This window comes from Achromobacter sp. T5-5, assembly GCF_055397965.1.
Genome location: NZ_AP027919.1, coordinates 849437 through 906381, shown reverse-complemented (window position 1 = coordinate 906381; position 56945 = coordinate 849437). Strand labels below are relative to the sequence as shown.

Sequence of the window (56945 nt, the reverse complement as noted above, 5' to 3'; positions counted from 1 at the left end):
GCCAGCGCCGGCAGGTGGCGCAGATAGGTGTCACAAGGCGCCCAGAGCTGCGCGTGCAGGCCGTGCGCCTTCATGCGCGGCGCCAGCGTGGCGACCTGATCGAACCCCACGCTGCCGGGAAACAGATTGCCTGCGGGGTCGCGCGCCTCGACAAAGCGCAGGCCGCGCACGCCGCGTTCGTACAGGTCACGCAGTTGCGCGTCGGTGACCGACGGATCGGCCACGGCGATCCCGCGCAGGCGGTCTGCGCCCTGCGCCAGCGCGTCCAGCAGCGCATCGGGGTTCGTGCCATAGGGCGCGGGCTGCACCAGCACGCCGCGCCCCGCGCCCAGCGTGTCCAGCATGCGCAGGTAGCGCGGCGCCGCGGCGTCCGGCGCGGCGTAGGACGACGGATGCTGCAGGGGAAAGCGGTCGTAGGGACCGAAGACGTGGCAATGCGTGTCGCACGCGCCTGCGGGCAGCGCCTGTTTCGGGGCGACAGGCATGCGCGGCGTCTCGACGCTGTCCGGCACGTAAGGGCTGGCTTTCCGGTCCCCGCTGGCGGCGGCGCTCATGATTGCCCCCGCTTGCCCAGCGGCGCCAGCCGGCTGAGCGCCGGCCCGCCGTCCTGCCGAGGCGTGTCCAGCGGCGGCGGCGCGTCGTCCGGCATCGGGATCTCGTGCGCGTTCAGCGTCATGGACACCATCGTGTAGTAGCCGATCACGGCCGTCAGCTCCACCACGCCGACCGCCGCCCAACGCTCCACCGCCTGTGCATACAGGGCGGGATCGACCTGTCCGGTTTCCTGGAGCTGGCGCGCGAACTCGTAGACCACTTCGTCGTCGCGGTTGTCGAATACCGGCGTGGCGCGCGCCTGGATCGCGTCCAGCACCGCATCGGAAATGCCTGCCGCGCGGGCGGCCTGCGCGTGGATGTGCCATTCGATCTGGCTGTTCCAGCGGCGCGCCGTCACCACGATGGCGAGTTCGCTGACGCGGGGCGGCAGGCTGGTGCCAAAGCGCAGCAGCGCGCCCAGCGCCTGCCAGCGCTCAGCCAGTTCGGGACTGTGCAGCGCGGCGCGCAAGGGGCCGACCAGACGGCCGCGCGGCCCCGAGACGATCTTCTCGTACACGCGCTTCTGGTCATCGGTCATGCTGTCGGGGTCGGGCAGCGGGATGCGGCTCATCATCGTCCTTTCTTCATGGGGTTTCGTCGGGCTGGGTGCGCGCCACCGACGGGCGCGCGGCAAAGCGCTCGTGCCAGGCGGCCAGCGCCGGATGCCCGTCGCGCCAGGCGATGTCCGGAAAACGATAGTCCATATAGGACAGCGCGCAGCCGATGGCGATCAGCCCGAGGTCGAAGCGGGACGCCTGCAGCGCCGGGGCCTCGACTTCCAGCGCGGCCAGCACCGCCTTCGTCTTCAGCGCAAAGGCGTCCAGCCACGCGGGCGTCTGCCGTTCGGCGGGCTTATTGCGTTCCTGGCGGAACAGCAGCAGCGCATCCAGGAAGCCGTCGCCCAGCGCCTGGCGGCGCTCGGCCAGCAGGCGCGCCCCGGGGTCGGCGGGCAGCAGGCCGCAGCCGGTCAGGCCGTCCAGATAGGCGCAGATGACGCGCGAGTCATACACCGGCGTGCCGTCGTCCAGCACCAGCGTCGGCAGCTTGATGAGCGGATTGTCGGGCAGCAGGTCCAGATTGGGCTTGTCCATCGCGACCGGCGTGCGCACCAGCGTCACGCGGTCCGCGATGCCCGCTTCGTGCAGGACGATCATCACCTTGCGCACGAAGGGCGAACGCGGCGACCAATGCAGTTTCATCGATAAGCTCCCAAGGGATTCAAGGTCATGCGGGCATTCAGTGCCCCTGCGCGGGCGTTATGGCCGGGTCATTGGCCACTTCCGGCGCGCGCATCTGGAAAAGATCGCTGGTGTGCGCGTACCAGCCCGCGCCATGCATGCGGCCCAGCAGGCGCAGCGCCGGGGTGTCCACATAGCATTTACCGGCATCGAGCAAGGCATCATCGCGCAGGTACAGCGCCACCACGCGCGCCAGCACGATCAACCGCTGCGGCGCCGCTTCCAGCACCTGCCACACCTCGCACTCCAACGCCGCCGGGCTTTGCGCGATGCGCGGCGGCGCCACGATCAGGGACGGCTCGATCGCCAGGCCCGCGCGCGCCAGTTCGTCGATGCTGGCATCGTAGTCCAGGCTGGTGTGGTTCATCTGCTCGGCCAGTTCCGCCGACACCAGGTTGATCACGAACTGCCGCGTCTGCAGGATGTTGCGCGAGGTGTCCTTCAATTGTCCTGCGCGCGGTCCGATGCCCAGCGCGACGATGGGCGGATCGCTGCTGACCACATTGAAGAACGAGAACGGCGCGGCATTGCGCGCGCCCGCTTCCGACTGGCTGACCACCCAGGCGATGGGCCGCGGCACGACCACGCTGGAAAGCAGCTTGAACGCGTCGGCCGGGGCCAGCTTGCTGAAGTCGAAGTTCATGGCGTGGGCGTCGTCATCATTTGGCCAGCAGCCCCAGCGTGCCGAGCAGACGCTGCATGTCGGCGCGGTCTTTCTGGACGTACGCCGTGGCGTCCTGGGGCGACAGCGCCATCAGCGAGATCGCCTGGTCCTGCATGACGCGTTGGTACTCGGGATCGTCGTTCACGCGCCGAACGGTGTCGCTCAGCGTCTGCACGATGTCGGCCGGCGTGCCGGCCGGCGCGGCCAGGCTGTACCAGGTGGCGGCCTGCGCGCCATGCACCCCGGCCTCGTCCAGCGTGGGCACGTCCGGCAGCAGCGCCGAACGCTTGTCCGCCGCATAGGCCAGCGGCACCAGCCGTCCCTGCCGGATGAACGGCAGGCTGGCGGACAGGTTCAGCATGGCCAGGTCGATCTGCCCGCCCACCGCATCGTTGATCGCGGGCGCCGCGCCAGCGTACGGAATGTGATTGAGCTGCACGTGCACGGCCTGCTGAAAGAGTTCGGCGCCCAAGTGCGTGGCGCCGCCCACCCCGGCCGACCCGTAGCTCAGCTTGCCGGGTTCGGCCTTGGCGCGGGCGATCAGGTCCTGCACCGTCTTGATGCCGCGCGACGGGTTCACGACCAGCATGATGGGCTGCACCGCCACGACCGAGCAGAACGCAAAGCCGTTGACGCCGTCGTACGCGGTCTTCTGCATCAACGGCGTCACCACGTGGCCCGCCGCCGTGCCCAGCAGCAGCGTGTAGCCGTCCGGCTTGGCGCGCGCCACGAAGCCCGTGCCGATGGACGCGCCGCCGCCGGGCTTGTTTTCCACCACGACCGGCTGGCCCAGGCGCTTTTCCAGCGCGCGCGCCAGGCTGCGCGCCACCACGTCGGCCGGGCCGCCGGCTGCGTACGGATTGATCAGGGTGATGGGGTGCTCCGGATAGGCCGCCGCGGCCGGGAAGGACGCGCACAGGGCGGACAGGGCGGCCGCGGCCGCCAGCAGGGTTCGGATCATCGAAGGCATGGGAGTTCCGTCCGTTAGGAGAGGCGATGGCGGGGCGGGCCGGCGTTCAGTCCGCCCGCGCGCCGGACTGTTCGATGATCCGGGCCCACTTCTGTGTATCGGCGCGGATGCGTTCGGAAAATTCCTCGGGCGTGCTGTGCGTGGTCTGGATGCCGTAGCCGGCCATCCGCTCCACCATCTGCGGCGACGTCATCACGCTTTTGATGTCGGCGTTCAGCCGGTCGATGATCGGACGCGGTGTTCCCGCCGGCGCCAGCACGCCCGACCACAGGCTCACCTCGTACGACTCGAAACCCGGCGTCTCCGAGATCGACGGCACGTCCGGCAACGCCGCCAGCCGCTTGCGGCTGGTCACGCCCAGCGCCTTGATCTTGCCCTGCTTGACCTGTTCGATGAAATTGGACGAGGTGTCGATCATCATCGAAATGCGGCCGGCCATGAAGTCATTGATGGCGCCGGACGTGCCCTTGTAGGGAATGTGACGGATGTCCACCTTGGCGGTCGACTTGAACATCTCGCCCGCCAGGTGGCTGGTCGTGCCATTGCCCGAGGAGCTGAAGGTCAACTCCCCCGGCCGCTGGCGGGCAAGCTCCGCCAGTTCAGCCACGGAATCGACCTTCAGCGCCGGATCGACCACCAGCAGATTGGACGTCAGGTTGGTCAGCGATACCGGCGCAAAGCTCTTTTGCGGGTCGTAGCGCAGCTTGGCGTAGAGCGACGGGTTGATCGTCAAGACGCCCATCGTCGAATACAGCAGCGTGTAGCCATCGGGCGCCGCGGTGGCCACGGCCTCGGCCCCGATCGAGCCCCCTGCCCCGCCGCGGTTCTCCACCACGACGGACTGGCCGAGCTTTTCCCCCAGGCCCTGCGCCAGGGCGCGGGCCATCAGGTCAGTGGCCCCGCCCGCCGGAAAGGGCACGACCATGCGCAGCGGCCGGTCGGGATAGCCGTCCGCGGCGGCAGGCGCGGAAACCAGGCCCATGCCGAGGCACAGGCCAAGCGCGGTCAGCGCGTTTGTCATTTTCATGCTGTCTCCAAACATCGTTTTTGTGTTTGGAGAATGGTAGGCGCGCGGGCGGGCCGGGGCTATGCGCGGGATCGCATATCTGGTTTGCGCGGCGGCCGGACGGGCCGCCGGCGCTCAGCCTGGCGTCAGGACGCGCGGCCGCGTGCCAACAGGCACAGGCATTCGTACATTAGCGTGGCGCCCAGCAGGGCCGTGTTGCCGCTGGGGTCATAGGGCGGCGACACTTCGACGACGTCGGCCCCGACGAAGTCCAGCCCGTCCAGTCCGCGCAGCAGCGCCAGGGTTTCCCGGGTGGACAGACCGCCCACCTCCGGGGTGCCGGTCCCGGGCGCATAGACCGGGTCCAGCCCGTCCACGTCCAGCGACAGATAGGCCGGGCCGTCGCCCACCACGCGCCGGGCTTCGGCAATGATGGCCTGCACGCCGGCCGCGTCGAACTCTTCGATGAAGACCACGCGCATGCCGCTTTCCAGCGAATAGCGCCAGCCCTCGTCCGTGTTCTGCGCGCCCCGGATGCCGATCTGGATGGTGCGCGCGGGATCCAGCAACCCGGCCTCGACGGCGCGCCGGAAGGGCGAGCCGTGGCTGAACTTGGATCCCACGTAATAGTCCCAGGTGTCGGTGTGCGCGTCGATGTGCACCATGCCCAGCGGCTGCGCCGGCGCGATCGCCTGGAAGACGGGAAAAGTGATGGAATGGTCGCCGCCCGCGATGACCGCCTTTTTGCCTGCCGCGAAGATCGGCTCGAAAAAGCGTCGGATATCGTCATGCGCGCGTTCCAGGTGGAAGACGTCCGTGAACGGCACGTCGCCCACGTCGGCCACCTTGCAGGCGGCGAAGGGGTTGAAGCCCGTGACGTGGTGGATGGCGCGCATCATGGTGGACATGTTGCGGATCTCGCGCGGGCCGAATCGCGCGCCGGGCCGGGCGGTCACGCCGCCATCGAACGGCACGCCCGCCAGGGCGATGTCGAAGTCCTCCAGCCCGCGGGCCAGCGGGACCCGCATGAAAGTGGGAATGCCGCTGTAGCGCGGCAGCCCCTGCATCGAGGTATCGGTGCTCATTGCTGTTTCCGTGGTGATGTTCCCCGGATCAGAACGTGGCTGGCGTGTTCACCCACAACACGCGCGCCACCGTCCGGCCCGGATTGCGGTAGCTGTGCGGCACATCGCTGGAAAAGTAGAAGGAATCGCCCGCCTGCATGAGATGGACCTCGGACCCCAGGCGCAGCTCGAATTCGCCTTCGATCACGTAGCCCATTTCCTCGCCCGCATGCGCGATCTGCTCCAGGCTTTCGGCCTTGGGCGCAAGCTGGTGGATGTCGGCCTGCAGCAGTTGGCCGCGCATGGGGACGATCACCCGCTCCAGCTTGACGCCCGGCTTGCGGCCGCGCTGACTGGTGAACTCGATGATGGGCCGGTCCGCCTGCCGGATCACGGGCGAAGCGGGCGGCGCATGCGCCGCCGTCAGCTCGGCCACGTTGGTGCCCAGCGCGCGGGCCAGGCGATGCAGGTTCGCAAGCGACGGCATGGCCTGGCCGCGCTCGACGCGCGACAACAGGCTTTCGGAGCAATCGGCCGCCTGCGCCAGCGCCTTGAGCGTCAGGCCATGCACCATGCGCGCATGCCTGAGCCGGGGACCCAGCGAGGACAGGGCCGCTTCGCCCTCGTGCGCGACGTTCGGCTCGGCCGCCGTTTCCCTGCTTTTCTTTGCCATATGCGTATACCGCGTTGTCGTCGGGAAGAATCGTCAGGCCTGGGCGCGCACCGAAAAATGCACCTCGACCGGACGGTTGTCGTTGATCGGCACGATGTCTTGCGGGCAGGCCGACAGCACCACGACGCAATCCATCTCGGCGCGCAGATCGACGTAGTCGCCCGCCTTGGACACCGGCGGCAGCCACTGCACGCCGCCATCGCTGCCGACCGGGATGTTCATCCACAGATTCAAGGGCTGGGGCACTTCGCGAGCCCGCAGGCCAATGGCCTTGAGCGCCAGGCGCATATTATCGGCGCAATTGTCGTGGTAGTGCTCCACGCCCAGGTTGCGGTAGCGGTAGGCGTCGCACGCGGCCATCAGCGTGTCGTGCACGCCGGGCGAGGTATCGGCCGTCATGGTCATGATGCTGCGGCGGCGGTTGCTGAAGAGCGGGTCGCCGGCCTGGGGAATGATGCGGTCGATCGCGGCGCGGGCATGTTCCATCGACATGAACTCGCTCAGGTCGTCGCTCTTGAACGCCCACGTGTCGCAGACCTGGCTGCCGTGCGTGTTGATGATGCGGATGACCTGGCCCTTGGCCACGCGCACCGCGCGGCCGTGGCGGGCCGGCACTTCGTAGACCTTGCCCAGTTCTGGCGTGCCGTCCGGAGAGATCGGCTCGCGGTGCGTGTTGTTCAGGCCGACGGGTTCGCCGTTGTCGGCGACGGCGGGGTGGGCGATGGGGTGGTCCATGGTGCGTGTCCTTCGATGAGAGGGGGAAGAAGTTCGGGATTGGATGTCCAGGTCCGGCATTCCGGCCCGGGTTTGGGTGTTTATGTGGACGCGGGCGCGGGTTCGGCCAGCTTGAGCAGGCACCAGGCCAGCACCTGGGTGCAGGCGGCGAGGTCCTCAATGGGCGTGTCTTCGGCCGGATGGTGGCTGACGCCCGCGATGCTGGGCGCGAACAGCATCGCGGTGGGGCAGAAGCCCGCCATCGGCATGGCGTCGTGGAACGCGCCCGACAGCATCTGGCGGTGCCGCATGCCCAGGGCCTCGCAGCCCGCGGTGGCCAGGGCCACCAGGTCCGGCGCAAACTGCACGGTCGGCTTGTCCTGCAAGACCTCGATGCGCGCGCCGTCGGGCAGCGCCGCGTCCATCGCGGCGCGCACCGCGTCCAGCGCCTCGGCATCCGGATGGCGCGCATCGACCGTGAAGCTCACGTGGTCGGCGATCGTGTTGATGGAGCCCGGCAGGCATTCCCAGCGGCCGATCGTGACGCGCAGCCGTTCATCGCCGCAGTCCCTGGCGTGGCCCAGCACGGCGTGCGCCATGGCGATGGCCTTGGCCTGCGCATCGTCGCGGTTGGCAAGCGGCGTCGTGCCCGCATGGGCGCTGCGACCGGGCACGCTCACGCGGTACCAGCGCACGCCCTGGATCGCGGTCACGCATCCGACCTGCAGGCCCTGCGCCTCCAGGACCGGTCCCTGTTCGATATGGGCTTCCACGTAGGCGTGCACGGGCGCGCCCAGCGGGCGGTCCATCCAGGACCAGCCGTGGCGCTGCGCGTGCGTCTCGAAGTCCGTGACGGCCTGGTCGCGCGCGGTCTCGAACGCCACGCCCGCGCTGTCGGCGACGGGCAGAAAGTCCGCCAGCCGCTGCGGGGCGGTGAACGACACCGCGCCCATCAGCCCCGGCGCGAAGCGCGACCCTTCCTCGTTGGTCCACATGACGACGTCGAGCGGCCGGCGCGTCGCGACGCCCAGGCTATCCAGCGCGTCGAAGACCTCCAGGCCCGCCACCACGCCAAAGGCGCCGTCCAGCCAGCCGCCCAGCGGCTGGGTGTCCACATGGCTGCCCGTCATGACTGGCGCGGCCCCGGCGTCCACGCCGCACCGGCGCACATACACATTGGCCGCCGCGTCGATGCCGACGCGATAGCCCGGCCGGGCGGCAAAGTCCTGCGCCAGCCAGCGGCGTGCCGCCAGCTCCTCGTGCGTCAGGGCCTGCCGCGCCACGCCGCCAGTCGGCACGCCGCCGTGCCGCGCCAATCCGCGCAGGCGTTGCGCAAGGCGTTGCGCCTGGACCGCTTGCGCCAGCGCGTCGGCGGCGGCATCGAATCCGTTGATGTTCATTGCGACGCTCCCGCCGCGATGGCGTCCCGCCGCGCGGTGTCGCCCAGGCTGCGCCGGATCCAGGGCTGCAGAAACGCCTGCACGCGCGGATGCTCGGGCCGACGGATGATCTGGTCGGGCGTGCCGATCGTGACGACGCGCCCCTTTTCCATGAAGACGATGCGATCGGACACCTCGGCCGCGAAGCTCATTTCGTGGGTCACCATCACCATCGTCATGCCCTCGCGCGACAGGGACTTGATGACCTCCAGCACTTCGTCCACCAGTTCGGGGTCCAGCGCCGACGTCGGCTCATCCAGCAACATCGCCTCGGGTCCCACCGCCAGCGCGCGGGCGATGCCGACGCGCTGCTGCTGGCCGCCACTGAGGTTGGCCGGCAGGGAGTCGGCCTTCGCGGCCATGCCCACCCGGTCCAGGGCGTCGGCGGCCACCTTGCGCGCGCGGTCCGGCCGCATGCCCTTGGCCAGGGTCAGCGGCGCCATGACGTTGGCCAGCGCCGTCATGTGCGGCCACAGATTGAACTGCTGGAACACCATCGCCAGCGGCGCGCGCACCTCTGCCACGACGCGGTCGGATTCGGGCAGCAACTGGCCCGACGGCCCGCGGCGGTAGCCCAGCAAGGCGCCGCGCACCTGCACTTGTCCTTGGTCATAGGCTTCCAGGAAGTTCATGCAGCGCAGCAGCGTGGTCTTGCCGGAGCCCGAAGGACCGATCAAGGTCACGACCTCGCCCTGCATCACGTCCAGGTCCACGCCGGCCAGCACCGGGTGGCCATCGAACGATTTGCCCACGCCGCGCAGCGACAGCATGGGAACGGGTTGGGGTGTATTCATGGTTCGCAATTCCTCACAGCGCCACGCGCCGCGCCAGCAGCCTGCCCAGGCGGTTGATCAGCAACGACAGCGCCCAATAGCTCAGCGCCAGCAGCAGATAGGGCTCGATGTACACAAACTGTTCGGACACCACCTTGCCGGCGGTCATCGTCAGTTCCGGGTAGGTGATCACCGACGCCAGGGCCGACTCCTTCATCAGCAGGATGGTCTGGTTCACGATGAGCGGGACGCTGGCGCGCAGGGCCTGCGGACACTCGATGCGCAGGAACACCTGGCGCCGCGTCAGGCCCATGCAGCGCGCGGCCTCGATCTGCCCGCGCGGGATGGTCTGCCAGCACGCCCGGAAAATCTCGGCGAAGTACGCGCCGCCATACACGGACAGCGTCACGGCTGCTGCAACGAAGGGGTCCATGGATATCCCCACCGCCGGCAGCCCGAAATACACGATGAAGAGATGAATCAGGAACGGCACGCCGCGCCAGACGGCCGTGTACGCCCAGTAGATCCACGCCAGCGCCGCCACCCGCGTTTCGCGCAGCAGGTGCATCAGAAAGCCCAGCGCCAGGCCGCCCGCCAGCCCGGCGGCCACCAGGGCCACCGTGCGCAATGCGGCAGTGCCAAAGACGGGCAGCAACTGGCCCAGCAGAGTCAGGTCGATCATGTCTTGTTGATGGCGATGCGGTTCATCACTGCGGCGCTGGCGCGCCGCCCTTGTCCCATCCGCTTGCCCAGCCAGGCGCCCAGCGCAAAGATCGCGCCGGTCATCAGCAGATAGGTCGCGCCCACGGTCAGGTAGACCTCGAGCGGACGGAAATTCGCCGCCACGATCTGCCGGCCCCCGCGCGCCAGTTCCGCCACGGCGATTACCGACACGATCGACGAGTTCTTCACCACGTCGATGGCCTCGGACACCAGGGCGGGCCAGACGGCCCGCGCCACCTGGGGCAACTGCACATAGCGGAAGACCTGCTGCGGCGACAGGCCGAAGATGGCCGCGGCTTCGATCTGCCCTTTGGGGACCGCGGCCAGGCCCGCGCGCAGGATCTCCGACTGGAACGCCCCGGAATTCAGGCTCATGGCCAGCACGGCCACCAGCAGTGGCGGCAGGTCCACGCCGAACGCGCTGGGCAGGTAGAACAGCATCAGAAGCTGCACCAGCAACGGCGTGCCGCGAAAGAAGCTGACGTACAGCGCCACGGCGCGCGCCAGCGGCCCACGGCCCTGGCGGTGCAGCGACAGGCCCAGCAGCGCCGCGCCCAGCGCAAAGCCCGCGACGATGGCCAGCGCCGCCACGATCAGCGTCATGCCGGCGCCGTGCAGCAGCACGGGCAGGTACGCCGCAAGGCGGTCGGCAAAAGTGTCGGCGTTCATCGCGCGATGCTCCCGGGACGGATGAGAATCACAGTTCCGGCGCCGGCACCGAGTCGGTGGGCACGTCCATCGTGAAACCGAACCACTTGGTCTGCAGCGCCTGCAACTGGCCGGACTTGGCCGCGCGCGCGATCCCGTCGGAGAAGAACTTCACCAGCGACGCGCTGTCCGCGTCCTTGCGCCCGACCCAGCCGAAGTACGTCTTCGGGCCGATCGGCTGGTCGATCACCGCATACACATCCGAACGGGTCTTCACCAGCGTCGCCAGGTTGGCAAGCGATTGCGCCACCGCCGACAGACGGCCAGCCGCGAGGTCGGCGTAGGCCTCATCGAAACTGACGTATTCGCGGATGGTGACGGCAGGCTTGCCGTCGGCCTGGAGCTTCTTGGCATAGTCCTGCAGGGCCTTCAACTGCGCGGACCCCGCCTGCGAGCCGACGACCTTGCCCGCGATGCCCGCCGGGTCGGTCAGCGCCGCGTCGTCCTTGCGCTTGACCAGCGCCGTCGTGGCGTCGGCAATCGGCACCGTGAACGCGAACTTGGCGGCGCGGTCCTTGGTCATGGTGACCGACGTCACCACGAAATCGAAGCGCTTGGTCGCCAAGCCCGGCAGGATGCCCTGGAACGGCACGTCGAACTGCTTGACCTTCACGCCCGGCGCATCGGCCAGGATGAGATTCATCAGGTCCGGCCCATAGCCCACGATCTTGCCGTCCTGCACAAATTCGAACGGCGCGAATTGCGCTTCGGTGCCCACCACGATCTCTTTCTTGCTCTTGATCGTGTCCAGCAGATCGGCGCTGTGCGCGGCGCCGGCCATGAATAAAGACATCGCTCCAGCGAATACGCGGCGTAACAGCATGACATTTCCCCTGTGTCTGAGTATCCGGACCGGGCAGGCGCCCGGCTATGTAAGTCACTCGCACTGTATGCAAGTCACTTGCATGAATATCAAGCAAGTTTCATGCCAACTGGTTTGCGTGGGGAAAGGGGAATACGCAGGGCTGTCGCGCACCAGGCTGGTGCGATATGCGGCGCGGGCGGGCACCAGATTGGTGGCGCCCGCCCGCCGGATACCCGTGTGGGACGGCGACGGCTTTCAGCCCGGCTCCGCCAGCAACCGCTGGATCTGCGCCTCGGTTTCCTTGTAGCGGCCTTCGCCAAAGTGGCTGTAGACGATCCTGCCCTGCTTGTCGATCAGGTAGGCCGCGGGCCAATACTGGTTGCGGTAGGCGGTCCACGTGGCGTAGCGGTTGTCCTGCGCCACCGGATAGGTGATGCCGTAGCGTTGCAGCGCTTTTGCCACATTGGGCGTGGACCGCTCGAAGGGAAACTCCGGCGTGTGCACGCCCACCACCACCAGGCCCTGGTCCTTGTACTTCTGATACCAGCTCGTGACGTAGGGCAGCGTGCGGATGCAGTTGATGCAGGTGTAGGTCCAGAAATCCACCAGCACCACCTTGCCGCGCAGCGATTCCATCGTCAGCGGCTCGCTATTGAGCCATGTCTCGATGCCGGTGAATTCCGGGGCCTGGGGCGCGGCCTGCGCGGCCCCTTGCATCAGGGTCGTCGCGATCAGCGCGCCCAGGGCAATCTTCTTGAATGTCGCGTACATGGTTGACTCCTTGTCGGTCAGGCGAACAGGTTGGCGATCCAGGCATAGGCCAGGACGTCGTACTGGAAATGGATGGCGATGGCGGTCAGGACCAGCAGCACGCCGAATCCCTGCTGCAGTCGGTGCGTGTGGCGCGACAGGCCGCGCACCCGGGTGGCGATGGCCTGCCCGCCATAGGCGATCACCAGCATGGGCACGCCCGCGCCGATGGCGAACACCAGCAGCAGCGTGCTGGACTGCACGAGGTCCTGCGCCTTGGCGGCCAGCACCAGGATCGACGCCAGCACCGGCCCGGCGCAGGGCGTCCACACGGCGCCCAAAGACAGGCCCAGCACGAAGCCGCCGGCATTGCCGCTGCCCGTGCCGCCCGCGGCCGCCAGGCGCTGCAACGGGCCGCCCACATAGGCGATCAGGCGGTCGTAGGGTTGGGGCCAGATTCGCGCCAGGCCGAACAGCACCAGCAGCACGATGGAGGCCGAGCGCACGGCTTCGTGCACATGTTCATTCAGGTTGGAGATAAGACTGAGCGCGATCCCCAGACCGGCGAACGCCAGCACGAAGCCCGACACGACGAACACGGGGCGCAGCCGGTCGCCGCGTTCCAGCGAGGTGCCCAGCAGCACCGGCAACAGGGGCAGCACGCAGGGCGACGCGATGGTCAGCATGCCGGCAAGCAGAGCGATGGGAGTGTTGATGAGGTCCATGGGGGTCGTCCTTTGGAAAGTGACCCCATTGCACCCGCCGCACGTATCCGCCATGTGCCGGATCGGGGCATTTTTTCAAGCGCGTGTATCCGCCGCCAGGGCGTATACAGTACGACACACTTGCCGGCCGGGGCGGCGCTATAAAGCGTTCAACCCGATAAGCGGAGCCTCTCATGAAGCGCTTTCTTGCCGTACTGCTGCTGCTCTTTGGCGGCTTCACCGCCGAAGCCGCCAAGCCCTTCCAGTGCCAGCTCATCTCGAACACCCGCCCGCGCCGCGATCCCCTGCCCCCGGGCGAGCGCTAGGACCTAGAATTCTTGAACCGGACGGGCGCGGCAGCCGCGCCCTCACCACCCAATAGAAGGCACCCGCAGATGGATCACATAGACCACGTCATGATCGTGGACGACGATCGGGAAATCCGTGAGCTTGCCGGCGGCTTCCTCAGGAAGAACGGCCTGACGGTCACGCTGGCCGCCGATGGACGGCAGATGCGATCCCTGCTGGAAAGCCTGTCCGTCGACCTGATCGTGCTGGACCTCATGATGCCCGGCGACGACGGCCTGGTGCTGTGCCGCGAACTGCGCAGCGGCAAGCACCGCCGCATTCCCATCCTGATGCTGACGGCGCGCGGCGACGACATGGACCGCGTCCTGGGCCTGGAGATGGGCGCGGACGACTACCTGGTCAAGCCCTTCGTGGCGCGCGAACTGCTGGCGCGCATCAAGGCGATCCTGCGCCGCACGCGCATGCTGCCGCCCAACTTCCAGGTGACCGAACCGGGCCGCGAGATCGCCTTCGGCGCCTGGCGGCTGGACACCACCGCGCGCCACCTGCTGGACGCCGACGGCACCATCGTGTCGCTCAGCGGCGCGGAATACCGGCTGCTGCGCGTCTTCCTCGATCATCCGCAGCGCGTGCTCAACCGCGACCAGCTTTTGAACCTGACGCAGGGCCGCGATGCCGATTTCTTCGGGCGCTCCATCGACCTCCTGGTCAGCCGCCTGCGCCAGCGGCTGCGCGAAGACGCGCGCGAGCCCATGTACATCAAGACCGTGCGCAGCGAAGGCTATGTCTTCTCCGCCGCGGTCGACGTCTCGGATTCCAGCCAGTGAACGCCGCCGCGCCGCGCCCGTTCACCTGGCCCCGCACGCTGGTCGCCCGGCTGTTCCTGATTTTCCTGGCGGGCCTGGTCCTGGCCTATGGCCTGTCGTTCGCGTCGCTCTTTTATGAGCGTTACAGCGCCACCCGCAACATGATGCTGGGCGACCTGGAGCGCGACGTCGCCATCGCCATGGACATCCTGGACCGGCTGCCCGCCGCCGAGCGCCCCGCGTGGCTGCCGCGCCTGTCCAGCAGCAACCGCCAGTACCTGCTGGGCGACGGCAAGGCCGACCAGCCGCTGTCCAATGACGCGGCGCGCACCGCCGCGCAATCGATCGAGGCCGCGCTGGGACCGGAGCGGCCGGTGACGGTGCGCGCCATGGCCGACGATCCGCGCCACATCCAGGCCCGCGTCGTGCTGTCCGACGGCCAGCCGGCGATCCTGGACATCGAACTGTCCCGCATGCGGCCGGCGCCGTGGCTGTTTGGCGTGCTGGGCGTACAGCTTCTGCTGCTCGCCGGCTGCGCCTGGCTGGCCGTGCGCCTGGTCGTCCGCCCCCTGACGCGCCTGGCCCGCGCGGCCGAGGATCTGGATCCCGACCAGAAAAGCCCCCTGCTGGACGAAGCCGGCCCCGCCGAGGTCGCGCATGCCGCCGTCGCCTTCAACGCCATGCAGGACCGCATCGCGGCCCACGTCGCCGAGCGCATGCAGATGCTGGGCGCGATCTCGCACGACTTGCAGACGCCCATCACGCGCATGAAGCTGCGCACCGAATTCATGGACCCGTCCACCGACCGCGACAAGCTGGCGCAGGACCTGAACGAGGTGGAACGCCTGGTGCGCGAAGGCATCGACTATGCCCGCAGCGCGCATGGCAAGGCCGAGCCGCCTGCGCGCATCGACCTGAACGCCTTCCTGGACAGCCTGGTGTGCGACTACCAGGACACCGGCAAGGACGTCAGCCTGACGGGCGACGCCGCGCCGGCGCTGTCCACGCGCCCGCATGCGCTGCGGCGCATCCTGGGCAACCTGATCGACAACGCGCTGAAGTTCGCCGGCGCGGCCGAAGTGCGTGTGGCGGCGCGGGACGGCGGACGCCTGTCGATCTTCGTGCTGGATCGCGGGCCGGGCATCCCGGCGGGGGAACTGGACGCGGTGCTGCAACCTTTTTACCGCCTGGAAAGCTCGCGCAGCCGCGATACCGGCGGTACCGGTCTTGGGCTGGCCATCGCGCACCAACTGGCGGCGGCGTTGGGCGGCGCGCTGGTCCTGAGCAACCGCGAGGGCGGCGGCTTGTCGGCCGAAGTCAGGATCGCGGCGATCGGCCTGTAGTTTCCGGCCGGGACCGCGTTACGCGCCCCGCAGCGCGCCCGACTGCAGCAGCGGCTTCAGGATGCCGGCCGAGTACACACGCGCCAGGTTCACCAGGAAATCCGTGAAGTCCGCCTTCGCTGCGTGGTCGGCGCTGTCGGAGATGATGCGCATCACGGCGAACGGCACGCCGAACTCATGGCAGACCTGCGCCATCGCGGCTCCCTCCATTTCCAGGCACAGCGCCTCGGGCAGACGTTCGCGCAGCGCGTGGGCCAGGTCGTTGTCGTTGACGAACACGTCCCCCGTCGCGATCAGGCCGTGGTGAACCTGCGGCGGCGCGGACGCGGACGGCAGGCCGCCGTTGCCCGCGAATTCCCGAGCGCTTTCCAGCAGCAGCGCGCTCAGGGCCGGATCGGCTTCGAAACGCTCGCGCCCCAGCAGGGGGATTTCATGCCGGCCGAACAATGGCCGCGCGTCCATGTCGTGCTGCATCAGCGCGTCGGCCACGACCACGTCGCCCACCCGCACCCGCGGATGCAGGCCGCCCGCCAGGCCCGTGAAGATCACCCGCGACACCCCGAATTCCTGGATCACGATCGACGCCGTGGCCGCGGCGGCCACCTTGCCGATGCGGCTGAGCGCGATCACGCAGGGCGTGCCCCACAGGCTACCCACCTGGAAATCGCGCATGGCGATGCGGCGGGTCTGCGCGCCCGGATCCATCGCCGCCAGCAGGTCGGCGATTTCTTCGTGCAGCGCGCCCAGGATGGCAAGACGTCCCATGATGTTCTTCTTCCGTGATTGATGCGCGGCCTCGCGCCGCCAGCGCGCAACATACTCCATTGCCATCGCGTCCGCCAACGCCTGCGCGGTTTGTATCGCAGCGTATCCGGCGGCCCCTTCGACACGTCGCGATGCCATCCCGCCGCGTCCCGGACACATGGCCGATACAGCGCCTTGTTGCAATGCAGGCTCTCAACCCACTGGCGCAGCCCGGCCGCGCCGACACCCTGGAGTCATCATGGCAAAGCAACTTGAGCAGGTCCTCTACACCGCGCACACCCACACCACCGCCGGCCGCGAGGGGTCGGGACGCAGCAGCGACGGCGCGCTGGACGTGACGCTCAGCACGCCCGGATCGGGCAAGCCCGGCACCAATCCCGAACAGCTCTTCGGCGTGGGCTACTCCGCCTGCTTCATGGGCGCCATCAAGCGCGCCGGGGCCACCCAAGGCATCACCGTGCCGCGCGACGTCGCCATCGACGCCAGCGTTTCGCTGGGCAAGGTCGACAACGGCGAGAATTTCGCCCTGGGCGTCACCCTGGCCGTCTCGCTGCCCGGCCTGACCGCCGACCAGAAGCAATTGCTGGTCGAATCGGCGCACCAGCTCTGCCCCTATTCGCGCGCCATCCGCGACAACATCGACGTGCGGTTCGAGATCGTCTGACAGGCGCCCCGCGACGCGTCAGCCAGCGGCCTTCGGGCCGCTTTTTTGTGCCTCGCGGATACCATCCAAACCGGCATCGGATTGCTGCTGATTCCGTAGTAAAGGCGTACTCTGAGTTCTGCAGCTGCCCCTCGCGCCCCGGCAAGGCGACGCATATCGCGCCGCTAGCTAGGCAAAAAGATGGTGTACATCCATGCAGCAGGGAAACCACGCGCCCTGCCGGGCCTGCCGTGCGTGATAGCGTGCGTCACGCAGGCGTGGTCCCAGCCGGCGACAGAGGTATCGAAAGACTCTATCTGTGTGTGGGAGACGATCATGGTGAAGAACCTTGCCGTATTCTTCGACGGAACCTGGAACGAACCCAACGACCGCACCAACGTCTACGAGCTGTACAAAGCCGCGCCCGAAACCAGCACGCAGGAAACGCTCTACATCGAGGGCGTGGGCACCCAAGGCCAGGGCCTGTGGTCCGCCATCGACAAATTCATGGGCGGCGCCTTCGGCGCGGGGCTGTCCGCCAACATCCGGCAAGGCTACCGCTGGCTGTGCCAGCGCCACGAGGCCGGCGACCGCATCTTCCTCTTCGGCTTCAGCCGCGGCGCCTACTCCGCCCGCAGCCTAGCGGGCATGGTGCGCAAATGCGGCCTGCTGAAAAATCCCACCGAAGACGGCGTCGCCGAGGCCTACGCGCTGTACCGCGACGACTGCGCGCCGTCCTCCATCGAAGCCGCCGCCTTCCGCGACCGGTTCTCGCGCGAAACCGACCTGCACTTCGTCGGCGTCTGGGACACCGTGGGCAGCCTGGGCATCCCGGTCGGCGGCATCCCGTTTCCCGGCTTCTCCGGGTTCTACAACTTCCACGACACGGAACTGAGCAACCACGTCCTGAACGCCTACCACGCCATCGCCACCAACGAATACCGCGAGCCCTATTTCCCGACGCTATGGACCCGCCGAGCCGGCTCCCCGCCCCGCCCGGCCCACCTGCCCGTCGAACAGCGCTGGTTCATCGGCGCGCACTCCGACGTGGGCGGCGGGTACCAGGACGGAAGCCTGCAGACGCTGCCCGCATCATGGCTGCAGGAAAAGGCGCGGCAGGCGGGATTGGAGGCGGGCACGGTGCAGCGGATCTCCACCGACTACGAGCAATGCGAGCCGCATGACTCGTACAAGGAATTCACGGAGAAGGTGCCGATTCCGGTGAAGAAGCGGCCGAGGCTGTGGGATAGGGAGACAGTGCTGAACCTGACGATCGACGATCGGCTGGTCAGGCGGTTTGAGAGGAACCAGGCGTTCTTGAGGGAGTATCCGGATTTCAGGGATGCGTTGGGGGAGTTGGAGGTGGGGAAGTAGGGTTGTCCGCCCGCGGCGATGGGGGTGTCAGAAATTCCGTGTTCAAGGCGGGGTTAAGACTTACACGGAGGGTCTGATAAACCGATCCTCGTAGATGATAGCGAATTGGTTCATGGCCTGCTTCCAGTCGCGAGCAGGCCGTCCCCAGTCTGCGGTGATATTGCGCAGGGCCAGCCAGATGAGCTTGGTGGCGGCGTCGTCAGATGGGAAGTGCCCGCGGGTCTTGATAATCTTGCGCAACTGGGCATTGATGCTCTCGATGGCGTTGGTCGTATAGATCACCCGGCGCACTTCCGGCGGAAATGCGAAGAAGGGAATCACGCGGTCCCAGGCGCTGCGCCACGCGGCGCGGATCGTCGGGAATTTCTGACCCCATGGGCCTTCAGAAAAGGCGTCGAGCTCGGCCTGGGCCGCCTCAGCACTCGCGGCCGTGTAGATGGGCCGGATCGCCGCGGCAAGCGCCTTGCGGTCCTTCCAGGTGGCGTAATCGAGGCTGTTGCGGATCAGGTGCACGATGCAGGTTTGCAGCGTGGTCGCGGGGAATACTGCACCCAGGGCCTCGGGCATGCCCTTCAGGCCGTCGGTCACGGCGATCAGGATATCTCCCACGCCTCGCGTCTTCAGATCGTTGAAGACCTTCATCCAGAACTTGGCGCCTTCGGTGCCTTCGATCCAAAGGCCCAGGATCTCCCTCGATCCGTCTGGCAACACGCCCAGCGCCAGGTAGATGGCCTTGTTGCGTACGACGGCGTCCTCGCGGATCTTGACCCGCAGCGCGTCGACGAACACGACCGGGTACATGGGTTCCAGCGGCCGGGACTGCCAGGCAGTGACCTCGGCCATGACCTCATCGGTCACCGAGCTGATGAACTCGGGCGAGACCTCGGTGGCGTATTGCTCCAGCAAAAATCCCTGGATCTCGCGCACCGTCATGCCTCGGGCGTACATGGCGACAATCTTGTCGTCAAAGCCCGTGAAACGCCGCTCGTGCTTCGGGATAAGCAGCGGCGCGAAGCTGCCGTCGCGGTCGCGCGGCACCTCGATACGCACAGGGCCTTCCCCGGTGAGTACTGTCTTGGCACCCTTGCCGTTGCGCTGGTTGGCGACATCGGCGGGCTTGGCGGCACCGCTGGGGTAGGCCAGGTGATGGTTCATCTCACCGCTGAACGCACGCTCGATCAGGGCCTTCTTGAAGGCCAGTGAGGCGGCGTTGATCGCTTCGGCCGTCATCGGACCGTCACCGAACGACGCCAACAGCTCAGGGGGAATAGCCGGCAGATCCGCCAGCTTGGACTTCGGGTTGCGTGGCATAAATGCTCCTTGGACGCATGTTATGCCTTGAACACGAAATTACTGACAGGCCCCGTCAGCCGCTTCGTGCACGCGCATTTCCACGTGCAAACCGGCCGCTGCGGCCATATTCACCAACGCATCCAGACCAAACAGATTGATCTTGCCCCGCATCATGTCGGAGATCCGGGGCTGAGTTACACCGAACAGCCGTGCAGCCTGCGCCTGGTTCATCTCGGACTGCCTGATGTGATTCGCCAAGGCCATCATCAGCACTGAACGCAGCTTCATGTTCTCAGCGTCAGCGGGCGTGTCTTCGAGGGCATCCCACACACTGCCGTATTGTTGCTTGCTCATAGGTTCAGTTCCTTCAACAAGTCCCGGTAACGCTTGGCGGCCAGGTCCAAGTCTGTCTTGCTGGTTTTCTCCGACGTCTTCCGGAAGCAATGCAGGACATAAACCGCATCGGAGAACTTCGCGATGTAGAGCACTCGAAATGCACTCGTCGCGTCACGAATCCGTATTTCCCGTACTTCTGGCCCGACCGTGTTCATCGGCTTCCAGTCGTCCGGCTCCAGCCCATGCTGCACTCGGTCAATCTGATAGCCCGCTTCACGCCGTGCAACCAGCGGGAAGACGCGCAAGTCATCCAGCGCACCTCCAAGAAACTTGACGACCCTCGGGTCCACCACGACCCAATTATACAAATATTTGTATATTTGGGAGCTTCAGTGTGTCGATTCGCCCGCCGCCGCTTCCCATTTCTACTGACGTGCCGGACAGCGCCGCCTCTTCCAAACAAAGCGGCGTCCACTGAATAGGCGCGAAGATGTGAATGCTTGGATTGTCGATCTTGTGACTCACTCAATCTGTCGTGATAAGTGGCCATGGCCGCGTAGCGTTCCTACTTTTGGCAATTGTGGATTCAGTCGCTCCGAAACATTCCCTTCGAGATTTGAAGAATCCGCGGGGAACCGAAGACATTCATTAATAACCCCTGTTTAGAGTGCCGCAAAGTATAACTAAGCACTTTGATTCCGAAATCAACCCAACTCAGTCGCTAGAGACAACACATGCTCACGCACCTTTTGCAGCGAGTAACGGCGCCATTGTTTTCACAATAAAAGACGAATCTTCATTATTAATGCTCTCCAGAAGCCATGCCACCGCATTTTTAGCGCTAATCGGAGCCTCCCTGAGATCACCTATTAGGACGCCCCGCGCAGAATCGTTATTAATTATTCGAACAATCAACACGGAAGCCCATGATGGCGCCTCTTTTACCAATTCTGGCACCACCTCCAAAAAGCGGCGAACGTAAGTTTCGTCATCGAATGATTCCGCAGCATGAACCAACGAAAACACTCCTTCGTCGTACAACGAATCATCTCTAAGAAGACGAAGCAAAAATCCTATACTTTCGGAATCGTTGAATTTCATCACATTGGAAACAGCCGCATCAAGCGCAGGAACATTTCTTCCGCGAGAAGATGCGACCAGCCGTTTCAGCGTCAATAATGCGGTGCCCAGCGATTCTGACATTTATCATTTCCTCTGAAAGATGGCGGGATATTTTTTCTTGTTTTGAAGAATTATATCTTGCAACTGCTGCCTAACATAGGAGCCATAAAGCCCATCCTTTTGATAAATAGCTCTGGCATCCCACACCCCAGCTGCCAAGGCGTCGCGAGGAGTCATATTGGCGTCAGCCTTAGTTCCATGGGTGAAAGTAGCTCGGTGCCGACCGCCAACTCCCGGCGTGGGCTGCTCCATATTTATCGATATGCCATCGCCCATACTGACACCATATTGAGCCATATGATTAGCGGAGGGGATATGATGCGGAGTAATATTATCACCCTTAGAGCCCGCTTTTCTAAGAACACTATAAGGAGCGACCTGGCCTTCATTTGGCAAAAGTTGCTTATTCGAAACATTTCCCGACGCCGATCCGACACTTAGGCGCGTGTCGGATTTTGTTATGTTGCTTATAGTCTTCGCCGTACCCAGCGCATTCTTCGCGCTATCCAACGCGAGTTGAGCCGCAAACGTCGCTCCATGCGCCAGGAAGCTTGCCTCATCCGGAGCGAACCCCCACTGCTGTTCGATGAACGTTGAAGCCCGCTCGTGTATGAAGCCATCAAGTTGTGCTTTGTACTCGCCGAACACGTGTTCGACGGCGGAGTCAACCAGCGTTGTCTTGACAAACTTGGCCGGTCCCATGAGTGCCAGCTGCATGCCCGAGGTGGCGACCGTCGCAAGCGTTCCGTGCTCTGCCGCAAACGCGCCGACTGCTGCGGCGCCCGTCATCATCGGTCGCAGAACATTATTCGTGAAAGGATCTATCCACCCGGGCAATGGGTCAGCGACGGCTGTGACGACGGGGTACTCAAACATCGGACGTCCATCCTGCCCCAAGGTCCAGCTTGCCACTTCTGAAACCAGTGCATCTCCCGCCGCGGGAGCTGTGCGGTACCGAGATATCTCGTCAAGCGGCAAAGCTGCAAGCGTGTCGTTCGCCAATGCCGATGTCTTGAACAATCCAGCCTGAATACTCGAATCGCCAACAAATTTCGCAATGTCCTGGATATCGTGACCCTGCCTCACCAAACCTCGGGTGACGTCAACAAGGATCTTGTCCTGACTGCTGTTCGTCAACCGATCGGGGTCAATGCCGGCCTTTTGCAGTACTTCATTTACGCTCGCGTTTTGCGACGCCCTGGTGGACGCCTCAACGACGGAGTTCCCCAGCGCGTTCCCAAATGCGTCCGCCGCCACCTGCAGATAGTTCACCTTCCCGCCAGATAGCACTGAGGCCGTGACGCCGCCTGCGGCTCCAGCGACAAACCCACGGGCGAGATCCCATTCGAAGCCCTCTCCCTGTGGGAACACAGACGCACCCACTGCGGCACCCACCCCGGCTCCCACTCCTGCGGCGGCAACGCTGCTCCAGCTGAATCGTGATTGCAGGCCCGTCGCTACGGCGATGCCCTGCGTCACTGTCGAACTGACCGTCGATCGAATCGCCATGTCCAGCGAACGCGAGCCGGTAAGCGTGGGCAAAGTACCAGTCGCAGCTTTCTGGGCAATCGCAGCGTTGTTACCCAGCATGCTCGCACCGTTGAGCGATGCAGCAACTCCCGTTGCGACACCCGATGCCAAAGCGCTCATTGCCACGCCGCCCCAGTTGAACTTCGACTGCACACCGGTCGCAATTCCGACGCCTTGGCTCACGATGCTGCCAACTGCTCCAGCAGCTATGCCGATACCAACCGCGGCAAACCCCGACATCGCGGTCGTGGCTGTGAGCACAGCCACGCCCGTACCCATGATTCCACCCGCACCGATCGCAACACCGGCAAGCGGCGCCAACGCCCCCGCCGTAAACACCGTCGCCACCACCGCCACCACCGCAACAAAAATCTTCCCGATCCCGCCGCAGCCCCCTCCACCGCCGCTGTCCGCCTCGGGCACCGGCATCGTCGGCTGGGTGTCGCCAATCAGCTTGCCCGGGTCGTACGGCTTGAAGGTCTTGTAGTCGTTGTGATTGCCCGTCACGCGGTTCGGGATCGTGACGGTTGCGCCCACGCGCAGGTCACGGTCGCTTGCCAGGCCGTTGGCCTCGGCGACCAGGTACCACAGGCGGCTGTCGCCGTAGGCCTGCTGCGCGATGGTCTGCAGCGTGTCTCCCGCCTGGATGCGGTACGAGCCCGGGCTGGCCGACGGGTTGCCGCCGTCGATGGGACGGAACGACGGCGAGAAGTCGTCGGCGCCGGCGCTGGGGCCCGTGGTGCCCATCAGTTCGCCGTTGACGACCAGGGACCGCATGGTCGTGCCGTTCTGCACGCGCATCAGGATCTTGCCGTTGACGTCGTTGATCAGCGTCTGGTTCTTGCTGCCGTCCTTGCTGTCGACCACGCCCACCATGTTGCCGTTGACGTCGTACTGGTACGTCGTCTGGCCCGGATCCAGCTCGGTGCTCACACCCGAAAGCGTCGCCTCGCGGTAGCCCTCGTAGCGCGTGTGCGTGTAGGTATAGGTATTGGTGTACGAAGTCCCTTCCCACATGTCCATGCGGTACTGAGTCACGTTGCCGGCCTGGTCGTAGCCCGTATACGCGCTGTTATAGCGGCTGGCGAGGCCGCCGGCCGACATGTGCAGCACGCGCACGTTCGCCAGGCGTCCCGCGGCGTCGTACATGTTGCGCTTCTGTTCGTTCACCAGGCCGGACCGGTCGAAGAAGGCCTTGCCCTGCGACCCGTCGATGCCGCTCATGACGACACGGTCCGCGCCGTCGTAGTAGCGCGCATCCAGCAACTGCCCGTCGCGGCGCAGCGTGGTCAGGCGGTTTAGCGAGTCGTAGCCGTAGGTCTCGGTGGTGAAGCCGGCGGCAGTGCCGCCATCGGCGTAGATCACCTTGTCCCAATACTGGTCGCTCAGGCGATTGCCGTTCGCGTCATAGGTCAGCTTGTGGCCTTGCGCCGCATTGATCTCCAGATTGGCGTTCACGGCCTCGACCGTTGTCTGCCGGTTCATCGAGTCATAGCCGTACCAGTAGTCGCGGTTGCGCCAGGTATCGGACGCATCGGTGTACTGGGTCTGCACCCGGGTCCGGTTGCCGTTGGCGTCGTAATCGATGATCTGGCGCAGGTAGCTGTCCGAGACCTGCCGCAACCGTCCCAGCGCGTCATACGCCATGATGTTGTTCTGGTAGACGCCTCCCCCCTGCGCGGTGCGCTCGCGCACCTTGTTGCCCGCATGGTCGTAGGCATAGTCCGTGACCTGCCCGATAGCAGCGTCGTAGATCTTCGTAACCTGGCCCGCGGCATCGTAGCTGTAGTTCAGGTTCTGGCCACGCGTGTTCGTCTGGGTCAGCAACTGGCGGGCGTTGTCGTAGGTGTAGAAGTACTTGGCGCCGCCGATGTCGGTGTGCGCCACCAGTCGGCCGAAATAGTCATAGGCCCAGGTCGACGCGTTGCCGTTGCCGTCCGCCTCGAACGTCTTGTTGCCGCGCGCGTCATAGGCGGTGCGCAGCTCCGTGGACATTCCTGGCTTGCGCACGCCCGTGACGTTGCCGCGCAGGTCATAGCGGAAGTAGGTGGTCTCGCCCGCGCCGTTGGAGGAACTGAGCTTGTTGCCCAGCTCGTCATACGTCACGCGTTCGATGACGGTCTTGTAACCCGTATGGACGAGGTCCACTGCGTTGCCCGCGATGGCGTAATTGGCGACCGCCGCGGTGGACGTCAGGATCAGACGGCCGATATTGTCGTAGGTGTAGCCGGTGGTGTTGCCCAGGGCGTCGACCCACGCCACCTTGTCGCCCAGCGCGTTGTATTCATAGCGGAAGACGCCGCCATCGGCATGTATCTCGCGAATGCGGTTGCCGCCCGCATCGTATTGGACGCCGTTGACGTTGCCGTTGGCGTCGCGCGTGGCAACGTTGTTGCCGACGGCGTCGTAGTAAAGGTAGGTGGCTGGACCCGCGCCGACGACCCCATCCGCATTCGGCCGGACTTCGGAAGTCATCTGGTTGTTGGCGTTGTAGGTGTAGCGGGTGATCCAGTACGGAGACCTGGGATCCGTGACCGTCGCAACGTTGCCCCAGCGATCGTAAGTCCGCTCGACCGTGGGACGACCGGACTGATAGCCGCCGTTGGCGCCCACGGGGGTCCAAGTGGCGGCGACACCCAATGGACCCGAAATGTGGGTACTGATAGGGTTCGGGTTCTGAGCGGTCGTGCTGCTCAGTAAATAGCTGGTGGGCCTTCCGGGGACCACATACCCCGCCACATAGGTCGCCGTCGTCTGCGACATGCCTGGCAAGGGTTCGACAGCATTCACCCAGACCTGCTCGGAACGCTGCTCCTCGCGGTACTCGGTAGTCCAATAGCCCTCGGAGCCATTTTCTCCGCCTTCGCCGCCTTCTCCGCTTCCAGTGGACGGAACCCATACCTGATAAGGCACGGTCACCGTGTAATAACGCGTGTAGTAATAGCCTGGCGTGGTGGCTCCTTGGGAAATCACGCCAATGCGATGCTTGCTCGGTTCGGATGCGCCCGTGGGGGTGAAGACCAAGTCGAACTCGTAGTTTCCGGCGGGCAGGCGTCCCAGGCGGACCCAATACGTCATGACGCCCGAGCCGGCTTCGCCGCCCTCACCGCCCTCGCCCACGCCGCCGCTATCTACCGGACCGAATGGCTGTGCCGTCGAACTCTTGTTCAACACCACCGACTGCCAGACGCTGCTTCCTTGCAGGCGAAACATGAGAACTGCAGTTCCGTCCTGATCTCGCTGTTCGGAGGTCGTCCACGAAATACCGGTGCTGCCGGCCTCCAGGTTCAGGCTTTGCGTAATCGGCGGAATCCCGACCGGCGGAACCCAGCGATCCGGAATGGCCGCAGCCTTGTTGATAACCCCGGTCGCATGCGCGTAGGCAGCGCCGGAGGCTCGGTCGACAAGCAGCAACTCGTATTCGTACTGGCCTGGGTTCATGGGAATCCAGTCCACGCCATCGTGACCCGAGTTTCGGGCGGAAACAGGCAACTGAGTCCAGGCCCCGCCGCCAGCAGGCCGGTAGCGGAACTGGGCGTCGACGCCCACCCCAAACGAAGGCCAGCTGAATACATCATTGCCCACGGCGCCAAAGCCCATCGCCCCGCCGATCGAAGCCAGGTTGGGCGCTGACAGCGCAAGCGACCCGGAGCCCGTCTGCTTCACGATTCCATCGCGTCCGATATGCGAAACGCGATACTCGTAGTTGCCGAGGGGCAAGCCCGCCGCGTCATAGCGATAGGAATTGCCGTAGTTGATCAGGCCGACTTCGGACCAGCCGCCATTTGGAACCCGGATTTCCAACCGCACCCCTGTCGAAGGATCGACCGGCGCGACGATATCGACAAAGTTCCCCGTATTGCCGAACGTCTCCTGCTGGTTGATGACGGTTTGCCAGCTGCCGTTGGTGTCCTTCTTGTAGACCACCATGGCGACAACGCGGCTCACGCCCCCGTCCGTGGTATTGGTCGCTGTTCCGTCCCAACTGATGACCACACCCGAGGCCGATGCGCTGGAAGGATAGTCCTGGCTGATGGTTCGGCGGGTGCCCCCCGAACTCTGATAAGTCATCACGACCCGGACGTCGCCATCCCCCAGTCCCGCCAGGCTCGTCCACCCCAGCTGGACGCTGTTGGTCCCCCGCCAGGCGGGCGTTCCCGGATCCACCGGTTCACCGGCCTCTCCAGTTCCACCTTCGCCGCCGCCTTCGTCACCGCCCGTTCCGGGCTTGGGAATGTAATAAAGCGTGGCCGAGGACGATACGGTGGCATGGGTGAAGTCACGGTTGACGGTCACCCCGCCCTCGTATACCGACCGTACGGGCGCCTTGCTCTGCAAGACGTTGCCCAGCAGGTCATACACCATGTCCTCACGGCGAAGATTGCCCATGGCCGCCGCTTGCTGGATGGACCCGATGGCCGCAACGTTGACGTTGCTGCCACCAGCCCCATCGCTGGTCATGTTGGCCGTAGCCTTGCCCTGCAGGTTATACAGGGTGATCTGGTCTTTTCCGTCGTTGGCGTTGGAGCGGATTACGTTTCCAGCGTTGTCATACTGGTAGTACTCCTGCTTCCCACCGTTGACGCCTCTACGAACCACTTCGCCAAAGGCGTTGTATTCTGTGACCGTGTCAGACCAGCCGGCCTCCTGCTGCGAAACTTCGAAGATTCCCGACCCATTGGCCTGTGCGTTGCTCCCTTCCCATTTGCTGACCCAGTTTCCGGCAGCATCCTGCTGCCACACGCGCAGATAGCTCAGCTCCGATATGCCGCCCTGCTGCACGCGATAGTCGCTCCAGCTTATCGAGACGCCAGACGCCGCAGCGGCAGCGCCGAAATCCATCGTGCGGCTGGTGGCAACACTGGGAGACCCATAGGTAATGGTCGTACCGCCCGTGGACACGCCGCCTTCGCCACCCTCGCCGCCTTCGTCGGCGATCGTCTCGCTATAGAGGGTGCTGACGGTGCTGTAGTAGACCTGGACGCGAACCAATCCACCACCGGCGTCGATCAACGACGACCAGTTCAAGTTGATGGTGTTGGTTCCGGTCATGACGTACTTGGCGCTCTGGCGGAACTCCTTGGCGGAAGAAGCCCACCCCGTCTGAATGCCGCTTTTCAGCACCGAGGTAGAAGCGGGATCGATCACCCGTGTCTGGTTCCCCAACCTGTCGTACTCGAACGCCTGGAACCAGGTCTTGACGCTACCGTCATTGCCCGTCACCCCGCGCCATTGCTTGGCCATCTGGCCCGCCGCGTTGAATGAGGCGAATGTGCTCTTGCCGTTGGCGTCGGTCGTCTGGATCTTGTTGCCGCGGCTGTCGTAGCGGGTAATGGTGACCCGATTCTGGCCCGCAGCGGCCGCATAGGCGAATTCGTTGGCGCTAGCCGCGCCCCCGCCGTGCTGGATGGTCGCCACCACGTTGCCCAGCGCATCGTGCTGGAACGTCGTCAACGGCGTAAGGGCGACGCCGGAACTCGGCGACGCGCGCGTCGGTTCGGCGATGGCCGTGACCCGGCCCAGCGCGTCGTAGTAGGTATAGGTCGATGCGCCATTGGCGTCCGTGACCCGCGTACGGTTCCCCAGCACATCGTAGCCAAAGACGGTCTTCAGGTCTCCCCTGCCCGAGCCCCCATTGGACTGCGTGCTGTATTCAACGCCGACGCGGGTTTCCGACGTATTCCGGCCAAGCGCGTCATAGGTGTAGGTCAGCAGCCGGTCGCTCACGTCCGTGACAGGCAAGGTAAAGGAATCCGCGTTCCACACGCTTGCGGCCTTGGCGTATTCACGTACCGACGTCTTGTTGCCAAGTCCGTCGTAAGACATCGTCGTGACATAGCCCAGTGCGTCCACCTTGGCGGTCATATTGCCGCGCCGATCGAAATACTGCGTGGTGGTCGCCCATACCTGGGACACGGGATTGATCAGTTCGCGAACAGCGACGGCCTGGCCGAAGGCGTCGTATTCCGTGCGTGTCAGCTTGTTGCTGGTGAAATACTGGGCGCCGGCCGCCGCGGATGAATCGTAGGCGTAGATCTGCGATTGACTGACTTCCACCGCCCGACCCAGCTTGTCGAAGCTGGTAACCACCCCCCGGTCGCCACTGTGATCGATACCGGCGGCGTTGATCGCGGCAGCGACGGCCTCGGCAGTCAGTGCGGCATAGCCCTGCGCGGGCAGCCCCGTTTTCGTGGCATAGCGCAGACGCAGGGTCACGTCGCCATGGGCATTGCGGTCGTACTCCGTGACGTAGCCTTCGGCATCCACCTCATACTTCAGCGCGCCGTTCTTGTCGTAGACCTTGTAGCTGACCGCGCCCGCAACATCGCGGCCCACGACGGCATTGCCGAATGCGTCGTACAGCACATCGGCATTCAACGATACCCCGGTGGTTTCCTTGCGGGTGGCGACGCCCGAAGCGCCGTTGGTCAGCAGGTTGTCCGCCTGGACGTTGTAGACGTCGACCGGGGCAAAGATCGTCCGGATCTGGCGACCGGCGGCATCGAACACATAGCGGGTCGTCCGCGCTTCCGGGCGGCCATCCGCTTCGGTGCGCGCCACCAGGTTGCCCAGCCCATCGTAGACGTTGCGCGTCACCATCGATACCGACTGAGCGCCGGTGACCACCAGGTTCCCCGCGCCATCCTGCACGGTTCCGACCGCATTGATCAGCGGCGATCTCTCGACGGTCAGCCTACCCGCCGCATCGTATTCATAGGTCCACTTGTTGCCGGCCTTGTTGACGAAACTGAGCTTGTTCCCGACTCCGTCATAGGTGTATGACTCGGATTTCCCCAGGGAATCGGTGGTGCCCAACAGACGATCGCTGGCGTCATAGACATAGGAATCCACCCGGTCTCGCGCGTTGTCGGGTCTCAATTCCCCCGCCAGGTCGGCGGCGCTCAGGTTCGGGTAGTCATCCAGGTAGACGGCCGTGGCGTATTGACGGCTGCGAACGAGATTGCCGCGTGTGTCGTACTGCAATTCCGTGACGAAGCCGCCTGCGTCGATCTTGTATTGCGGAAGTCCCGTCGCGCCGTATATGGTTCGGGTCTCGCGGTTCTTCGTGTCCGGCGCCCCGATGGTCCAGACGGGCGCCATCATGCGCATGCGGAATTCGTCAGCGCTCAGGCTGGCGGGGTCGGCGCCGATGAGATCGCTGCCCGGCAAGCGGTCCGCATATCGCAAGACGGACAACAGATTGCCGGCGGCGTCATAGGTATTGCGCACCACGCCCCGTTCCGCATCCACCACCCAGACAGCCCGGTCCGCGGCGTCGTACGCCGTGGTGATAGCGCGGTCCTTCGCGTCCGAGACCAACGAGGCAAGCATGGCGTCGGCGGTGCGAGGAACGCCGGCGTCCAACCGCGTGGCATAGCTGATTACCTGCACCACGTTCCCATTGGCGTCCAGAACCCGGCGCGTCGCCGCCCCTGTCGGGTCTACGGCGAGGATCTGCCTTCCAAGGCCGTCATATGCCCAATCGCTGGCCCGGTCCTTCAGGCTTCCCAGCACGCTCCGGGGATCAGCCGACGTCGCAACCGGCGCTGCATACTGGATCTGGCGCACCAGGTTCCCGGCCGCGTCATAGATGCTCTCCATAACGGCGCCGAGGCCGTTCATGACATGCGTCAGGCGACCGATTCCGTCATGGGCATTCACGGTGCGGATGTCGCGTGCGGCATCCGCCACCGTCGCCAGTGCCGCGTCGATGGCCGTGGCTGTCAACGCCACGTTGGCGGGAACCCTGCCGGCATAGGCGATTCGTTCGATGACCTTGCCGTTCGCGTCATAGCGCTGGCGCACGACGGCGCCGGTGCCATCCACCTGCAGCACGACTCTACCGAAGGCGTCATAGACCATGCGTTCGCGTTGGTCGTAGGCGATATCCACGACAGGCGTGGCAGGCATTTCCGCCGAGCCTATGCTGGCCGTGGGCAGACGGTTGGCGTAGGCCGTCCGTTCACTGAGATTGTCGCTGGCGTCGTAGCGGTACGTCACCACCGCCCCCAGCGAGTTGACGGTCATGGCCAGACGAGCGTCGGCGCCGTAATAGCGATACTCGATCTGGTCGGCGGATTGCGGCGACAACAAGGCGCGGACCTGGGCCTCGGTTACGCGCTGGCTCAGCCCGGCCAGGGAAATCGGTGTCGAGTATTCGCGTGCGACAGTAAGCCTGCCGGCCGCGTCATAGCGGCTTTCGGAGACCGCGCCCAACGGGTTGATCTGGAAGATGACGCGGCCGGCGGCGTCCAGCACGTAACGGGTGACGTTGCCGTTGGCGTCGACTGCCGCGACTTGGCGGTTAGCACCGTCAAAAACGCGGGAGATGGTGATGTCGCCCGGATCGGATGGCACGAAGGCCGGATCGCTGTCCAGGGGCATGCGCGTGGCATAGCGCGTCTGGCTCAGCAGATTGCCTGCCGCGTCGTAGACGTTCTGCGTCACGGCGCCCAAGCCGTTCATCGTGTGGGTCAGCCACCCGGCGCCGTTGTAGACGTTCACGCTGCGCTGGTCGCGCTGTGCGTCGGCCAACGGCAGAAGGGCGGCCTCCATGGCCGCCTCATCCAGCGGCGTGTCCAGCGGAATTCGCGCGGCATACGCGACGCGTTCGATGACGTTCCCGTTGGCGTCGTAGCGCTGGCGCACCACGCCCCCCGTGCCATCGACCTGGAATATGGCCCGATCCAGGGCGTCGTAGACGGTCCGCTGGCGCTGGTCATATAAGGCGCTGGCCTGGGGCGCGGCGGGCATCTGGGCCGAGCCGATACTGGCCGCCGGCAAACGGTTCGCATAGGCAGTACGCTCGACGACATTGCCGTTGCCGTCGTACCGATAGGTCACGACGTTTCCGGTTCCGCTCACGGTCATCGCAAGGCGGCCGTCGGCATCGTAATAGCGATATTCGGCAATATCGGCCGAACCTGGCTTGATCAATGCGCGCAGCTGGGTTTCGCCGGGAAGCGGAACCGTCGACTTCAGATCCACCGGCGTGGCGTAGGAAATCGTACCGATAATCTGGTCGGCAGCGTCGTAGCGGGTTTCGACGACATAACCGTTGGGGTTCACGGTCAATACCAAACGGCCACGCTGGTCCATCGCGTAAAGCGTCTTGGCGCCGCCCGGGTCGGTCCGGGCAATCAGATTGTCGTTCAGGTCATAGTCGTAGACGGTCTTGAGCGCCAGGCCATCCGGGTCCAGTGTCTCGGAATTCCGACGCCCCAGGCTGTCGTAGGCGTAGCGGGTCACCACACCGTTGGGCGCGGTCACCGTCAACTGCTGGCCGGCCTCGTTGTACGTGTACCGGGTCACCAGATTCAAGCCGCCAGCGTCGACAGTGGACGACAGAATGCGCCCGGCCTTGTCGAACGTGACCAGGGTCTGATGACCGGCGGGGTCGATGGTCTGGTATTGCCGGCCAAATCCGTCGTAACGATATTGCGTAAGCAGCCTGGCGCCCTCGGGGTCCACTTCGCGGCTCAGGCGCTGCCCCAGTGCGTCATAGGTATAGACGGTCCGTATGCCGCGCCCATCCACGCTTTCGGTCAGGCGTTTCAGGCGGTCGTACGTGTTGCTGACGACCGTGCCGCCTTCTTCGGTACGGATCAGGTCGCCATCTGCGTCGTAGGCGTACTTCGTGATAGTGCCGTTGCCGTCACGCACCTCCACGGTCTGCCCGAACGCATTGTGGATAGTGGTGACGGACACTCCTTCCGGGGTGGTCATCGTCACGCTGCGGTTCGAGAGGTCGTACGCATAGGTGGTACGGCGCCCCAGCTCGTCGATCCGGGAGAGCACGTTGCCGAAGGCATCGTAGGCCGTGCCTTTCTGGCCGATCGCATCGTATGTCAGCACCTCGCGTCCGAGTTTGTCGTACACGTGGTTGACGGCGACGTTGTAGCCGTCTCGCAAGGTCTTCACGCGTCCGAACGCGTCATATTCGCGCGTGGCCTTGCGTGCGTAGCCGGTCGCGTCATCCGTGATCAGGGTCAGGCGCCCGAGGCGGTCATACGCCATCGCGTCCGTGCGGTTGATGGCGCCGGCGATCTTGGTCAGGCGGAAAATCTCATTGCCAAATGCGTCGTAGGTGTGCTGAATCACCTGCCCGGCGGCATCGGTTTCGACCGCCAACTTGCCATCCGCTGTATAGCGGTAGGTCGAGCGGACATCCACATCCGCATTGCTCCTTGCGGCGATGGCGACGCGCAAGGCATCATTGACCAGCCCGCCATTCAAGCCTTGCAGCGAGATGGCCGACCCGTACTTGATTGTCTCCACCAACTGGCCCACGTTGTCATAGACGCGTTCCTCGACATAGCCCAGGGCGTTGACGGTATGGGTGATACGGCCCGCCTGATCGAAGTAGTACAACGTCCGATGCCCGAGCCCGTCCATCATGGACGTCCGCCGGCCCGCGGCGTCGTAGGTGTAAGTCGTGCCGTACTGCTTCCAGATCTGGTCGATCTGGGCTTGCGTCAGGTTTCCATCCAGTTTGGCCGCGCCCACGCCGGAAAGCTCGGCGATCAGCCGGCCTTGCACGTCGTAGCGCGATAACAGGCTGCGCGCATTCGCCGTTCCCGCGGCCTTGACGGTGGAGGTCAGCCGGCCCATGTCATCGTAGACATAGAGCGTAAGCGCCCCTTCGGCATTGCGCTCGGATGAAACCTGATTGGCGCGGGTATAGGTGTACACCCAGACCTGGTCGCTGGGACTCGAGGCCGGGCGCAATTGCGCAAGGGTGGAGGCCGGCGTCGCTCCCGTCACTGCAGTGGCGTAGCGAACCTTAGTGGTCAGGTTGCCGCTGGCGTCATAAACCGATTCCGTCAGATAGCGCTCGCCGTCGACGTGTCCCACCACCTTGTTTTGCGCGTTGTACAGCCAGTATTCGCTGATGTCGGCGGTGGATGCTGCCGGCTTGACGCTGTCGAAGGACGTAGTTCCGGTCATCGACGGAACCGTCGTCTTTGTCGCGTAGGCAACTTTCTGCACCTGGCGACCCGCGCCATCGTAGACGTACTCTACCGCTGCCCCTTCCGCATCCACTGTTCCCCGAAGCTTGCCGTCGGGGTTGTAGAAATAGGCGGTCTTGGCGTCACCGGCCGATGCCGTGACGACCGCATGCTCGGGACGGCTGGGCTGCGCCACGTTCCAGGTGGTCATCCGGTTCGCGTAGCGGATCTCCTGGATCAGCCGGCCCGCCCCGTCGTAGCGGTATTCCGTGATCGCATTGGTCGCGTCGATCGTCTTGGCCAGACGCCCAGACGTGTCATACAGGTTCCAAACGGTGCTGGCGCCGGTTGGGGGAACCACGTTGCTCATGCGAGGGTTGAGCGCATTGCCTTGGGGATCGGCAAGCCTCTCGAGGTGCGCCTTGCCCGTATACACGTTCGTGCGCCACAGGAGGCCGGCCGCGTTGTATACGTACTCGGTGGTGGCGCCGGTGGCGTCCACGTCGCCAACCTTCCGCCCCAGCATGTCGTAGATCATGAACGTGCGAGATCCGCTTGGATCTGTCGTCATGATCAGGTGGTCATTCGCGTCATACGCGTATTTGGTTTCTCCCAGGTTTTGGCCGGCCGCATCCTGCGCGATCTCACTGACTTTCCGGCCACCCTTGTCGTAGGTCGAAATGGTCTTCAAGCCATTTGCGTGCGCCACCACGACGCGATTTCCGGCGTCGTCGTACTGGGTGTAGTTGATGTTGCCCAGCGCGTCCTGAACGGACAACACACGCCCCAAGCCATCATAGGTATACGACGTGGCACCGCCTGTGGGAGATAGCTTCGTGAGGAGCCTGCCGGCCTGGTCGTAGACATAGCGCGTCAGCACCTGATTACCGTCCAGCACGCCTTCGCCGGCGCTATTGACCTCCTGGTAGGCGATCGTCTGCTGCAACATGCCGCGATAGTCATACACCGCGTCCACGCGAGAGATTCGACTCGTATCCGCGGCGCCCACCCAGGCGATCATCTGGGCTTCGCTCGGCGCGGTTGCGGTCGTAAGCCCGGTCAGCGAATAGACGTTACCGGCGTACTGCAACGTGCTGACACGCTCGCCAAAGCCGTTGTACCGGTACTCGGTGACGTTCCCGGCAGGCGACAACTGAAACCGCAGGTGCCCGGCCGTATCGTAGACATAGCGTGTGGTCAGATCGCCATAGGCGCTGCTGCCGTTCGGCGACACGGGAACTACATAGGCACTCTCGGCGATCAGCCGGTTTTGGTGATCGAAGGTCCGCGTCACGACGTTGCCCGCCGAATCTGTCCAAAGCCTTTGGTTTCCCCGCGCGTCGTACGCCAGATTAATGACCTTTCCACCAGGTTCGGTGATTCGGATCAACCGCCCAGACCCGTAGGTGTATTCGACAGTGTGGTCGTTACCGTTGACGCCCCCGCCCACTGTGCGGATACGCGTCACAGAACCATTGCCGTCATAATGGAAATAGGTCAACCCGTTCTGGGGGTCGGCCATCCATGACTGGCCCGCGCTCGGGTTGTAACCGTAACGGGTCACGCGGCCCAGAGCATCAACGGAGCGCGTGACCTTGTACGTGTTTCCGACTTGCGTGTACTCGAAGGAGACCTGCGTACCGTCGCTTTGGGAGACCGATGCGATTCGGTCGCTCGAACCGTCATACGTATAAAACGTCTGAAAGGTCTTTCCGTCAGCAATGGAGTTGTCTTCCGGAGAAAGGTCCACCACCACTGCCGACAATCGTCCGAGGCCGTCATACCCATAGCGAACCCGAGTCTGGATCACCTCCACACCGTTCTCGACCGTGGCCGTACGGATCTGGGTCAGGTTCTGGCCAGAGTAATCGTAGAAGGTTATGCCGCCACCAGCATCCGTGACACTGACCAGCTTGCCGTTGGCACCGTATGCGTAGGTCCGCGTGTTCCCGCTGATGTCCGTCGTCGTCAGAATCCTTCCGGCTCCGCTACCCTCATAACGTTCAGTCAGCCCCGTGGCGCCATCCTTCCATACGTATTGGCCTGATGCCGCATCCATCGACAGGGAATCGTAGGCATCAACGCCACTGGCGGCGTAATACGCGCCGAGGCTTGCGTTGTAGTTGAAGACCTGCTCCGACCCGTCGTCGTCGACTCGGACCATCGTGCTTCCCGCCTGGTTCAACTGCCCCGCCAGCCGCACCTTCTTGAGTGCCGCGCCGATGGACCACGCGTCTGTATGCCCCAGATTTCCCTGGCTGTTGTACGTCCGAATAGACCCGAATAGCGAACCTACCCCGGCCAGTTGATCGTCCAAGTTCCGAAAGACCAGATTACCGTTCGACAGATTGACGTATATCTGCTCTGAACCACGACCCAGATTGGCGTTGCCGACGACGCCCCGCTCTCCCAGAGTTCCCAAGGAGGTGAGGTTCAAGCCCAGGCTGTTCCCACTTACGATCGCGACCATATCTCGGAAGTCCTTTCAGTTGTTTTTCCCGGCCGCTCATCTCGAGGGCGCACTGTCCGTGATCAACTTCTCCGTCTCGCACTCCGGAGGTTTAGCGCCTCGGCTTGGTCTTTATCACCTTCTCTCAACTGGGCCTAAACCTCATCAGCATCGGCCGGAAAAGTTGTACAAGCCGGCGGGTAGCCGGTCTTTCACACATGGCCGACCATCAGGCGAGCCAACGTATCCACTCCGGAGAAACCATGAGCCAGACCCCTGTCAATACGCCGCAACCTGTCGCCGGCCAAAACGATCCCAAGCGATTCACCTGGACCGCTTCCAGCCAACAGCGTCGCAGCCAGGCAATGCCGGTTCCGGCAGGCAGCAGCGGCAAGTAATCAGCGAGTCCCGGCGGACGGATGCTCCCGCCCGCCGCATTCCGCCATGCAACTGGACCATCCCCATGTGTTGATGCCCGGAAGCCTGTTGCAGGGCAACAGCCTGCTATGCCGGCAAGCCGCCCGCACGTTTGCCATACGGGCGCCAGGCGCTGTCTTGCGCGCGCTTTACGATTTCGACGGCTTCATGACGCCGCGCCGCTGGCTTGACGCCTGTCGGAAACGGCAATGGGATCTGCCTGCGGCGACAGGGCTATTGCAGACGCTGGTCGACGAACGGGTGCTGGTATGCGTCCATGACGTTCCGCGCCAGCTCTGGTCGTACGCTTCGAACCCCAGGACTATTGGTGAGACACCTGCCCCGACCGAGCTGGCGGACATGATGGCCGCGGCACAGACGCGCTTGTCCGACGCCCCCGGCGATGGCGCCATCACCCTGGGCAGCGGGAATCTCGCTGAGGATCTCCATCGGCTGTTGCGCAAGCGTGTGTCCAGCCGCAGCTTCGGCAAGGAGCCGCTCCCCGCCGAGACAGTGACCGCAGTGCTATGGGCTGCCGCAGGCGTCGTGCGAGACAGCGACCGCTCACGCAGCGTCGTGCCCTCCGCGGGCGCGCTTTATCCGCTGCGGCACTATTACCTGAACCTGCGGGCAATCGGCCCCCTCGACGTGGGCGCATACGCGCTGTCCGCGGGCGGTGGAACCAGCCTGCACTACACCGCGCTGAAGGCCGACCTGTCCGCCCTGCAGGGGGCCTTCTCTTCGCCAGATCTGCTGGATCAGGCACAGGGCATCCTGGTCATCGCGGCACGGTTCTCCGATAGCGCCAGAAAGTACGGTCCGCGCGCGCTGTCGTACGTTCCGCTGGAGGCAGGCCATGCCGCGCAGAACGCGCTGCTGGCGGCGGCAGCCTGCGATTGCCATGCCGTGGAGATAGGCGGCTTTCTGGAAAGGAATCTGGCTGACCTGCTGGGCTGCGAAGACGACATCGTGCCCATCACGACGGTGATACTGGGCTCTCCTGGCGCACCCCACGCGACGGACGACGCAGAGTTCGAATGGGTGGACGCGCGGGATGCCGAAGGCACGCGCGCCTTTTTCTTGTGCCGCGCCCGCCACGATCCTTTTCATCCCTGGTCTTGGGGCCGCGATCCGGATGCCGGACGCGCGCGCCTCAAGGCCACGATGGAAAGCCGCGAGCGTGCGGCCTTGCTCAGGCCGCAAGGCCTCGTCAGGGCGCGCGGACTAGACCTGCCGAACGCCATAGATCCTCGGGGCGTCCTGCGGTATGGGGCGGCACAGTACCGGCGTCCTGACTTTCCGTATCGCCCTTTCGATCCGCAGGCGGAGTATCTGTGGAAGGCGGCGCAGAACATCCTGGAGGACGAACGCTGCTTCATGCTGGCCGACCTGATCTACCTTGAAGAAGGCCTCGCGACGCAGCCCCGTCCATCCGCCTACACCAGCGCCAACACGTCAGGGGCCGCCGCCCACACCAGCGTCGCATCCGCGCTGGAGAACGCGGTCTTGGAGCTCATCGAACGCGACGCCTTCATGCGTCTGTGGCTGGGCGTGCCGGCCATCGCCGTCGCGGAAATCGAACTCCCCACAACGCTGCAAGCCAGGGTGCAGCGCCTGCGCCAAGCCGGGATGCGCGTGGTCCTGCGCGATATCGGTCACGCCTATTGCCACGTCGCCTTCTGCTTCGCGCAATCCGCGGAGCAACATTTCACACGGGTTGCCACGTGTGCCGGCTATGACTTCACATCCGCAATGGACCACGCACTGATGGAGCTCGAAGCCCAGATCTATATCTCGCTGCACAACCCGAAACCGGCCCCGATCCGGGCCGCGCATGTCCGCGAGGCGTCCGATCATGCCGCGCTCTATGGCCAAAAGTCGACTTTCCGGCGCGCGGACGCCCTGGCCGGTCCGGCGGACGTTTTCCCGGCGCAGCGAAATCTGGCGCGCGACTGGCCGACCTTGATCGAGCAACTGCGCGCCGATCGGCAACAGCTGATCGCCGTTGACCTGAGCGATGGTGCTCCCCTGGGCACCCCCACCATCAAGGCTTTCATCCCCGGCCTTATCCCCATCAAATTCGGGGCAGGCAACGAACCGGCCGGGCATCCGGCCTATGTTGCCCTGCGTCAACGCAGCGCCCGGCGGCGGGGCCGAGCGTTCCCACATCCATTCAATTGATAGGCAACGACCATGTCGACGTTCTCCGTCCACGACGCTCCTGACGCACTCACCATCGTCCAGCATTTGAAGGCACATACCCCATTTGCGGAATCCAGCGCCGCGTTCAATGGCAAAACTTCGTCTCAGCTATTGGCGATACCGCTTCCGCCAGGACTCTATCAAGGCTTGCAAGATGCCGCACACGAGGCCATCGCAACCCACGGGCTGCATGGTTGGCTTTCGGCGGAAGGACGGCATCACGACCACAACTACCAGTCCCTGTCGCTGGTCTATAACCCTGACATGCAAGATCCCGGCGTGGAAGACGTGCATCAGTCCACCCTGGGAACCTCCCTAAATCCGATCAATGAATTCTTCTACAACTCGGTTCAGCGCCATCGAGGTCTCAAGAATACCTACTTCGATTCCTACGGCTTCCGCGCCCGGACACCCGCTTCCATGTTGGGAGAATTGGGAAGATTCCTGGACGAGTGCGGCCTGACGCTGATCCGGTCGCGTTTGTCGGTGCTGATCGGAGAGCGCGGGATCACTGAACAGTTCATGGATGGATGGCACCGCGACGAACCCGTGTTCGAGAACCTGCGCCTGAACATTCCGCTGACATCTGACCCCGCATACCGCCTGCAGATCGAGCACGAAAAGGACACGCCGCATCCCGACTCCGACACGATGACGGAACATTTCTTGGCTCCTGGCTACGCCTATACGTTCAATACCAATATCCCGCATCGGGTCTACGTAAAGGAGCCCAGCAACACACCCCGGATTCACCTGGTCCTGGGTTTTTCACCCTGGTTCGACCATGACGCCGAAGGGGACCGCTGGCAAGCCAATCAGCACTTCGGCACGACTCACCCGTTCGACCTGCTGCGCAGCGGTAAGCTGCACCCCGCCCTGAAGGCCCGTCCATGAAAAAAAACATCGTCCTGCTTTCCTCCTACAGCCGTGAAAGCGCAGCCAAGGAAAAACAATACCGGGCAGCTGCCGATACGCTGAATCTCGGGGTATCGGACTATCCGGACTCGAATACGCTGGGCGTCTTTGCCTGCAGCGACTTCCGCAGCGTGGACGCGGCCAATCTGGCCGCGCTTCATGGCGTGGCGGGGCCTGATGTGCTTGCGACGATGATCGCCACCCAGAAGTCCCTGGCCTACCGCTTTTTTGCCCAACAAGGATTCTCAACGCTGTGGGCCCATGCCCCACTGCGCGCCGAAGACCTAAAGCTGGACCAACCCTACGCCATCATCGTGAAGCCCGACAAGGGCAGCGGATCATTTGCCGAACACCCCTGGGCCTACCAACGCTACGACAGCCTGCGTCACTTCCATGACTGGCTGGTCGAGCGGCAGTTGCTGGATGCTTTCCTGGCCTATCAGAACGATCCCAACTCCTGGTACGGCCGCTATCTCACAATGGAATACATCGGCGATAGCGACGTGTACACCGCGGCGGCCGTCGCGGGTCCCGAATCCGTGGCCGTTTACGAAGGCGGACGCTTGCGCTTTACCCGCGACACACTGCAGTGCGAATGGATGCTGCTTGGCGATAACCATCCCCGCCATGAGCAGATCGGCCAGATGATACGCGCGCTTTACGACGCAGGCCTGCGCCACTCCGTCATCTATATCCAATGCGTCGAGAAGGATGGCGACCTGTGCGCGATCGACATCAACCTGCGTCCCGGTACGATGCCTGACCGTGCGTTCCAAGGCCTGGGTCTGCCCTACTATCAGGCCGCACTGGGTTACATGCTGGGGATGGCTGAAACCCTTGATTTCACCTGGGTCGCCCCCTATGTGGGCATCCGGCGCGTGGTGTTACCCTTGGAGCACGGACGCCGCAAGGTTGAATTCGGCACTGGATGTGTCCCTTTGATTGGAGAGGTCGCCTACGATTCGGACCGCCCGTTCGATCTTGGTCACGCTTGGCCCATGTTCGCCGTCAGCGGACAGGAAGCCACCCATTGCGCCCGGCTCGCGGAATCGCTGGTCAGCGATATGCGGATGTCGTCGCTGGCCCCCCTCTGACGCTTCCATCCGCCGCACTGATCCTCTATGACTAGCCCCATTCCCCCCCTGCCCTTTCTCGACCAATACGCCCAGGCGCTTGAAGAGGGAGATGGCGACCGCGCGCTGGACATCCTGCGCCAAGCCCACGAGGACCACCCCTCTTCCGGACAGACGCTGGCGCTGCTTGCAGCCCAGCACATGCAAATGGGCGCACCCGACGCTGCCGAGGCGGCATTCATCGGCGCCCTTCAGCGGGACCCCACACTGGCAACCGCGCGGTTCCAGCTTGGGCTGCTGCAATACACCAGCGGCCGGCCACAGACCGCGTTCCAGACCTGGGATTCCCTGGAATTGCTGGGAGAATCCCATTATCTGGTGTGGTTCAAGCGCGCATTCGCTGCGCTGGCCATCGACGCGTTTGAGGACACCTTGCTGCTGCTGGACAAGGGCATGGCGGCCAACCAGGAAAATGCGCCGCTGAACCATGACATGCGCATGCTGGCTGGACAGATCGAGGCGCTGCGCGCCCATACTTCCAACGCTTCCCAAGACGAGGCCGCGACCCAGTTCGTCCTGGCATCCTACAAGCAGAACCTGTAGAGCCAATCATGATTGACGGCATTGGGCGTCTGGCCCAGCTTATCCAGCAGCGGGCGGTCTCTGGCCTGCGAGCAGGAAACACCGGCCGCATGGGCAAATCCGCCACGGCTCGCAAGACGGCGGAGCCACCCGCGTTTACTGAACTGCTCAAGCGCGTAGCCAGCCTGGCGCCCGACGACCAGGAGCGAGAACGCAAGGCATTTCGCTATTTTCTGGAAGCGGCGCTCGTCTCCGATCTGGGCGCGAACCTCATCAACGATCCGAAATTTCATCAGCTCGTGGACATCGTGCAGCAGCGCATGGAAGCGCAGCCGGATTTGCTGGCGGCCAGCCAGCGCGCCGCGCGCCTGCTGCTGGACATACCCAGAGAGTCCTAGGCAACGCACTAGCCGGTTTGGCCGGCTAGCGTCTGCTATTGCCTGATCCAGTCGATCAAGGAACGCCCGTCCGGCGCTTCGACGCCCCGCAGCGCCCGTGCCGCCACCGCCTGAAACTCCTCGGGCCGCTGCAGTGCGCCAGAGAGCGCGGCTTGCGCGAACCTGGCGGACAACGCCGCGGCATCGAGCCGCAGCGCCAATTCGATATGGCGGCTGGCATCCGCACTTTGGCCTCCCAGCGCATAGGCAACCGCGACTGCGCCATGGCTCTCGCCGAAGTTCCGGTCCAACGCCAAAGCCTGCTCAAAGGCAGCCTTGGCCTGCGCCACATTGCCAAGCAACAGGCATGCCCATCCCAGTCCGTGCCAGCTTCCGATGTGTCCCGGCATCAGCGCCGTCGCGCGCTGGAATTCGGCTTGGGCGGCCGCCCCGTCCTGCGTGAGCAGGTGGGCAATGCCGAGCGAAGACCAGGCGCGCCCTTCCTGGGGGCTGCGCTGCACCACACGCGTCAATGCCGAAATGGCGCTTGCCGCATCCTTGGCTGCGAGCGCGAGCGCTCCCGCGGTGGTCAGGGCTTCCGTCGATTCGGGCAGGGAAGCCAGTGCAAGGGCGGCCCAGCGCCGGGCCGCCTCGAACTGACCGGAATCGATCGCAATCAGGCTCAGCACACCCGCAGCCTCGGGATGTCGCGCCAACTCCTCGCCACGTTCCTCTCCGAGCGCCAGTCCCGCTTCCAGGCGGCCCAGGAAATGCAAGGTGCGCAGCCGATTCGCCCAGGCATGGCCAGGCAGGTTGCCCATCGCCTGCAAATCAGACCACACCGCCTCGGCTTCCTCATATTTCCCTGCGTAATGCAAAAGGCCGGCAAACGCCGCACGCAGGTCCGCATGCTGTGGAAACCGCCGACAAAGATCCGACTGCAACCCCAGCGCCTCTTCCCATCGTCCCTGAGCGGCCCATAGCGACGCGCGCCGGTATTGCAGGTAGGGATCTTCGGCGGAAGCGGCCTGCGCCCGATCCAGATAGCCCTCGGCTCGCCCATGCAGGCCCAGCCCCAATGCCAGCTCGAAAGCCTCCACGGCCAGCGATACGTTGTCCGGGTCCTGCTGCAAGTAACCGTCGTAGCGGTCCAGGCGGTCTGTGGGGTTCGACATGATGCGGGTTCCTATGCGGCAAGGTTCATTCAACGGTCAAGCGTAACGCGATCCGCGGCGCTAAAAGTCCACGGAGGATTGCTGATACCGGGCAAGTTGCTGCCGAAGCATCTCCAGCGCGCGCTTGTGCAACTGCGAAATTCTCCCCTTCGTCAGGCCCATCTCGGCGGCGATATCCTGGAAGGCGATATCCTGCATGTAATGGGCCCGCACGATGTGGCGCTCGCGCTCAGGCAAGGCGGACACCAGCGCGATCACGCGGTCCCTCAACTGCTTGAGTTCGACCTGCTCGTAGGCGCCCAGACCGCTGCCGCTCTCCGACTGCTGCCATTCGATCAGTCCCGATCCCTCCAGCAGCACCCCAAGCGCCACCCCCACGCCGACTGCAGCGAGCCGCCGGAACAACTCTTCGGCTGATTCACCGCCTTCGGCGCCGTCGTCCAGTTCTGCCAGCGACGCCGCGCGGTCGTCGTGATTCGCCAGCCGGCGCTGAATGGCAACCTGCTGCTGCCGTTCCGTCAACTTTTCCAACCCGTTGAGGATGGAACCGGCCATGCGTGTCGTCGCGTATGTCTTGAACGATGCCCCCAAGCCGGGCTGGTAGCGATCCACGCATTCCATCAACCCAAGCGATGCATACTGCAGGTAGTCGTCAAATTCAAAGTCCTGCCCTCCCCGGCGCGCATACATACGTGCCGCGATAGCGCGCGCATAAGGCAGGTAGCGCATGACCAACCGATCTCGTATCTCCTGAGTGGGCTGCGCGCGGTAGGTCCGCCAGAGCGCATCCTCATCGGGAGGGACGGGCCATTCAGGTTCATGGACGGCGGCTGTCATGGTGGCCCCGGTGCTCAATGGAAAGATCCTATCGTCGACCGCAGCACCAGTCCCCAACCGTCGATCAGCACGAACAACAGTATCTTGATCGGCAAGGACACCGTTACCGGCGGCATCATCATCATTCCCAAGCCCATCAACACGCTCGAAACGATCAGGTCGATCAGCAGGAACGGCAGGAAGATCACGAAGCCGATCTGAAACGCCAACCTCAACTCCGACAACATGAATGCCGGAATCAGCTGCACATTGCTGACCTGCTCCAACGTTTCTGGCTTGGACGCTCCCGAAAGCTCCAGCATCAGCGCCAGGTCTTCCTCGCGGGTCTGCTTGACCATGAATGCCCGCATCGGCTGCGCGGCCCGCTCGTAGGCATCCTCGACCGACAGGACGCCCTGCATGAATGGCTGCAGCGCATGCTGATTGACCTCCTGGATCACCGGCGACATGACAAACAGCGTCAGGAAAAGCGATAGCCCAAGAAGCGCCGCGTTTGGAGGGGTCTCCTGCATGCCAAAAGCGTGGCGCAGCATCGACAGCACGATGATGATGCGCAGGAATGCGGTCATGCACACCAGCATCGCGGGCAACAGGCTCAGGACCGTCAGCCCGATGGCGATGCGCAGCGCGGTGGCTGTTTCGGGGGCCGAACCCGCCGCCAGGCCTATGGTGGCGTTCAGTTCCGGCGGCGCGCCATTGGCCGCGGCCGCCCAAGCGCCGCCGGCGATCAGTGAAGTCGCCACGCCTGACCATGCTGCCAAAGCGCGAACGGCGGATCTCATGGAGCGCTCCCGGCTGCGCCGCATGCAGCGTCGTCGCGCGCGATCTCGCGAGCTTCCGTCTCGCTGACCGACAGCAGGATGCGCTGACCGCCGAACTCCACGACCTCCAACCTGATTTTGTGATTCAGTCGCGTCCCCCCTAGCCGACGCACCGGCGCGTTGCCCGAGGTGATCCACTTCGGCGAACCGCTGCGCCTGCGGCACCAAAGCACCGCAACGCAAGCCAACAGCGCCAACACGATAGCCAGCGCCCAAGACCAGGACTGCAGCCCGGACGTCAATTCGCTTCCGCGCGCCCATGCCAACGGTGTGCCCGAACTCATGCCAGCGAACGCAGGTCCAGGGGAAGTTCGAGCACCCGGACACCGAAATGATCCCCGACCGCCACCAGCTCGCCGCGCGCCACCACGCTGCCTTCAAGCAGCAGGTCCACGGGCTCGTCCACTCTGCGGTTCAGGGCGAAGACCTGGGCCGATTTCGCGTTGATCAGGTCGCCGACGGTCAACTCGACTTCGCCTACGCGCACGGACAAGGTCGCCTTGACACTGTGGATCGGATTGAGATTGCGAATGGCCAAGGGGGTCTGCTCTGCCGAGGGATTCACGCCCTCCGGGAAGTCCAGGGGCTGAGCCATTGCTCCTGCAAGGTCGCCTTGATTAGTCGTCAATGCTGTACTCCTAGTGAAAGCCATGAAGAATCGTGGACAGTGCTATGACGCCGCACGGTCCAGCCGAATCGCCTTTTGCGAGCCGATCCGAGATAAATGCGCCCGCGCCACCGGCGATGCGTCTTCCGCGCAAAGGATCGCGGGCTCGTCCAGCTTATGGTCAAGAGCGATGACATCGCCGACAGCCAGCGAACACAGATTGCCGATCTCGAGCTGGACTGTGCGCAAGGCTACGCCGAGCGGGATTCGACGCCGCGCCAGCACTTCCTGAAGGGCCGCCAGCGGCAGCGGGGAGCGCGTCTGGAGACGACCCGCCATCGAACATGCCACACCGGCGCTCAATACAATGCGCAATGAGGCTTCGCCAATCCTCACCAACAAACTGACGCCCCCGTGTTCCAGCCCGGCGGGCAAGGCGCAAGGCTGATCGTCGCCTACCGAGCCCCAATCAAAATGCGTGCGCAGCGCCAGCGCCATCGCGCGCCCCGCCTGACGCGCCACCGACTGCGACAATGGCCCTCCACGGCGAGTCGCTGTTGAAGCGTCCCGATCCTCACCGCACACGGCCACTGCCAAACCGCGCGCGGTCATATCGGGATGCGTCATCCAGACCCCATCCCTGTCGTCGCCGCCGGTCACGCGCTGCCAGTCCGCAGTGCTCGCCGCATCAACCCCGGACTCCGGCTCGGCACGAAGCGCCCCAGAATCCACACCCCATTGCCCGCACCAATCGAGCAGCGCCCCTCTTATGGAGCTCGCCGCCCGTTCCATTTCTGCCTGGGTCCACCAGGCGATCGTCCACTCCGTCATCAACGCCTGCCCTTCATGTCGAACAGTGACTGGATAAGATCGTTGGCAGTGGAGATCGTCTGCGAGGCCGCTTGGTACCCACGCTGCATAACGACTAGATCGCTGAATTCTTGAGACAGGTCCACATTCGACCCCTCGACCCTGCCGCTTTCCAGACGGCCGAATCCATCGCCGCGAGGATTGCCCACAATGCGCGCATCTGGACTGGTCAGCACGAACTGGCTCCCTCCCACCGGCGACAACTGGTCTTCGGAAGAAAAGCGCGCCAATGCAATCCGCCTGCCCTGGGCCGACTGGCCGTTGGAGTAGGTGACGGACAGCACTCCCGACGCATCGAACGCAACGCCTGTGGCGCTGCCAGCCGCATAACCGTCCTGCTTCGACACGGTCAACGTCGAAGTGGTACCGGACGCGAACGACGTGACCCCGTCGCTGAAATCCAGGGTGATGGCCTGTGCCCCTTGCGACGGCAACAGATAGTTCACCGTGATCCTGGAGGATCCGGGATCGATCCTGCCATCCTTGAACACCAGCGTTCCTTCGCCCAGATGCGTTGGGCCGTCATCAATCGACACCTTCCACGTTCCCGGCTGGGTCGCCCCCTGATTGACGAAGGTCACCCTCAGCAAATGCTCGGCACCGGTCCTGTCGTAAATCTTGACCGCCGTCAGTTCATGGTCCGTGCCGGTCGACGACAGGTATCCTGAAAACTGTATCGACGAGGTCGGTGTGGCGGCAGATGTCAACATGCCATCCAGCGAGATCTGGCCCAACTCGCCCTTCCCGTCCCGATCCGTGCCCAGCACGCGCGACCCATCGCTCTTGTTGCGCAGGATGCCGTCATCGCCAAACTCGAACTGGCCTGCCCGGGTGTACCTCAGTTCGGAATCATCGCCGCGCAGCATGAAGTAGCCGCCCCCGTCCAAGGCCAGATCCAGGCTGTTGCCTGTCTGGCGTGCCTCGCCGGGACTGAAGTCGATCCGGGTGGCGAAAGTGTTGACGCCTGCGCCTTCACCGTTGTTGCCGGGGCCTTGCCGATCGTGCTTGTACGGAACATTGGCACTGAACTGCTCGTCGAACAGAACCTGGGACTTCTTGAAGCCCGGCGTGTTCATATTGGCCACATTGTTGCTGATGGTGCGCAGGCCCTTGGAAAATCCGTTCATTCCCGCAAGGCTCAACCAGATGCTGTCCAGCATGGACGCTCCTTATCTTATGGCCGTCACGGCGCCCAGGCTCAGGTCGCTGACGACGGAGCCGCTGGACGTGCGAATGCTCAACATCGGCGATCCGGACGCGAAACTGAGCGCCGTTACGGTGCCGGTTACGCTGCCAGTCTGCGATTCCACGTCGACCGTCTTCCCGATCAGACCAACCGATTGCAGGGTCGCCTGCAGCCCGACCAGTTCGTCCAGCTTGCTGTAGGTCTGGCGACTTTGTTCCAGGGACGAAAACTGCGCAATCTGCCCGATGAAGTCCTGGTTCTCCATCGGCTTGAGGGGATTCTGGTTGGTAAGTTGGGCCAACAACACCTTGAGCAGGTCCTGCATGCCGAGCTGGGTCGAGGCGGCCGCCCCGGTCGAATCGATTGCCATGTTGCTTACTCCGACGGAGAAGGTGGGAACAAGGAGTGTGAAACGGGATTTCGGTCATCGGCCAGCGACTGGCCGTTCAGGTAGAGCGCGCTCAGGCGCTGCGTGCCATCGCCCAGACTGGCGGCGATCACTGCCGCAAGGTGATTCGCCTGCTGGCTGTTCATTGAGGCGTCACGCACCCACACCAAAACGCCCTGCTCGCCGGACTCGGCATGCACCGACTGCTTGCGCGGACGCAACCCGCGGGTATTGGGCATCTGCGTCAGCATGGCGGCCTGGTCCGCATAGTGCGCTGCAGAAGGGGCTCGCGAAACGCTGGGCGCCACAACGGGCGCCAGTGTCGCAACGGAGACCTGCATCCGCGCCGCAAACTCCAACGGTTTGGACGCTTCAACCGCGGAACCACGGGCGGCGACGTCTCCTTGACGTGTTGGTTCGGCGGTTTGTCGGGCGCGGACACTCTGCTGGCTGCTCGGTTCTGCACCTGCGCCACGGATTCCCTGTCCGGCAAAGCGAGGAAGGTTGAGATCCGCCTGCGGCCCCTGACCGCTTTCCGTGTTCCGCCCTTCCAGCCACGATCTCGCCTGCGCGTGCTCCACCGCCTGACGCCAGTCGCCTGCAGCTCCGCGTCCCCCCGAGCTCCCGCTGGCTAGGTACGTTTCCCGCGCTCCGGGCATCAATGCATCAAAAGCCGTCATACCGCTCTCCCTGCGCCGGCCACTCCGCATCAGCCCGGCGCTGATCCATACGCGTCCATTCCAATTCGAATTCGCGTCTGGACTGATCCTTGTGGCGCTCAACGGTCTCGGAGTGCCGATGAGCCTGAGTCACCCGTTCACGAAATTGATCGACTTCCGCCAGCAGTTGCCGCTCTTGCTCCAACGCAGCGCTCAGGCCCGACTGGTGGACGGCCAGCGCTTCGCGCACGGCGGCATGGCTTGCAGGGTCGAAGCGCTTGGAGCGCCCAGCCGCGGCTGCCCAGTCTTCATGACTTCGGCCCAGCGCGATCCGCAGTCGCTGAATATGCCCTTGATGGTCATCCAGGCGGCGCTGCGCTGCGACAAGCGCCAGGCGGGCCTGCTCAAGCCGATGGGTGTAGAGCTTTTCCAATGCGGTCAATGGATATCGATAGCGAGTCTGGCCGGCTGTCATGCCATATCCCTATGAAGCATTCCAAGCACGTCCGCCAGTGCCGCGAAGGCGCTGGCGCGGGTATCCGGGGCGTCCGTATCCTGCCGCAACCATTCGTCCAGGGCGGGCGCGATGGCAAGGGCGGCGTCGAGCTCCGGATTCGACCCCGCCTGATACGCACCGATATCGACCATCTGCCTGTTCCTTTCGAGCAAGGCCAGGCATGCCGACGCCCGGACCATGGCCGCGCGTTCTTCCTTGGTGGTCAGCTCGCTGACCAGTCGGCTGGCGCTGCGCAGCACATCGACGGCAGGGAAATGTCCGCGATGCGCCAGATCCCTGCTCAGGATGATGTGACCGTCCAGCGTGGCGCGTAGGCTGTCGGCGATAGGCTCATTGAAGTCGTCGCCTTCAACCAGCACCGTGAAAATGGCACTGATGGATCCCCCACTGTCCAGCCGGCCGCAACGCTCGCACAGCTCGGGAATCTCCGAGAAAACCGATGGTGTATAGCCTCGCGCAGTTGGCGGCTCACCAGCGGCCAGACCGATTTCTCGGCGAGCCATCGCGTACCTCGTCACCGAATCCATGGTCAGGAAAACGCTCTTTCCCTGGTCACGGAAGTACTCGGAAATGGCCAGGGCGGCGTAGGTCGCTCGGGCACGCATCAGCGCGGGCTCATCGGAGGTTGCGACCACGACGACAGAATGCGCCAGCGCCTCCGGGCCCAGCTGCCGTTCGACGAAATCGCGAACCTCCCTTCCCCGCTCTCCGATCAGGGCGATCACATTCACATCCGCCTTCACGCTACGCGCCAACATGCCCAACAGTGTGCTTTTTCCGACGCCGCTACCCGCGAAGATTCCCACACGCTGCCCCTGGCCCAGGGGAAGCATGGCGTCGATGACTCTGACCCCGGTCTCCAAGGGCGCATCGATCGGTTTGCGGTGCAAAGGATTGATCGGCGCAGCCTTAAGCGGCACGTAGGCCTCCGATTCAAGGGGCGGCCCGTCGTCAAGTGGCTCGCAAAAAGCGTTCACCACCCGGCCCAGCAGCCCCGGACCGACCGGCACGCCGGCAAGACTTCCCGCGACGATGACTCGGCATCCAGAGGCCACGCCATCCAGCCGCCCGTAAGGCATGAGCACCACACCGTCTGGCCTGACCCCGACCACCTCTGCCAGGATCTCTGCTTCCCCGCTCTGGGAAGATATACGGCAAAGTTCACCCAAGCTGGCGTCGGGTCCGGTGCACGACACCACCAGGCCAGCGACCTGACGAACGGAACCCTCGCGCGCGTACAGCACGGCACCTTCGAGCGCCTTCAAATAGGGTGCCATGGCAGCGTCGGTCACGCGGGGGCTCCCCGAGAACGATAGGTGCGCGACAGCGCCTCGGCCAACGCGGCGACCTGTCTATGCAAGCGGGCGTCAAGATTGCCCGCAGCAGTCTGCAACACGCAGCCACCCTCAACCGTCGAATCGGCTACCCATTGAACGTCCGCAGCCTGGGGCACCAGCAGCGACGCATCGATGTTGGCGGCCTTCAAGACCTCCAAGTCGGCCGGCGCCAGCCTGATACGCACGAGCGAGGGATCGCGCAACTGCGCGCTCGCCTTCCGGATGACGGCGGCCACGCCCGCAGCGTCGGGTGCCTCGCCCAGAATGCGGGCCAGGGCTGCCATCGCCAGCTCCAGTGCAGCGTCCTCTGTCGCACCGCGCTCGCGCTCCAGCGCCTCCACCAAGGCTTCCGCGACAGCCTTGAACCGGGTCTGCTGGGCCTGCAATTGTTCGGCTACCTGAGCCTGAGCGGCACGAAGCCCCTCTTCCTTTCCTGCGCGTAGCCCCTCTTCACGGGCCGCCTTGCGCACCTTCTCTGCTTCAGCCTGCATCATGCGCTGTGCGATGGCCAGGCCGCGCTGTTCGATCTCCGCCTCGCTCATCGTGGCGGACGCAACTTGCGGCAACACCGATGCCCTGGGAGCATGGTCGAACGACGCCCTCGCAGCCGCCGACTCGGCCGGCGCGCGCTGCGGCTGCGTAGAAACCTGGCCCAGCAGACGCGACGAGGGCGCAACCGGCATTTGACGCAGAATGGGAGCGGTCTTCACGTCATCCCCCTGCCGCGACGCAGGAACTGCCAGCGCGCCGGCTGCGTCCGAGCTGCGGGCGACGGGCGAGCCGCCAAACGCTGTTCGAGCTCGTCAATCAGCGCATGCTCGAGAGCCACGGCGGGCGCCAGTTGTCCAGCCAGCTCCTGGATCCGCTTGGCACGCACGGCGCCGCACAGTTCCAGCAGTGCGGACTTCCACGGCCAGTCGTGGCGTCGCAAGATGCGGCCGATGATCGCGTCCGACTCTCCTCGCAGCACCGCCCAGATATCCTGCGCCTGCGCGCGAATCACTCTTGCCGCCGGGGCGTCCGGCGCCGGATCGCTAACCATCGCTTCGCGTTCCCGCACAAGCTGATGCAACAACTCCGGATCCGCCGGGATTCCCGTCCCCCGCAACTCTCTCACCAGCGCGGAAAGGTCTCTGCGCTGTGCGGCGGGCAGGCGCGACAGCAACCACGCGCGGTCCCGTTCGGCGACCGCATGCAGCGCCAGTGCGCTCAATCTCAACCCGTCCATCAAGGCTTCTCCACGTCCGTCCCGGGCTGCGTTGGCGCGAGCCAGCCACGAAGCTGCTGCAACAGCACTTCGCGCTGCTCCGTCGAAAGGCGAGGCGCCTGAGCGCGCCGGCAGCTCAACAGCAACAGCAGCAAGACCAAAACGCCGCCTACGGCCAGCAGCAGCGCAATCGCCAAGCGGGGCGTCCACTCGAACTCCGTCTTCAAAGCTGGCGGAGGCACCTGGGCGACCGTCAGGCCGGCATCCTGTGCCACCACGCCGCCGCGGGCAGCCATTTGCTCGGTGCTGTAGACGATCACTGTGTCGCCCCGCTCAACCTGAGCCCCCGCTGCGTTACCAACGAGCATTCTCAATCGGTCCAGCGCGACCCCGTCCATCGGTCCTCGAACAACGGCAGTGACGCCCATCTTCATGATCACGCCGGGTGTGGAGACGATTTCCTCGACCTTTCTTCCCGCCTGATAGTCGGTCTCGCTTTCCGTATCGCCTCCCGTCCGCCGACTATTGTTGCCAGCGGCCGATTCGCCCTCCCGATTGGAGCGACGCTCTCGCACGACCACACCCGTGGGCTGCCCCTTGCCCGTCGGCGAATAGGGCAGCATGTCTTCGGTCGTGATGCGGATGCGGTCCATGTTCAGCAGCACGTCCACGCTAGCCACTACCGTGCCGGCGCCAAACGTCTGATCCAGCATGCCGGATATCTTTCGCGTCAGGTACTCCTCGGTCGATCGCTTCAGCGCGAGCCGGGCGTCCGCCGCGCCAGCGCCCTCGCTGCCCTCGCCCGAGGCGGTCAACGCGACGCCGTGCTGATTGACGATAGTGACGTTACGGGCCTCGATATCCGGGATCGATGCAGACACCAGACGCTGAATGCCGAGCACCTGTTCGGATGTCAAGCTGCGACCGTTCCGCAGCGCGACCGCGATCGACGCCGTCGGCACTCCGCCCGCGCGATGAAACAACCCCTGCTCAGGCAGGGCGATCAACACCCGCGCCGATTCGATGTTCGACAGAGAAAGAATCGTTCGGGTGATTTCGCCCTGCAGCGCGCGCTGATAGTTGATTCGCTGCGCGAACTCCGTCATGCCGAAGTCGGCGTTGTTGAACAGTTCGAAACCGACGGCGCCATGCAGGGGAAGATCCTGGCCCAGCAATCCGATGCGCGTCTTGTGAACCACCTCTTGCGGGACAAGGATGGCGGTACCGTCAGCCTCCAGGCGGTAGGGAATCTTCTGCTTGTCCAGTTCGCTAAGCATCACCGATGCGTCCTGTGGCTTTATGCCGGAGAACAGCACCTGATAGTTGCCGCGGGTGAGCCAGAATCCCGCCATGGCAACCGCCGCGACGATCGCAACGGCGCCGGCAGCCAGCGTATAACGGTTACGCCTGTCCAGGCGCGTCCAAAACTCCGAGAGGGACATTTACGATGAATCCTGTTTCAGATCTGCATGCGCATAACTTCCTGATATGCGTCCAGCAAACGGTTGCGCACCTGCAAGAGGAGCTGGAAGCTGGCCTTTGCCTCTTCCATGTGAATCATGACCTGGTGCAGGTTCTGGACATCTCCGACCGCCAGGCGCTGCGCGTCGGTCTCCGTGCGAAGCAGCGCGCGGTTGACGCCGGCCAGGCCAGCGCTGACCAGCGAGTCGAACTGCGCCCCCTGCGGCGCCTGCGCCAGAGCAGGAAGCGTAGGCACGGGGATTGTCTGTACCGCTTCTATGGCGGGAATGTTCATGAACGGCCTCCGATCTCCAGCGCCTTGACGGCCATACTCTTGGCAGCGTTGAACGCGGCGACGTCTGCCTCGTAGGCCCGGCTAGCCACCATCAACGTCACCATTTCGGTCAGGGAATCCACGCCGGGGTACAAGACGAATCCATCCTTGTTTGCCTGGGGGTGACCGGGCTCATGGACGCGCCGAGGCGGCGCGCGATACGGCGCGACGCTCAAGGTCTGCGTCGCCGACATGCCGTGGTCCATCAGCGCCTCAAAACTGCGCGCTCCCGGCACTGCCCGCATGGATGCCTGCACGCGCAAGGGCTGATAGCCGGCCCCCTTTGCAGACAAAGGGGAGTTTGCATTGGCAAGATTCAAGGCGGCGATATCGACGCGCAGCTTCTCTGCACTCATGCCGGCAGCGCTGATGGCGAATGCGCTTTGATAGTCCATGGTCAGCGCCTCCCATCGGTCAGCGCCGAATCTATCAGCGCGACCTGGCCATTCAGGGATTTGACGAGCGCTTGGTAATGCAGCGCGTTGCGCGCAAGTCCCGCCACTTCCTGGTCGATCGACACCGTATTGGCGCCATAGGGAATGGGAGTGTCCGCCGCGGCCCTGGTCAGGCGCGCAGTCGCCAGTGCCCGTAGATCAAGGCGCCCCCCGCGGTCCAGGGTTGGGGCGGCCGAGGGCATCAGCGATTCAAATTGCACCCGCATCGGGATGTAACCCGCCGTGTGGACGTTGGCGATGTTTGCCGCGCCCACCTTCTGCCTGAGGCTCGCCGCGTCGAGGGCGGCGCTGAGCGCGCCTAATGTGACCGGATCAATCATGTCGATGGATACTTGAAGAAAAGGGCTGGACTACTGGATGATGAGATCGGCGTGTAACGCGCCGGCTGTCTTGATGGCACGCAGGATTGAAATGATGTCCCGCGTGCTTGTCCGGATCTTGGTCAGGGCCTGCACCAGTTCGGCAACAGTGCTGCCTTCTGACATGACAAACGCGTTGCCCTCGCCTTCACGCACGTCCACGCTGGAGTTGGATACCACCTCGGTGCGTATGCCACCGCCTGCCTGGCGGACGAAAATGGGCTGAGAAACCTGGTTGTCCGTCACAATGGATATCCGTAGGTCGCCGTGTGAAATTGCAACTTTGGACAGGCGCACGTTGCCGCCGGACACCACGGTTCCCGTCCGTTCGTCCAGGATCACCCTGGCGCGTTGATCTGGCGCCACGGAAAGCGCTTCTATACGCGAGACGAACGTGACCAGGTCGTCCCGCTCGAACTCGGGAACGCGAATTTCTACCCCCGCAGCGTCCCGCGCCCGGGCCACTTGCCTGCCCAACGCCCGGTTGATCTCGGCTGCCACGCGCCCCGCGGTCGTATAGTCAGGATTGGACAGCAGGAACGTGAGCACGCCCTCTTCATTCAGCATCTGCGTACTCACGCCGACTTCGACCAGGGCCCCGCTGGGGATGGAGCCGGCGGTGGGGTGATTCTTCTGGACCACGTTGCCGTTCATGTCGTAGCGATACCCGCCCACCGACAGCGGGCCTTGGGCCAGCGCGTAGATCTTTCCGTTGGCCGCCTTGAGCGCGGTGACTAGCAAGTTTCCGCCAACCAGGCTGCGCGCATCTCCCGCCGACGTCACCACTACGTCCACGGCGTCTCCTGGCCGCGCGAATGGCGGCAGCATGGCGCTCACCATCACAACGGCCACGTTCCGGCTCTGCACCTGCTCGGGCGCAACGGTCAGGTCGAACTGCGAGTAGACATTGGCCATCGCCTGCCGGGTTGTCTTGTTAGAGGGAGAATCACCCGTGCCTGCCAGACCCGCGACGATGCCATAGCCGACCAGCGAGTTTTCGCGCCAGCCTTTCAGCTTTCCCAGGTCTTTGATGCGAACGACGTCCGTCGCCGAAGATCGGGCAGCCTGGACCTCGCCTGTCCAAGCCAACACGCCCAGCGCCAATATCGCGATCAATGCACGCATCAGAATCCCAGCCAATTGAGAAATCGGTTCCACCACGCGGGACGTTGCCGTCCCGCCAGTTCACCTTCGCCGACATAGATGATCTCTGCGTCGCTCAAGCGGGTGGAGATCACCACGTTGGCCGGCGAAATATCCTGCGGACGCACCCGTCCCTTCACGTGGATCTTCTGCTGTTCATCGTTAACGGTCAGAAGCTGATCTCCCTTAACGTACAGATCGCCGTTGGGTGCGATATCGACGACGCTAACGGACATCTGCGCAAGCAGCCGGCCGGACCGCTGCGTCTTGCCGCCTCCCTCGAAATCGCCGTCCACATTCAGGCTTGCCGCCGTGGTCGGCTGGCGCGACAAGCTGAACTCCGCATCGATTGCAGCCCTGCGTCCTGTCGACGTATCGGCCGAACTGGTGGCGGACGATGTCTCCACCACCTGGATCGTCAACACGTCGCCGACACGGCTGGCCTTGCGGTCCGTCCCCAGCGAGCGATATAGCGAAGGGTCGTACAGGCTTTCGGCGCCCGCGCCGTCAACTGCCACCGCCAGCGCCATGGCCAGCAGGGCGGCACTCACGGGTTTACGGCAACGCCAGGGGATACGGCTGGCGATCATTCTTGAATCTCCACCAAACCGCTCCGAACGACACGGGCCAGCACGGCGTCCGTGCTCTGCGCCGGGCGCACCCGCAGCGACCTGTTCGCCCAGCCGTCTTGCAGCGCATGCGCGGTGGTCTCGATCACCACAGTGCCCGAACGCACGCGCAACGCTACCTGATCTCCACGCTCCACGTCGGGCAACGCCTGCAGTTGCGAACGCATCAGGACGGATCCTGCCGCCACCGCCTGTTTGGTTCGTACTGAACTCAAGGATTCTTCCGCCGGCCAATAGGCACCGGCCAGCGCCGCGACATCGCGCTCTTCGACAGTGACGTCGTGCTGCGAGAGCGACGCCCCCGCGGGCAGGCTGGCATTCAATCGAAAAACTGGAGCGATCGCGCGAATGTTGACCGCTACCGGCAGTGCGCGATACAGGCGCTTCTTTTGCCATAGTTCTATCCAGACCACCAGGCGCGAAGGGATCTCCACGCCAAGTTCGACTGGGCGGGCCCGAATCTCGTATCCGCCGGCCGCGATCAACGCCGGCAGCGGGCTTCCCGCCGGCTCAACGTCAAACTTCTGGAAGCGCGCCTGCAACGCCTGGGCAGCCATCGCCTTCGCGGCTTCCACCACGGCGTCGTGATCCAGCGAAGCCGCCTTGCGAGTGACTCGGACCGATGTGTTTCCTCGCCAGATCACCGAGCCCATCTCAACTGGCGCCGTGTCTATCCAGCGCTGGATCTCTTCCCTGCCTATCTCGCGCACCGAATTGGCGGCGGGCGCCGGCCCGATTGGCAGGCCAGCCAGGCGGCTAACGCTGTCCGAGGTTCCTTCGATGGCCGCGATGTCGCCCAGGGTCAGGTGGGCGTTCTGCACCTGAACTGCGCTCCGCAGGAATACCGCAGGCGTGTCCGGCGAGAATGCCGCCGCAGTCAGCGGCCACAAGAGCACGGAGAGAATCAGCTTTCGCACGTCCGTCGCCTAGCGCCTGAGGTTGTTGACGAGGCCCAGCATGTCATCTGACGCTTGGACGATCTTGGCATTGGCCTCGTATGCACGCTGCGCAACCATCAGGTTGACGATTTCTTCATTGAGCTGCACGTTGGAAGCTTCCAGGTGGCCCTGCGCATACAGCCCCATGCCGTCTTCGCCTGGGCGCCCCAGAATCGGATCACCCGAACGTTCCGTGGCCTGATAGAGACCGTCACCCAGTACCGCAAGGTCTTCGGGTGCGTTGAAGCGAACGATGTCAAGCTTGCCCAGTTCGTCGGCGTCGCGGCCGCCATTTCGCCATGCGGTGACGCGACCGTCTGGCGAGATGGTTAGTTGCTCGCTGTCCGCCGGGACAGAGATCATGGCATTCAAGGGCAACCCCGCCTGCGTCGTCAGCAGGCCGTCCTGGTCCACCTTCAGCGTACCGCCACGCGTGTACGCCACACTGCCATCGGGCATGGCGACTTCCAGCAGGCCGTCTCCGCGGATCGCCAGATCAAGCGGTTTGCCCGTGGACTTTATTTCGCCAGAGACAAAGGACTTGGCATTGCGGGATATCGCCACGCCAAGTCCCATGTTGGCGGCAGGATCCATTCCCAGCACCCCGGCGGGAAGGCCCCCCGTGGCCGCACGCGTCATCAGATCCTCGAAC

The 56945-nt window shown here is 64.4% G+C and carries 53 protein-coding genes (2 of these 53 running past the window's edge); 11 read left to right on the top strand and 42 right to left on the bottom strand.

The genetic code is table 11. The features are described 5' to 3' along the window. The 16 genes from ACZ50Q_RS04120 to ACZ50Q_RS04045 all read right to left on the bottom strand — a co-directional run. A protein-coding gene (locus ACZ50Q_RS04120; RefSeq protein WP_464080658.1) for an amidohydrolase family protein crosses the window boundary here: on the bottom strand, window positions 1-554 show its 5' portion. The gene continues 364 nt to the left of window position 1, outside the view; 554 of the gene's 918 nt are visible here — the first part of the coding sequence; the start codon lies at window positions 552-554; its stop codon lies off the left edge, out of view. Continuing rightward, on the bottom strand, window positions 551-1165 hold the full coding sequence (locus ACZ50Q_RS04115; protein WP_464081948.1) for a carboxymuconolactone decarboxylase family protein: 615 nt from the start codon (window positions 1163-1165) through the stop codon (window positions 551-553). The genes ACZ50Q_RS04120 and ACZ50Q_RS04115 overlap by 4 nt, the downstream gene beginning before the upstream one ends. Before the next feature lie 13 nt (window positions 1166-1178). Then, window positions 1179-1793 (bottom strand): glutathione S-transferase family protein, encoded by a 615-nt coding sequence (locus ACZ50Q_RS04110; RefSeq protein ID WP_464080657.1) that lies wholly within the window; start codon window positions 1791-1793, stop codon window positions 1179-1181. Window positions 1794-1830: 37 nt separating this feature from the next. Further along, window positions 1831-2475: a flavin reductase family protein gene (locus ACZ50Q_RS04105; RefSeq protein WP_092580953.1), complete on the bottom strand. Its 645-nt coding sequence runs from the start codon at window positions 2473-2475 to the stop codon at window positions 1831-1833. 16 nt (window positions 2476-2491) lie between these two features. Next, on the bottom strand, window positions 2492-3457 hold the full coding sequence (locus ACZ50Q_RS04100) for a Bug family tripartite tricarboxylate transporter substrate binding protein (RefSeq protein WP_464081947.1): 966 nt from the start codon (window positions 3455-3457) through the stop codon (window positions 2492-2494). Window positions 3458-3512: 55 nt separating this feature from the next. Further along, a complete protein-coding gene (locus tag ACZ50Q_RS04095; RefSeq protein WP_464080656.1) occupies window positions 3513-4493 on the bottom strand; it encodes a Bug family tripartite tricarboxylate transporter substrate binding protein in 981 nt (326 codons plus the stop codon). A 125-nt stretch (window positions 4494-4618) separates the two neighbouring features. Continuing rightward, the gene (speB, locus tag ACZ50Q_RS04090) at window positions 4619-5557 is read right to left on the bottom strand and encodes an agmatinase (RefSeq protein ID WP_464080655.1); all 939 of its coding nucleotides are present in this window, start codon (window positions 5555-5557) and stop codon (window positions 4619-4621) included. A 28-nt stretch (window positions 5558-5585) separates the two neighbouring features. Further along, on the bottom strand, window positions 5586-6209 hold the full coding sequence (locus tag ACZ50Q_RS04085; protein ID WP_464080654.1) for a cupin domain-containing protein: 624 nt from the start codon (window positions 6207-6209) through the stop codon (window positions 5586-5588). A 33-nt stretch (window positions 6210-6242) separates the two neighbouring features. Then, window positions 6243-6944 (bottom strand): DUF1989 domain-containing protein, encoded by a 702-nt coding sequence (locus ACZ50Q_RS04080; protein ID WP_464080653.1) that lies wholly within the window; start codon window positions 6942-6944, stop codon window positions 6243-6245. Window positions 6945-7024: 80 nt separating this feature from the next. Further along, on the bottom strand, window positions 7025-8323 hold the full coding sequence (locus ACZ50Q_RS04075; RefSeq protein WP_464080652.1) for a M20 family metallo-hydrolase: 1299 nt from the start codon (window positions 8321-8323) through the stop codon (window positions 7025-7027). Beyond that, entirely contained in the window at window positions 8320-9156 is an 837-nt protein-coding gene (locus ACZ50Q_RS04070) for an amino acid ABC transporter ATP-binding protein (protein WP_464080651.1), read from the bottom strand. The genes ACZ50Q_RS04075 and ACZ50Q_RS04070 overlap by 4 nt, the downstream gene beginning before the upstream one ends. 13 nt (window positions 9157-9169) lie before the next feature. Then, a complete protein-coding gene (locus ACZ50Q_RS04065; protein ID WP_464080650.1) occupies window positions 9170-9817 on the bottom strand; it encodes an amino acid ABC transporter permease in 648 nt (215 codons plus the stop codon). Continuing rightward, window positions 9814-10527 carry an amino acid ABC transporter permease gene (locus tag ACZ50Q_RS04060; RefSeq protein ID WP_092580939.1) on the bottom strand — a complete coding sequence of 238 codons (714 nt, stop codon included), beginning with the start codon at window positions 10525-10527 and terminating at the stop codon, window positions 9814-9816. Before ACZ50Q_RS04060 ends, ACZ50Q_RS04065 begins: the two co-directional genes overlap by 4 nt. Window positions 10528-10555: 28 nt before the next feature. After that, on the bottom strand, window positions 10556-11359 hold the full coding sequence (locus ACZ50Q_RS04055) for a transporter substrate-binding domain-containing protein (RefSeq protein WP_254792045.1): 804 nt from the start codon (window positions 11357-11359) through the stop codon (window positions 10556-10558). Window positions 11360-11626: 267 nt separating this feature from the next. Next, the gene (locus ACZ50Q_RS04050) at window positions 11627-12142 is read right to left on the bottom strand and encodes a thioredoxin family protein (RefSeq protein WP_464080649.1); all 516 of its coding nucleotides are present in this window, start codon (window positions 12140-12142) and stop codon (window positions 11627-11629) included. Window positions 12143-12159: 17 nt separating this feature from the next. Continuing rightward, window positions 12160-12846 (bottom strand): cytochrome c biogenesis CcdA family protein, encoded by a 687-nt coding sequence (locus ACZ50Q_RS04045; RefSeq protein WP_464080648.1) that lies wholly within the window; start codon window positions 12844-12846, stop codon window positions 12160-12162. A 173-nt stretch (window positions 12847-13019) separates the two neighbouring features. Between ACZ50Q_RS04045 and ACZ50Q_RS04040 the strand changes: the two genes are divergently transcribed. The 3 genes from ACZ50Q_RS04040 (at window position 13020) to ACZ50Q_RS04030 (ending at window position 15283) form a co-directional block, all read left to right on the top strand. After that, window positions 13020-13151, top strand: a complete 132-nt coding sequence (locus ACZ50Q_RS04040) for a hypothetical protein (protein ID WP_255595163.1) — start codon at window positions 13020-13022, stop codon at window positions 13149-13151. A gap of 69 nt (window positions 13152-13220) precedes the next feature. Next, the gene (locus tag ACZ50Q_RS04035; protein ID WP_092580933.1) at window positions 13221-13961 is read left to right on the top strand and encodes a response regulator; all 741 of its coding nucleotides are present in this window, start codon (window positions 13221-13223) and stop codon (window positions 13959-13961) included. Beyond that, window positions 13958-15283 (top strand): ATP-binding protein, encoded by a 1326-nt coding sequence (locus ACZ50Q_RS04030; RefSeq protein ID WP_464080647.1) that lies wholly within the window; start codon window positions 13958-13960, stop codon window positions 15281-15283. Before ACZ50Q_RS04035 ends, ACZ50Q_RS04030 begins: the two co-directional genes overlap by 4 nt. A gap of 18 nt (window positions 15284-15301) precedes the next feature. Here ACZ50Q_RS04030 and ACZ50Q_RS04025 read toward each other — a convergent pair whose 3' ends face one another. Beyond that, window positions 15302-16048 carry a 5'-methylthioadenosine/adenosylhomocysteine nucleosidase gene (locus ACZ50Q_RS04025; RefSeq protein WP_464080646.1) on the bottom strand — a complete coding sequence of 249 codons (747 nt, stop codon included), beginning with the start codon at window positions 16046-16048 and terminating at the stop codon, window positions 15302-15304. 238 nt (window positions 16049-16286) lie between these two features. On the opposite strand from ACZ50Q_RS04025, the gene ACZ50Q_RS04020 reads away from it, so the two are divergent. After that, a complete protein-coding gene (locus ACZ50Q_RS04020) occupies window positions 16287-16712 on the top strand; it encodes an organic hydroperoxide resistance protein (RefSeq protein ID WP_464080645.1) in 426 nt (141 codons plus the stop codon). A 315-nt stretch (window positions 16713-17027) separates the two neighbouring features. Beyond that, window positions 17028-18065, top strand: coding sequence for a DUF2235 domain-containing protein (locus ACZ50Q_RS04015; RefSeq protein WP_464080644.1), 1038 nt, complete (start codon window positions 17028-17030; stop codon window positions 18063-18065). Between the two features lie 60 nt (window positions 18066-18125). On the opposite strand, the gene ACZ50Q_RS04010 is transcribed toward ACZ50Q_RS04015, so the two are convergent. The 5 genes from ACZ50Q_RS04010 to ACZ50Q_RS03990 form a co-directional block, all read right to left on the bottom strand. Further along, window positions 18126-19376, bottom strand: coding sequence for an IS256 family transposase (locus ACZ50Q_RS04010; RefSeq protein WP_464080643.1), 1251 nt, complete (start codon window positions 19374-19376; stop codon window positions 18126-18128). Window positions 19377-19415: 39 nt separating this feature from the next. Then, a complete protein-coding gene (locus tag ACZ50Q_RS04005) occupies window positions 19416-19712 on the bottom strand; it encodes a helix-turn-helix domain-containing protein (RefSeq protein ID WP_464080642.1) in 297 nt (98 codons plus the stop codon). Next, entirely contained in the window at window positions 19709-19999 is a 291-nt protein-coding gene (locus tag ACZ50Q_RS04000) for a type II toxin-antitoxin system RelE/ParE family toxin (RefSeq protein ID WP_464080641.1), read from the bottom strand. The genes ACZ50Q_RS04005 and ACZ50Q_RS04000 overlap by 4 nt, the downstream gene beginning before the upstream one ends. Before the next feature lie 433 nt (window positions 20000-20432). Further along, window positions 20433-20897 carry an Imm30 family immunity protein gene (locus tag ACZ50Q_RS03995; protein WP_464080640.1) on the bottom strand — a complete coding sequence of 155 codons (465 nt, stop codon included), beginning with the start codon at window positions 20895-20897 and terminating at the stop codon, window positions 20433-20435. Window positions 20898-20900: 3 nt separating this feature from the next. After that, on the bottom strand, window positions 20901-35825 hold the full coding sequence (locus tag ACZ50Q_RS03990) for a LysM peptidoglycan-binding domain-containing protein (protein WP_464080639.1): 14925 nt from the start codon (window positions 35823-35825) through the stop codon (window positions 20901-20903). Between the two features lie 242 nt (window positions 35826-36067). Between ACZ50Q_RS03990 and ACZ50Q_RS03985 the strand changes: the two genes are divergently transcribed. The 6 genes from ACZ50Q_RS03985 to ACZ50Q_RS03960 are packed head-to-tail and all read left to right on the top strand — an operon-like array spanning window position 36068 to window position 41391. After that, window positions 36068-36202, top strand: coding sequence for a hypothetical protein (locus tag ACZ50Q_RS03985; RefSeq protein WP_464080638.1), 135 nt, complete (start codon window positions 36068-36070; stop codon window positions 36200-36202). A 46-nt stretch (window positions 36203-36248) separates the two neighbouring features. Then, window positions 36249-38402 (top strand): YcaO-like family protein, encoded by a 2154-nt coding sequence (locus tag ACZ50Q_RS03980; protein ID WP_464080637.1) that lies wholly within the window; start codon window positions 36249-36251, stop codon window positions 38400-38402. Between the two features lie 12 nt (window positions 38403-38414). Further along, window positions 38415-39317 (top strand): hypothetical protein, encoded by a 903-nt coding sequence (locus tag ACZ50Q_RS03975; protein ID WP_464080636.1) that lies wholly within the window; start codon window positions 38415-38417, stop codon window positions 39315-39317. Continuing rightward, complete coding sequence (locus ACZ50Q_RS03970) at window positions 39314-40432, top strand: ATP-grasp domain-containing protein (RefSeq protein WP_464080635.1); 1119 nt, start codon at window positions 39314-39316, stop codon at window positions 40430-40432. Before ACZ50Q_RS03975 ends, ACZ50Q_RS03970 begins: the two co-directional genes overlap by 4 nt. Before the next feature lie 27 nt (window positions 40433-40459). Beyond that, on the top strand, window positions 40460-41014 hold the full coding sequence (locus ACZ50Q_RS03965; protein WP_464080634.1) for a tetratricopeptide repeat protein: 555 nt from the start codon (window positions 40460-40462) through the stop codon (window positions 41012-41014). An 8-nt stretch (window positions 41015-41022) separates the two neighbouring features. Beyond that, the gene (locus ACZ50Q_RS03960; protein ID WP_464080633.1) at window positions 41023-41391 is read left to right on the top strand and encodes a hypothetical protein; all 369 of its coding nucleotides are present in this window, start codon (window positions 41023-41025) and stop codon (window positions 41389-41391) included. 35 nt (window positions 41392-41426) lie between these two features. Here ACZ50Q_RS03960 and ACZ50Q_RS03955 read toward each other — a convergent pair whose 3' ends face one another. The 20 genes from ACZ50Q_RS03955 to flgG form a co-directional block, all read right to left on the bottom strand. Further along, complete coding sequence (locus tag ACZ50Q_RS03955) at window positions 41427-42545, bottom strand: tetratricopeptide repeat protein (protein ID WP_464080632.1); 1119 nt, start codon at window positions 42543-42545, stop codon at window positions 41427-41429. A gap of 60 nt (window positions 42546-42605) precedes the next feature. After that, window positions 42606-43382, bottom strand: coding sequence for a sigma-70 family RNA polymerase sigma factor (locus ACZ50Q_RS03950; RefSeq protein ID WP_464080631.1), 777 nt, complete (start codon window positions 43380-43382; stop codon window positions 42606-42608). 14 nt (window positions 43383-43396) lie between these two features. Beyond that, the gene (gene fliP / locus ACZ50Q_RS03945) at window positions 43397-44164 is read right to left on the bottom strand and encodes a flagellar type III secretion system pore protein FliP (protein WP_464080630.1); all 768 of its coding nucleotides are present in this window, start codon (window positions 44162-44164) and stop codon (window positions 43397-43399) included. 319 nt (window positions 44165-44483) lie between these two features. Next, window positions 44484-44831 carry a FliM/FliN family flagellar motor switch protein gene (locus tag ACZ50Q_RS03940; RefSeq protein ID WP_464080629.1) on the bottom strand — a complete coding sequence of 116 codons (348 nt, stop codon included), beginning with the start codon at window positions 44829-44831 and terminating at the stop codon, window positions 44484-44486. Between the two features lie 42 nt (window positions 44832-44873). Continuing rightward, window positions 44874-45641, bottom strand: a complete 768-nt coding sequence (locus tag ACZ50Q_RS03935) for a FliM/FliN family flagellar motor switch protein (RefSeq protein ID WP_464080628.1) — start codon at window positions 45639-45641, stop codon at window positions 44874-44876. Further along, entirely contained in the window at window positions 45641-46840 is a 1200-nt protein-coding gene (flgF, locus tag ACZ50Q_RS03930) for a flagellar basal-body rod protein FlgF (RefSeq protein ID WP_464080627.1), read from the bottom strand. Before flgF ends, ACZ50Q_RS03935 begins: the two co-directional genes overlap by 1 nt. A 9-nt stretch (window positions 46841-46849) precedes the next feature. Beyond that, complete coding sequence (locus ACZ50Q_RS03925) at window positions 46850-47236, bottom strand: flagellar hook assembly protein FlgD (protein ID WP_464080626.1); 387 nt, start codon at window positions 47234-47236, stop codon at window positions 46850-46852. 5 nt (window positions 47237-47241) lie between these two features. Then, a complete protein-coding gene (locus ACZ50Q_RS03920) occupies window positions 47242-47934 on the bottom strand; it encodes a hypothetical protein (RefSeq protein ID WP_464080625.1) in 693 nt (230 codons plus the stop codon). Further along, a complete protein-coding gene (locus ACZ50Q_RS03915; protein ID WP_464080624.1) occupies window positions 47921-48388 on the bottom strand; it encodes a hypothetical protein in 468 nt (155 codons plus the stop codon). Before ACZ50Q_RS03915 ends, ACZ50Q_RS03920 begins: the two co-directional genes overlap by 14 nt. Further along, the gene (locus ACZ50Q_RS03910; RefSeq protein ID WP_464081946.1) at window positions 48385-49707 is read right to left on the bottom strand and encodes a FliI/YscN family ATPase; all 1323 of its coding nucleotides are present in this window, start codon (window positions 49705-49707) and stop codon (window positions 48385-48387) included. The genes ACZ50Q_RS03915 and ACZ50Q_RS03910 overlap by 4 nt, the downstream gene beginning before the upstream one ends. Before the next feature lie 11 nt (window positions 49708-49718). Then, window positions 49719-50477 carry a FliH/SctL family protein gene (locus ACZ50Q_RS03905; protein ID WP_464080623.1) on the bottom strand — a complete coding sequence of 253 codons (759 nt, stop codon included), beginning with the start codon at window positions 50475-50477 and terminating at the stop codon, window positions 49719-49721. Next, a complete protein-coding gene (locus tag ACZ50Q_RS03900; RefSeq protein WP_464080622.1) occupies window positions 50474-50998 on the bottom strand; it encodes a hypothetical protein in 525 nt (174 codons plus the stop codon). Before ACZ50Q_RS03900 ends, ACZ50Q_RS03905 begins: the two co-directional genes overlap by 4 nt. Next, the gene (gene fliF, locus ACZ50Q_RS03895; protein ID WP_464080621.1) at window positions 50995-52416 is read right to left on the bottom strand and encodes a flagellar basal-body MS-ring/collar protein FliF; all 1422 of its coding nucleotides are present in this window, start codon (window positions 52414-52416) and stop codon (window positions 50995-50997) included. Before fliF ends, ACZ50Q_RS03900 begins: the two co-directional genes overlap by 4 nt. A 17-nt stretch (window positions 52417-52433) precedes the next feature. Further along, the gene (gene fliE, locus ACZ50Q_RS03890; RefSeq protein ID WP_464080620.1) at window positions 52434-52730 is read right to left on the bottom strand and encodes a flagellar hook-basal body complex protein FliE; all 297 of its coding nucleotides are present in this window, start codon (window positions 52728-52730) and stop codon (window positions 52434-52436) included. Continuing rightward, window positions 52727-53164, bottom strand: coding sequence for a flagellar basal body rod protein FlgC (flgC, locus tag ACZ50Q_RS03885; protein ID WP_464080619.1), 438 nt, complete (start codon window positions 53162-53164; stop codon window positions 52727-52729). The genes fliE and flgC overlap by 4 nt, the downstream gene beginning before the upstream one ends. Before the next feature lie 2 nt (window positions 53165-53166). Continuing rightward, window positions 53167-53544, bottom strand: coding sequence for a flagellar basal body rod protein FlgB (flgB, locus tag ACZ50Q_RS03880; protein WP_464080618.1), 378 nt, complete (start codon window positions 53542-53544; stop codon window positions 53167-53169). A gap of 30 nt (window positions 53545-53574) precedes the next feature. Beyond that, window positions 53575-54708 (bottom strand): flagellar basal body P-ring protein FlgI, encoded by a 1134-nt coding sequence (locus ACZ50Q_RS03875; protein ID WP_464080617.1) that lies wholly within the window; start codon window positions 54706-54708, stop codon window positions 53575-53577. Beyond that, a complete protein-coding gene (locus ACZ50Q_RS03870) occupies window positions 54708-55316 on the bottom strand; it encodes a flagellar basal body L-ring protein FlgH (protein ID WP_464080616.1) in 609 nt (202 codons plus the stop codon). The genes ACZ50Q_RS03875 and ACZ50Q_RS03870 overlap by 1 nt, the downstream gene beginning before the upstream one ends. Next, window positions 55313-56272, bottom strand: coding sequence for a flagellar basal body P-ring formation chaperone FlgA (gene flgA / locus ACZ50Q_RS03865; RefSeq protein ID WP_464080615.1), 960 nt, complete (start codon window positions 56270-56272; stop codon window positions 55313-55315). The genes ACZ50Q_RS03870 and flgA overlap by 4 nt, the downstream gene beginning before the upstream one ends. Before the next feature lie 9 nt (window positions 56273-56281). Beyond that, window positions 56282-56945, bottom strand: the 3' portion of a protein-coding gene (gene flgG / locus ACZ50Q_RS03860) for a flagellar basal-body rod protein FlgG (protein WP_464080614.1). It continues 119 nt past the right edge of the window; the window shows 664 of its 783 coding nt (coding positions 120-783); its start codon lies off the right edge, out of view; its stop codon occupies window positions 56282-56284.

Excerpts from the sequence above, each read along its gene's own strand:
- ACZ50Q_RS04115 (WP_464081948.1), bottom strand. The coding sequence starts at position 1,165 with ATGAGCCGCATCCCGCTGCCCGACCCCGACAGCATGACCGATGACCAG.
- ACZ50Q_RS04110 (WP_464080657.1), bottom strand. The coding sequence starts at position 1,793 with ATGAAACTGCATTGGTCGCCGCGTTCGCCCTTCGTGCGCAAGGTGATG.
- ACZ50Q_RS04105 (WP_092580953.1), bottom strand. The coding sequence starts at position 2,475 with ATGAACTTCGACTTCAGCAAGCTGGCCCCGGCCGACGCGTTCAAGCTG.
- ACZ50Q_RS04100 (WP_464081947.1), bottom strand. The coding sequence starts at position 3,457 with ATGATCCGAACCCTGCTGGCGGCCGCGGCCGCCCTGTCCGCCCTGTGC.
- ACZ50Q_RS04095 (WP_464080656.1), bottom strand. The coding sequence starts at position 4,493 with ATGAAAATGACAAACGCGCTGACCGCGCTTGGCCTGTGCCTCGGCATG.
- speB (WP_464080655.1), bottom strand. The coding sequence starts at position 5,557 with ATGAGCACCGATACCTCGATGCAGGGGCTGCCGCGCTACAGCGGCATT.
- ACZ50Q_RS04085 (WP_464080654.1), bottom strand. The coding sequence starts at position 6,209 with ATGGCAAAGAAAAGCAGGGAAACGGCGGCCGAGCCGAACGTCGCGCAC.
- ACZ50Q_RS04080 (WP_464080653.1), bottom strand. The coding sequence starts at position 6,944 with ATGGACCACCCCATCGCCCACCCCGCCGTCGCCGACAACGGCGAACCC.
- ACZ50Q_RS04075 (WP_464080652.1), bottom strand. The coding sequence starts at position 8,323 with ATGAACATCAACGGATTCGATGCCGCCGCCGACGCGCTGGCGCAAGCG.
- ACZ50Q_RS04070 (WP_464080651.1), bottom strand. The coding sequence starts at position 9,156 with ATGAATACACCCCAACCCGTTCCCATGCTGTCGCTGCGCGGCGTGGGC.
- ACZ50Q_RS04065 (WP_464080650.1), bottom strand. The coding sequence starts at position 9,817 with ATGATCGACCTGACTCTGCTGGGCCAGTTGCTGCCCGTCTTTGGCACT.
- ACZ50Q_RS04060 (WP_092580939.1), bottom strand. The coding sequence starts at position 10,527 with ATGAACGCCGACACTTTTGCCGACCGCCTTGCGGCGTACCTGCCCGTG.
- ACZ50Q_RS04055 (WP_254792045.1), bottom strand. The coding sequence starts at position 11,359 with ATGTCTTTATTCATGGCCGGCGCCGCGCACAGCGCCGATCTGCTGGAC.
- ACZ50Q_RS04050 (WP_464080649.1), bottom strand. The coding sequence starts at position 12,142 with ATGTACGCGACATTCAAGAAGATTGCCCTGGGCGCGCTGATCGCGACG.
- ACZ50Q_RS04045 (WP_464080648.1), bottom strand. The coding sequence starts at position 12,846 with ATGGACCTCATCAACACTCCCATCGCTCTGCTTGCCGGCATGCTGACC.
- ACZ50Q_RS04040 (WP_255595163.1), top strand. The coding sequence starts at position 13,020 with ATGAAGCGCTTTCTTGCCGTACTGCTGCTGCTCTTTGGCGGCTTCACC.
- ACZ50Q_RS04035 (WP_092580933.1), top strand. The coding sequence starts at position 13,221 with ATGGATCACATAGACCACGTCATGATCGTGGACGACGATCGGGAAATC.
- ACZ50Q_RS04025 (WP_464080646.1), bottom strand. The coding sequence starts at position 16,048 with ATGGGACGTCTTGCCATCCTGGGCGCGCTGCACGAAGAAATCGCCGAC.
- ACZ50Q_RS04020 (WP_464080645.1), top strand. The coding sequence starts at position 16,287 with ATGGCAAAGCAACTTGAGCAGGTCCTCTACACCGCGCACACCCACACC.
- ACZ50Q_RS04015 (WP_464080644.1), top strand. The coding sequence starts at position 17,028 with ATGGTGAAGAACCTTGCCGTATTCTTCGACGGAACCTGGAACGAACCC.
- ACZ50Q_RS04010 (WP_464080643.1), bottom strand. The coding sequence starts at position 19,376 with ATGCCACGCAACCCGAAGTCCAAGCTGGCGGATCTGCCGGCTATTCCC.
- ACZ50Q_RS04005 (WP_464080642.1), bottom strand. The coding sequence starts at position 19,712 with ATGAGCAAGCAACAATACGGCAGTGTGTGGGATGCCCTCGAAGACACG.
- ACZ50Q_RS03995 (WP_464080640.1), bottom strand. The coding sequence starts at position 20,897 with ATGTCAGAATCGCTGGGCACCGCATTATTGACGCTGAAACGGCTGGTC.
- ACZ50Q_RS03990 (WP_464080639.1), bottom strand. The coding sequence starts at position 35,825 with ATGGTCGCGATCGTAAGTGGGAACAGCCTGGGCTTGAACCTCACCTCC.
- ACZ50Q_RS03985 (WP_464080638.1), top strand. The coding sequence starts at position 36,068 with ATGAGCCAGACCCCTGTCAATACGCCGCAACCTGTCGCCGGCCAAAAC.
- ACZ50Q_RS03980 (WP_464080637.1), top strand. The coding sequence starts at position 36,249 with ATGCAACTGGACCATCCCCATGTGTTGATGCCCGGAAGCCTGTTGCAG.
- ACZ50Q_RS03975 (WP_464080636.1), top strand. The coding sequence starts at position 38,415 with ATGTCGACGTTCTCCGTCCACGACGCTCCTGACGCACTCACCATCGTC.
- ACZ50Q_RS03970 (WP_464080635.1), top strand. The coding sequence starts at position 39,314 with ATGAAAAAAAACATCGTCCTGCTTTCCTCCTACAGCCGTGAAAGCGCA.
- ACZ50Q_RS03965 (WP_464080634.1), top strand. The coding sequence starts at position 40,460 with ATGACTAGCCCCATTCCCCCCCTGCCCTTTCTCGACCAATACGCCCAG.
- ACZ50Q_RS03960 (WP_464080633.1), top strand. The coding sequence starts at position 41,023 with ATGATTGACGGCATTGGGCGTCTGGCCCAGCTTATCCAGCAGCGGGCG.
- ACZ50Q_RS03955 (WP_464080632.1), bottom strand. The coding sequence starts at position 42,545 with ATGTCGAACCCCACAGACCGCCTGGACCGCTACGACGGTTACTTGCAG.
- ACZ50Q_RS03950 (WP_464080631.1), bottom strand. The coding sequence starts at position 43,382 with ATGACAGCCGCCGTCCATGAACCTGAATGGCCCGTCCCTCCCGATGAG.
- fliP (WP_464080630.1), bottom strand. The coding sequence starts at position 44,164 with ATGAGATCCGCCGTTCGCGCTTTGGCAGCATGGTCAGGCGTGGCGACT.
- ACZ50Q_RS03935 (WP_464080628.1), bottom strand. The coding sequence starts at position 45,641 with ATGACGGAGTGGACGATCGCCTGGTGGACCCAGGCAGAAATGGAACGG.
- flgF (WP_464080627.1), bottom strand. The coding sequence starts at position 46,840 with ATGCTGGACAGCATCTGGTTGAGCCTTGCGGGAATGAACGGATTTTCC.
- ACZ50Q_RS03925 (WP_464080626.1), bottom strand. The coding sequence starts at position 47,236 with ATGGCAATCGATTCGACCGGGGCGGCCGCCTCGACCCAGCTCGGCATG.
- ACZ50Q_RS03920 (WP_464080625.1), bottom strand. The coding sequence starts at position 47,934 with ATGACGGCTTTTGATGCATTGATGCCCGGAGCGCGGGAAACGTACCTA.
- ACZ50Q_RS03915 (WP_464080624.1), bottom strand. The coding sequence starts at position 48,388 with ATGACAGCCGGCCAGACTCGCTATCGATATCCATTGACCGCATTGGAA.
- ACZ50Q_RS03910 (WP_464081946.1), bottom strand. The coding sequence starts at position 49,707 with ATGGCACCCTATTTGAAGGCGCTCGAAGGTGCCGTGCTGTACGCGCGC.
- fliF (WP_464080621.1), bottom strand. The coding sequence starts at position 52,416 with ATGTCCCTCTCGGAGTTTTGGACGCGCCTGGACAGGCGTAACCGTTAT.
- fliE (WP_464080620.1), bottom strand. The coding sequence starts at position 52,730 with ATGAACATTCCCGCCATAGAAGCGGTACAGACAATCCCCGTGCCTACG.
- flgC (WP_464080619.1), bottom strand. The coding sequence starts at position 53,164 with ATGGACTATCAAAGCGCATTCGCCATCAGCGCTGCCGGCATGAGTGCA.
- flgB (WP_464080618.1), bottom strand. The coding sequence starts at position 53,544 with ATGATTGATCCGGTCACATTAGGCGCGCTCAGCGCCGCCCTCGACGCG.
- ACZ50Q_RS03875 (WP_464080617.1), bottom strand. The coding sequence starts at position 54,708 with ATGCGTGCATTGATCGCGATATTGGCGCTGGGCGTGTTGGCTTGGACA.
- ACZ50Q_RS03870 (WP_464080616.1), bottom strand. The coding sequence starts at position 55,316 with ATGATCGCCAGCCGTATCCCCTGGCGTTGCCGTAAACCCGTGAGTGCC.